49 protein-coding genes and 5 tRNA genes (1 of these 54 running past the window's edge) are annotated in these 56,999 nt (G+C 66.5%); 31 read left to right on the forward strand and 23 right to left on the reverse strand.

All coding sequences use genetic code 11. From position 1 onward, the window contains the following. Positions 1-264: 264 nt before the first annotated feature. From folP to AC5P6S_RS07610, 12 genes are all read left to right on the forward strand, one after another. Positions 265-1,161, forward strand: coding sequence for a dihydropteroate synthase (folP, locus tag AC5P6S_RS07555; protein WP_005409017.1), 897 nt, complete (start codon positions 265-267; stop codon positions 1,159-1,161). Beyond that, the gene (miaA, locus tag AC5P6S_RS07560) at positions 1,161-2,114 is read left to right on the forward strand and encodes a tRNA (adenosine(37)-N6)-dimethylallyltransferase MiaA (RefSeq protein WP_099498270.1); all 954 of its coding nucleotides are present in this window, start codon (positions 1,161-1,163) and stop codon (positions 2,112-2,114) included. The genes folP and miaA overlap by 1 nt, the downstream gene beginning before the upstream one ends. A gap of 96 nt (positions 2,115-2,210) precedes the next feature. Continuing rightward, positions 2,211-2,486, forward strand: a complete 276-nt coding sequence (hfq, locus tag AC5P6S_RS07565) for an RNA chaperone Hfq (protein WP_004152891.1) — start codon at positions 2,211-2,213, stop codon at positions 2,484-2,486. Between the two features lie 14 nt (positions 2,487-2,500). After that, on the forward strand, positions 2,501-3,811 hold the full coding sequence (gene hflX / locus AC5P6S_RS07570; RefSeq protein ID WP_005412934.1) for a ribosome rescue GTPase HflX: 1,311 nt from the start codon (positions 2,501-2,503) through the stop codon (positions 3,809-3,811). Positions 3,812-3,933: 122 nt separating this feature from the next. Then, entirely contained in the window at positions 3,934-4,428 is a 495-nt protein-coding gene (locus tag AC5P6S_RS07575) for a CinA family protein (RefSeq protein ID WP_005409020.1), read from the forward strand. A 34-nt stretch (positions 4,429-4,462) separates the two neighbouring features. Then, on the forward strand, positions 4,463-6,145 hold the full coding sequence (ubiB, locus tag AC5P6S_RS07580) for a 2-polyprenylphenol 6-hydroxylase (protein WP_032966029.1): 1,683 nt from the start codon (positions 4,463-4,465) through the stop codon (positions 6,143-6,145). A 207-nt stretch (positions 6,146-6,352) separates the two neighbouring features. Next, the gene (gene lexA / locus AC5P6S_RS07585) at positions 6,353-6,988 is read left to right on the forward strand and encodes a transcriptional repressor LexA (protein ID WP_005412936.1); all 636 of its coding nucleotides are present in this window, start codon (positions 6,353-6,355) and stop codon (positions 6,986-6,988) included. 204 nt (positions 6,989-7,192) lie between these two features. Next, the gene (gene recA / locus AC5P6S_RS07590; RefSeq protein WP_005412937.1) at positions 7,193-8,230 is read left to right on the forward strand and encodes a recombinase RecA; all 1,038 of its coding nucleotides are present in this window, start codon (positions 7,193-7,195) and stop codon (positions 8,228-8,230) included. A 110-nt stretch (positions 8,231-8,340) separates the two neighbouring features. Next, the gene (gene recX, locus AC5P6S_RS07595; RefSeq protein ID WP_005409024.1) at positions 8,341-8,832 is read left to right on the forward strand and encodes a recombination regulator RecX; all 492 of its coding nucleotides are present in this window, start codon (positions 8,341-8,343) and stop codon (positions 8,830-8,832) included. A 109-nt stretch (positions 8,833-8,941) separates the two neighbouring features. Next, positions 8,942-11,590 (forward strand): alanine--tRNA ligase, encoded by a 2,649-nt coding sequence (gene alaS, locus AC5P6S_RS07600; protein ID WP_005412938.1) that lies wholly within the window; start codon positions 8,942-8,944, stop codon positions 11,588-11,590. A gap of 147 nt (positions 11,591-11,737) precedes the next feature. Further along, positions 11,738-11,941 carry a carbon storage regulator CsrA gene (csrA, locus tag AC5P6S_RS07605; protein WP_004152909.1) on the forward strand — a complete coding sequence of 68 codons (204 nt, stop codon included), beginning with the start codon at positions 11,738-11,740 and terminating at the stop codon, positions 11,939-11,941. 78 nt (positions 11,942-12,019) lie between these two features. Further along, positions 12,020-12,112, forward strand: a tRNA-Ser gene (locus AC5P6S_RS07610). A 74-nt stretch (positions 12,113-12,186) separates the two neighbouring features. On the opposite strand, the gene AC5P6S_RS07615 is transcribed toward AC5P6S_RS07610, so the two are convergent. Beyond that, entirely contained in the window at positions 12,187-12,648 is a 462-nt protein-coding gene (locus tag AC5P6S_RS07615; protein ID WP_060381140.1) for a DUF4189 domain-containing protein, read from the reverse strand. Positions 12,649-12,769: 121 nt separating this feature from the next. After that, entirely contained in the window at positions 12,770-15,100 is a 2,331-nt protein-coding gene (locus AC5P6S_RS07620) for a TonB-dependent receptor domain-containing protein (protein ID WP_099498271.1), read from the reverse strand. A gap of 226 nt (positions 15,101-15,326) precedes the next feature. On the opposite strand from AC5P6S_RS07620, the gene AC5P6S_RS07625 reads away from it, so the two are divergent. Then, entirely contained in the window at positions 15,327-15,809 is a 483-nt protein-coding gene (locus AC5P6S_RS07625; RefSeq protein ID WP_033834139.1) for a hypothetical protein, read from the forward strand. A gap of 58 nt (positions 15,810-15,867) precedes the next feature. Here the strand turns inward: AC5P6S_RS07625 and aceE are convergent, their stop codons facing one another. Beyond that, on the reverse strand, positions 15,868-18,540 hold the full coding sequence (gene aceE / locus AC5P6S_RS07630) for a pyruvate dehydrogenase (acetyl-transferring), homodimeric type (protein WP_495204551.1): 2,673 nt from the start codon (positions 18,538-18,540) through the stop codon (positions 15,868-15,870). Positions 18,541-18,785: 245 nt separating this feature from the next. Beyond that, the gene (locus tag AC5P6S_RS07635; RefSeq protein ID WP_043035001.1) at positions 18,786-19,184 is read right to left on the reverse strand and encodes a hypothetical protein; all 399 of its coding nucleotides are present in this window, start codon (positions 19,182-19,184) and stop codon (positions 18,786-18,788) included. A 38-nt stretch (positions 19,185-19,222) separates the two neighbouring features. On the opposite strand from AC5P6S_RS07635, the gene AC5P6S_RS07640 reads away from it, so the two are divergent. The 4 genes from AC5P6S_RS07640 to AC5P6S_RS07655 all read left to right on the forward strand — a co-directional run bounded on the left by AC5P6S_RS07640 (position 19,223) and on the right by AC5P6S_RS07655 (position 25,438). Continuing rightward, positions 19,223-19,738 carry an RNA polymerase sigma factor gene (locus tag AC5P6S_RS07640; protein WP_005409031.1) on the forward strand — a complete coding sequence of 172 codons (516 nt, stop codon included), beginning with the start codon at positions 19,223-19,225 and terminating at the stop codon, positions 19,736-19,738. Next, entirely contained in the window at positions 19,735-20,757 is a 1,023-nt protein-coding gene (locus tag AC5P6S_RS07645) for a FecR family protein (protein WP_495204552.1), read from the forward strand. Before AC5P6S_RS07640 ends, AC5P6S_RS07645 begins: the two co-directional genes overlap by 4 nt. Before the next feature lie 141 nt (positions 20,758-20,898). Continuing rightward, positions 20,899-23,832, forward strand: a complete 2,934-nt coding sequence (locus tag AC5P6S_RS07650; protein ID WP_495204553.1) for a TonB-dependent receptor — start codon at positions 20,899-20,901, stop codon at positions 23,830-23,832. Between the two features lie 10 nt (positions 23,833-23,842). Then, positions 23,843-25,438, forward strand: a complete 1,596-nt coding sequence (locus AC5P6S_RS07655) for an alkaline phosphatase D family protein (protein ID WP_005412948.1) — start codon at positions 23,843-23,845, stop codon at positions 25,436-25,438. Positions 25,439-25,461: 23 nt separating this feature from the next. On the opposite strand, the gene AC5P6S_RS07660 is transcribed toward AC5P6S_RS07655, so the two are convergent. From AC5P6S_RS07660 to AC5P6S_RS07675, 4 genes are all read right to left on the reverse strand, one after another. Next, entirely contained in the window at positions 25,462-27,570 is a 2,109-nt protein-coding gene (locus tag AC5P6S_RS07660) for a phosphocholine-specific phospholipase C (protein WP_099498276.1), read from the reverse strand. A gap of 8 nt (positions 27,571-27,578) precedes the next feature. Next, on the reverse strand, positions 27,579-29,957 hold the full coding sequence (locus AC5P6S_RS07665; protein WP_005412950.1) for a TonB-dependent receptor: 2,379 nt from the start codon (positions 29,955-29,957) through the stop codon (positions 27,579-27,581). Between the two features lie 120 nt (positions 29,958-30,077). Continuing rightward, the gene (locus AC5P6S_RS07670) at positions 30,078-31,004 is read right to left on the reverse strand and encodes a c-type cytochrome (protein WP_099498277.1); all 927 of its coding nucleotides are present in this window, start codon (positions 31,002-31,004) and stop codon (positions 30,078-30,080) included. Next, positions 31,001-32,347, reverse strand: coding sequence for a c-type cytochrome (locus AC5P6S_RS07675; RefSeq protein ID WP_088610881.1), 1,347 nt, complete (start codon positions 32,345-32,347; stop codon positions 31,001-31,003). Before AC5P6S_RS07675 ends, AC5P6S_RS07670 begins: the two co-directional genes overlap by 4 nt. 183 nt (positions 32,348-32,530) lie before the next feature. Between AC5P6S_RS07675 and AC5P6S_RS07680 the strand changes: the two genes are divergently transcribed. Beyond that, positions 32,531-33,649, forward strand: a complete 1,119-nt coding sequence (locus AC5P6S_RS07680; RefSeq protein WP_005409039.1) for an alpha/beta fold hydrolase — start codon at positions 32,531-32,533, stop codon at positions 33,647-33,649. Positions 33,650-33,730: 81 nt separating this feature from the next. Here the strand turns inward: AC5P6S_RS07680 and AC5P6S_RS07685 are convergent, their stop codons facing one another. Next, positions 33,731-34,870 carry an MFS transporter gene (locus AC5P6S_RS07685; RefSeq protein ID WP_049459637.1) on the reverse strand — a complete coding sequence of 380 codons (1,140 nt, stop codon included), beginning with the start codon at positions 34,868-34,870 and terminating at the stop codon, positions 33,731-33,733. A gap of 184 nt (positions 34,871-35,054) precedes the next feature. Between AC5P6S_RS07685 and AC5P6S_RS07690 the strand changes: the two genes are divergently transcribed. Both AC5P6S_RS07690 and AC5P6S_RS07695 read left to right on the forward strand, forming a co-directional pair. Continuing rightward, the gene (locus AC5P6S_RS07690) at positions 35,055-35,750 is read left to right on the forward strand and encodes an alpha/beta hydrolase (RefSeq protein ID WP_049459636.1); all 696 of its coding nucleotides are present in this window, start codon (positions 35,055-35,057) and stop codon (positions 35,748-35,750) included. A 131-nt stretch (positions 35,751-35,881) separates the two neighbouring features. Further along, a complete protein-coding gene (locus AC5P6S_RS07695; RefSeq protein ID WP_099498278.1) occupies positions 35,882-38,086 on the forward strand; it encodes a TonB-dependent siderophore receptor in 2,205 nt (734 codons plus the stop codon). 44 nt (positions 38,087-38,130) lie between these two features. Here AC5P6S_RS07695 and AC5P6S_RS07700 read toward each other — a convergent pair whose 3' ends face one another. Further along, complete coding sequence (locus AC5P6S_RS07700) at positions 38,131-38,832, reverse strand: pirin family protein (protein ID WP_005409043.1); 702 nt, start codon at positions 38,830-38,832, stop codon at positions 38,131-38,133. Between the two features lie 140 nt (positions 38,833-38,972). Between AC5P6S_RS07700 and AC5P6S_RS07705 the strand changes: the two genes are divergently transcribed. Further along, positions 38,973-39,893, forward strand: a complete 921-nt coding sequence (locus AC5P6S_RS07705) for a LysR family transcriptional regulator (RefSeq protein WP_005409044.1) — start codon at positions 38,973-38,975, stop codon at positions 39,891-39,893. Positions 39,894-40,508: 615 nt separating this feature from the next. Here AC5P6S_RS07705 and AC5P6S_RS07710 read toward each other — a convergent pair. The 10 genes from AC5P6S_RS07710 to AC5P6S_RS07755 form a co-directional block, all read right to left on the reverse strand. After that, positions 40,509-40,585, reverse strand: a tRNA-Arg gene (locus tag AC5P6S_RS07710). A 32-nt stretch (positions 40,586-40,617) separates the two neighbouring features. Then, positions 40,618-40,694 (reverse strand) — tRNA-Arg (locus AC5P6S_RS07715). 58 nt (positions 40,695-40,752) lie between these two features. Continuing rightward, positions 40,753-40,829: transfer RNA gene (locus tag AC5P6S_RS07720), tRNA-Arg, on the reverse strand. Then, positions 40,820-41,746: an alpha/beta hydrolase family protein gene (locus AC5P6S_RS07725; RefSeq protein WP_099498280.1), complete on the reverse strand. Its 927-nt coding sequence runs from the start codon at positions 41,744-41,746 to the stop codon at positions 40,820-40,822. The genes AC5P6S_RS07720 and AC5P6S_RS07725 overlap by 10 nt, the downstream gene beginning before the upstream one ends. Then, positions 41,743-42,552, reverse strand: coding sequence for a bifunctional hydroxymethylpyrimidine kinase/phosphomethylpyrimidine kinase (gene thiD, locus AC5P6S_RS07730; protein ID WP_005409046.1), 810 nt, complete (start codon positions 42,550-42,552; stop codon positions 41,743-41,745). The genes AC5P6S_RS07725 and thiD overlap by 4 nt, the downstream gene beginning before the upstream one ends. A 64-nt stretch (positions 42,553-42,616) precedes the next feature. Beyond that, the gene (locus tag AC5P6S_RS07735; RefSeq protein WP_049460207.1) at positions 42,617-43,285 is read right to left on the reverse strand and encodes a YoaK family protein; all 669 of its coding nucleotides are present in this window, start codon (positions 43,283-43,285) and stop codon (positions 42,617-42,619) included. 12 nt (positions 43,286-43,297) lie between these two features. Further along, the gene (locus tag AC5P6S_RS07740) at positions 43,298-43,804 is read right to left on the reverse strand and encodes a hypothetical protein (protein ID WP_005409048.1); all 507 of its coding nucleotides are present in this window, start codon (positions 43,802-43,804) and stop codon (positions 43,298-43,300) included. Further along, positions 43,801-45,201 (reverse strand): PhoH family protein, encoded by a 1,401-nt coding sequence (locus tag AC5P6S_RS07745; RefSeq protein WP_005409049.1) that lies wholly within the window; start codon positions 45,199-45,201, stop codon positions 43,801-43,803. Before AC5P6S_RS07745 ends, AC5P6S_RS07740 begins: the two co-directional genes overlap by 4 nt. Before the next feature lie 84 nt (positions 45,202-45,285). Next, complete coding sequence (locus AC5P6S_RS07750) at positions 45,286-45,765, reverse strand: peroxiredoxin (protein WP_099498281.1); 480 nt, start codon at positions 45,763-45,765, stop codon at positions 45,286-45,288. 92 nt (positions 45,766-45,857) lie between these two features. Then, complete coding sequence (locus AC5P6S_RS07755; RefSeq protein WP_005409051.1) at positions 45,858-46,418, reverse strand: glycine cleavage system transcriptional repressor; 561 nt, start codon at positions 46,416-46,418, stop codon at positions 45,858-45,860. A 164-nt stretch (positions 46,419-46,582) separates the two neighbouring features. Between AC5P6S_RS07755 and dapA the strand changes: the two genes are divergently transcribed. Both dapA and AC5P6S_RS07765 read left to right on the forward strand, forming a co-directional pair. Next, a complete protein-coding gene (gene dapA / locus AC5P6S_RS07760; protein WP_005409052.1) occupies positions 46,583-47,476 on the forward strand; it encodes a 4-hydroxy-tetrahydrodipicolinate synthase in 894 nt (297 codons plus the stop codon). Between the two features lie 32 nt (positions 47,477-47,508). Next, entirely contained in the window at positions 47,509-48,024 is a 516-nt protein-coding gene (locus tag AC5P6S_RS07765; protein WP_005409053.1) for a hypothetical protein, read from the forward strand. Positions 48,025-48,210: 186 nt separating this feature from the next. Here AC5P6S_RS07765 and fdxA read toward each other — a convergent pair whose 3' ends face one another. Further along, entirely contained in the window at positions 48,211-48,534 is a 324-nt protein-coding gene (gene fdxA, locus AC5P6S_RS07770; RefSeq protein WP_005409054.1) for a ferredoxin FdxA, read from the reverse strand. Between the two features lie 192 nt (positions 48,535-48,726). On the opposite strand from fdxA, the gene AC5P6S_RS07775 reads away from it, so the two are divergent. Continuing rightward, the gene (locus AC5P6S_RS07775; protein WP_099498282.1) at positions 48,727-50,151 is read left to right on the forward strand and encodes a sugar porter family MFS transporter; all 1,425 of its coding nucleotides are present in this window, start codon (positions 48,727-48,729) and stop codon (positions 50,149-50,151) included. A gap of 323 nt (positions 50,152-50,474) precedes the next feature. Here the strand turns inward: AC5P6S_RS07775 and AC5P6S_RS07780 are convergent. Then, a tRNA-Glu gene (locus AC5P6S_RS07780) sits at positions 50,475-50,549 on the reverse strand. Positions 50,550-50,601: 52 nt separating this feature from the next. Between AC5P6S_RS07780 and pcnB the strand changes: the two genes are divergently transcribed. The 7 genes from pcnB to pgi all read left to right on the forward strand — a co-directional run bounded on the left by pcnB (position 50,602) and on the right by pgi (position 56,699). Beyond that, complete coding sequence (pcnB, locus tag AC5P6S_RS07785; protein WP_032965757.1) at positions 50,602-51,981, forward strand: polynucleotide adenylyltransferase PcnB; 1,380 nt, start codon at positions 50,602-50,604, stop codon at positions 51,979-51,981. 3 nt (positions 51,982-51,984) lie between these two features. Next, positions 51,985-52,470, forward strand: coding sequence for a 2-amino-4-hydroxy-6-hydroxymethyldihydropteridine diphosphokinase (folK, locus tag AC5P6S_RS07790; RefSeq protein ID WP_099498283.1), 486 nt, complete (start codon positions 51,985-51,987; stop codon positions 52,468-52,470). A gap of 34 nt (positions 52,471-52,504) precedes the next feature. Beyond that, positions 52,505-53,320 (forward strand): 3-methyl-2-oxobutanoate hydroxymethyltransferase, encoded by an 816-nt coding sequence (gene panB, locus AC5P6S_RS07795; RefSeq protein WP_059033996.1) that lies wholly within the window; start codon positions 52,505-52,507, stop codon positions 53,318-53,320. Then, positions 53,317-54,156 (forward strand): pantoate--beta-alanine ligase, encoded by an 840-nt coding sequence (gene panC / locus AC5P6S_RS07800; protein ID WP_059033998.1) that lies wholly within the window; start codon positions 53,317-53,319, stop codon positions 54,154-54,156. The genes panB and panC overlap by 4 nt, the downstream gene beginning before the upstream one ends. 66 nt (positions 54,157-54,222) lie before the next feature. Further along, entirely contained in the window at positions 54,223-54,720 is a 498-nt protein-coding gene (locus tag AC5P6S_RS07805; protein ID WP_059034000.1) for a hypothetical protein, read from the forward strand. Between the two features lie 87 nt (positions 54,721-54,807). Further along, positions 54,808-55,188, forward strand: coding sequence for an aspartate 1-decarboxylase (gene panD / locus AC5P6S_RS07810; protein WP_005409061.1), 381 nt, complete (start codon positions 54,808-54,810; stop codon positions 55,186-55,188). After that, on the forward strand, positions 55,185-56,699 hold the full coding sequence (pgi, locus tag AC5P6S_RS07815; protein WP_099498284.1) for a glucose-6-phosphate isomerase: 1,515 nt from the start codon (positions 55,185-55,187) through the stop codon (positions 56,697-56,699). The genes panD and pgi overlap by 4 nt, the downstream gene beginning before the upstream one ends. 138 nt (positions 56,700-56,837) lie before the next feature. Here the strand turns inward: pgi and AC5P6S_RS07820 are convergent, their stop codons facing one another. Further along, on the reverse strand, positions 56,838-56,999 hold the 3' portion of the coding sequence (locus tag AC5P6S_RS07820) for a response regulator transcription factor (RefSeq protein ID WP_005409063.1). It continues 402 nt past the right edge of the window; the window shows 162 of its 564 coding nt (coding positions 403-564); the start codon falls outside the window, past its right edge; it ends in the stop codon at positions 56,838-56,840.

The following is a 56,999-nucleotide window of genomic DNA, read 5'->3' on the forward strand; positions in this document are numbered from 1 at the left end:
GGGCTGGTCCCTGCCTAAGGCCAGCCAGGGCGCAAGACCAAAGGCTGCCGGCCAGCGGCCGGCACTACCGTGCCCGTCTCATGGAGGGGCCAAGTCCCTCCATCAACACAGTTGCTACATGGACGTATTTACGGCGTCCCCCGCAACTGGACCCACCCCGCCATCCCACAGGAAACCCGCTGTTGCTGTTGCTCTGGCCTCTGCGGGTGCAGGGCGCCGCCCTGCCGAACTAAACTACCCGCCGTTGTCCCTGCAGGATTGCCCATGTTCGATACCTCGCCCCAGCTCGATTGCGCCGGCCGCATCCTGCGCCTCGACCGTGCCCGGGTCATGGGCATCGTCAACGTCACCCCGGACTCGTTCTCCGATGGCGGCGCGCACGACACCACCGAGGCCGCGGTCGCACATGGCCTCAAGCTGGTCGAGGAGGGCGCGGACCTGCTGGACATCGGCGGCGAATCGACCCGGCCGGGCGCTGCGCCGGTATCGGTGGAGGAGGAACTGCGCCGGGTGATTCCGGTGATCGAGCAGCTGGCCGCACGCACCCGGGTGCCGATCAGCATCGACACCTTCAAGCCGGAAGTGATGCGCGCGGCGGTGGCGGCTGGCGCCGGCATGATCAATGACATCTACGGACTGCGTCAGGAAGGGGCGCTGGACGCCGCCGCTGCAACCGGCGTGCCGGTGGTGCTGATGCACATGCAGGGCGAGCCAGGCCACATGCAGGCCGATCCACATTACGACGACGTGGTCGCCGAGGTGCACGGCTTCCTGGTCCAGCGCCTGTTCGCTGCCGAGATGGCGGGCATTTCGAAGAAGAACCTGCTGATCGATCTCGGTTTCGGTTTCGGCAAGACCACTGCCCACAACATGACCCTGCTGGCACGCTCCGAGCGGTTCCTGGAGCTGGGCGTGCCGATGCTGGCTGGCCTGTCGCGCAAGCGCAGCCTGGGCGAACTGACCGGTCGCGACACGCCGTCCGAGCGCGTGGCCGCCTCGGTGGCCGCGCACCTGATCGCGGTGCAGCGCGGCGCGCGCATCGTGCGCGTGCATGACGTGGCCGCCACCGTTGATGCACTGAAGATCTGGCAGGCAGTCGAGGCCGTGCCAACGCCGCGCGCCGACGCCACGCCGACGATCCGCTGGCCGGACGAAGACTGATGGGCATCGACCGGCGGCCACTGGCGATCGCCGTGATGGGGCCGACCGCCAGTGGCAAGACCGCCACCGCGATCGCCCTGGCGAAGCAGCTGGATGGCGAGATCGTCAGCGTCGATTCGGCGCTGGTCTACCGGCATCTGGATATCGGCTCGGCCAAGCCGGATGCGGCCGAGCGGGCGCAGGCGCCGCACCATCTGCTGGACCTGCGCGATCCGTGGCAGACCTATTCGGCGGCCGAGTTCGCCGCCGATGCCGGCCGCGTCGTGGCCGACATCGTGGCACGCGGCAAAACGCCGATCCTGGCAGGTGGCACGGGGCTGTACTTCCGGGCCCTGCTGCAGGGCCTGTCGCCGATGCCGGAGGCCGACCCGGTGATGCGCGAAGCACTCAGCACCGAGGCGGCCGAGCGGGGCTGGGCGACACTGCACGCAGAACTGGCCATGGTCGATCCAGCCGCAGCCGCACGTATCCATGCCACCGACCCGCAACGCATCCAGCGGGCGTTGGAGGTCTATCGCCTCACCGGCACGCCGATCAGTGAATGGCAGCGCCGGCCGGGCGTCGCGCCATTGCCGGTGCGCACCCTCAAGCTGATCCTCGCCCCGCGTGACCGCGCGGTACTGCACCAGCGCATCGAGGCGCGCTTCGACGCCATGCTGGCGCAGGGCTTCCTGGACGAGGTGCGGGCACTGCGTGCAATGCCGGAAATGGCCGCCGTGACGGCGCCGCTGGACCTGCCGGCGGTGCGCGCGGTTGGCTATCGCCAGGCCTGGGAATACCTGGACGGAGAGGGTGATGCCGCCCGTTTCCGTGACAAGGCAATCTTCGCCACCCGGCAGCTGGCCAAGCGCCAGCTGACCTGGCTGCGCGGCGAGCTTGATGCGCGCTGGTTCGACCCCCATGTCGATGGGGAGCGCCTGGCCGGCGCGGTGTCGACCTTCGTCGCACGCTGAACCCCCGCCAGCCGTGTAACATCATCGGTCGGCGGGCGGCTCGGGGGCCGTGGCAACCGTCGGCAACCCAATAAGAACAATAATCAGGAGTGTGCAATGTCCAAGGGGCAATCGCTGCAGGATCCTTTCTTGAACGCACTTCGGCGCGAGCGCGTGCCGGTTTCGGTGTACCTGGTCAACGGCATCAAGCTGCAGGGCACGATCGAGTCGTTCGACCAGTTCGTGGTCCTGCTGCGCAACACGGTCAGTCAGATGGTCTACAAGCACGCCATTTCCACGGTCGTTCCGGCACGCAACGTGAAGGTCGGTCCGGGCGGTGGTTACGTGCAGTCGGGTGAAGGTGGTCAGGCAGGTGATGAAGCAGACGAGTAAGACCGGAGCGGTGAATGTTTGACCGCTCGAAAAAGGGCGAACACGCCCTGTTGATCCAGCCCCATTTCGGCAAGCTGGAAGACGATGTGCTGGAAGAATTCGGTGATCTGGCCCGCTCGGCTGGGGCCAGCATCGCCGCGACGATCACTGCGCGCCTGGACCGACCGAATCCGTCGACCCTGATCGGCAGCGGCAAGCTGGACGAGATCAAGGCCGCGGCCGACGCCAGCGGTGCCGACCTGATCCTGGTCAACCATGCGTTGAGCCCGGGCCAGGAGCGCAACCTGGAACGGTTCCTGGAGCGCCGGGTGATCGACCGTACCGGCCTGATCCTGGATATCTTCGCCCAGCGTGCGCACAGCCACGAGGGCAAGCTGCAGGTCGAGCTGGCGCAGCTGCGGCATCTGGCCACGCGGCTGGTGCGCGGCTGGACCCACCTGGAGCGCCAGCGCGGTGGTTCGATCGGCCTGCGCGGCCCGGGTGAAACCCAGCTGGAAACCGACCGCCGTCTGCTGCAGAAGCGGGTCGAACAGCTGCAGAAACGCCTGGAAAAGGTGGAAGTGCAGCGCACCCAGATGCGCCGTGCGCGCGTGCGCAGCGAACTGCCGCGCGTGGCCCTGGTGGGCTACACCAACGCAGGCAAGTCGACCCTGTTCAACGCCATGACCGGCGCCGAGGCTTATGCCGCCGACCAGCTGTTCGCGACGCTGGACCCAACCGTGCGCCGCATTGCGGTGCCGGGGGGCAACGTGGTGCTGGCCGACACCGTCGGTTTCGTCCGCGACCTGCCACATGACCTGGTCGCCGCGTTCCGTTCGACCCTGTCCGAAGCGCGCGAGGCCGATTTCCTGCTGCACGTGGTCGACGCCGCCGATCCGCATCGCGAGGAGCGCATCGCCCAAGTCGACGAGGTGCTGACCGCGGTCGGTGCCGGCGACCTGCCGCAGCTGCTGGTGTTCAACAAGATCGACCGCATCGACGGTGCCGACGTCCGCCACGACGGCCAGGATGGCATCCCGGACGAATCGCGCCGCGAGCGGGTGTGGATTTCCGCACGCGACGGGCAGGGCCTGGAGCTGCTGCAGGCGGTGCTGGGCAAGCGCCTGGGCCTACAGCACGTCACCGGCGAACTGCGCCTGCCACCCGATGCCGGCCGCCTGCGCGCGCGCCTGCACCAGCTGGAAGTGATCCGCAGCGAGCAGGCCGATGAAGACGGCTGGCTGCTGCAGGTCGACCTGCCGATCGCCGAAGCCGAAAAGCTGGCCGCCAGTGCCGACGGCGCGCCGATCCGGGCGCTGCTGCCGGAGAAGCTGCCGGAGTGGTGAGGTAGCGGCCAATCCCCGGTAGTGCCGGCCGCTGGCCGGCAGCGCAGCCGCGCCGGAGGGCCGCGACATCCGCCTGTCATCTGCGGTACAACGTGCAGGTTCTTCACCCCACCGTCATGCCGATGTCCATTCCCACCGACGCCGACCTCAACGCCCAGTCCGCCGCGCTCGGGCAGCGCCTGCAGCAGGCTTCGCTGCAGCTGGTGACCGCTGAAAGCTGCAGTGGTGGCTGGATCGCCAAATGCATGACCGACATTGCCGGTTCCTCGGCGTTCTTCGACTGCGGCATGGTGGTCTACAGCTACGAGGCCAAGCAGCGCCTGCTGGGTGTGCGCGCGCAGACGCTGGAGCAGTTCGGTGCGGTCAGCCGCGAAACCGTGCTGGAGATGGTGTCCGGCGCACTGGTCAATTCCGGTGCCGGCATCGCCGTGGCGGTGACCGGCATCGCGGGTCCTGGCGGTGGCAGCCCGGACAAGCCGGTCGGCAGTGTCTGGATCGGCTGGAAGCGCCGCGGCGGCTACGCCCGCGCCGAACTGTTCCAGTTCGATGGCGACCGCGAAGCCATCCGCCGGCAAACCGTGGCGGCGGCATTGCGCGGTATCGACGCCCAGCTGTGACATGCTGCTCCGGTAATCGTCCGGAGCACGCATGATGTGGGAAACGCTGGGCACGGTCCGTGACCTGGGCCGACTGCAGGAAATCGCCGTCGTCCTGATCCGCTATGGCTTCGGCGACGTGGTGCGGCGCATCGGCCTGGCCAGCACATTGGAGCGGGCAGGGCGCCTCCTGCACTGGAACGAGGAGCGGCAGGAACTGTTGCGGATGACCGCACCGGTGCGCGTGCGCAGCGCGATGCAGGATCTCGGTCCCACTTTCGTCAAGCTCGGGCAGGTGCTGGCGACGCGCGTTGACCTGCTGCCGCCGGAATGGATCGCCGAGCTCTCCGAGCTGCAGAACGCAGTGCCGGCGCTGCCGTACGCGGATATCCGTGAGCAGCTCGAAGCCGACCTTGGCGCCTCGCCGACGCAGGTGTTCGCCTTCCTCGATGAAATCCCGATGGCCGCCGCTTCGTTGGCGCAGGCCCATCGCGCGCGCCTGCATGATGGTCGCGAGGTGGTGCTGAAGGTGCGGCGCCCCGGCATCCGCGATGTGGTCGAGGCCGACCTGCGTCTGCTGGCCCGCCTGGCCGAGATCGTTGAAGCGCGACTGCCGGACCTGCGTCGTTACCGCCCGGCCGAAGTCGTGCAGCAGTTCACCGTGTCGCTGCGCCGCGAACTGGATTTCGCTGCCGAATGCCGCAATGCCGAGCGCATCGCGCGCAACTTCAGCGGCCGTGACGACATACTGATTCCGAAGGTGCACTGGCAGTGGACCTGCGAAAGCCTGAACGTGCAGGACTTCGTCGACGGCATTCCCGGGCGTGACCTGGCTGGCGTCGATGCGGCGGGCCTGGACCGGCGCGAGCTGGCACGGCGTGGCGCCGGCATCGTGCTGAAGATGGTGCTGGAGGACGGCAGCTTCCACGCCGACCCGCACCCCGGCAACATCATCTACCTGCGTGACGGGCGCATCGGCGTGATCGATTTCGGCATGGTCGGCGCCTTGTCGGAAGTGCGGCGTTTCCAGGTGGCTCAGCTGCTGCACGGGCTGGTCGAGCAGGACCCGCAGGGCGTGGCCGACGTGCTGCTGGACTGGGCCGGCGGTGTTGAGGTGGACGAGAACCGGCTGCAGCACGACATCAGCCAGTTCGTAGATCAATACCGTGGCGTGCCGCTGAAGGACCTGCGCATCGGCCTGATGCTGGGCGACATCACCCAGCTGCTGCGCAGCTACAGCCTTACCCTGCCGGCTGACCTGGCGCTGATGATCAAGGCGTTCCTGACCCTGGAAGGCATGGGCCGGCAGCTGGACCCGGATTTCGACATGGCCAGTGCCGCGCGCCCGTTCCTGGAGCGGGTGGTGCTGCAGCGCTATGCGCCCAAGGCGCTGCTCAAGCGCGGCCGCCGCAGCCTGCTGGGCCTGGTCGACTTCGCCGGTGAGCTTCCCCGCGACCTGCGCAAGCTGGTGCAGGCGGCGCGCCGGGGACGCCTGCAGTTGAAGGTGGAAACCACGGCGCTGCAGGGCTTCGGCGAACAGGTGAACCGCGCAGCGAACCGGTTGGTGATGGGCATCGTCACTGCTGCGCTGATCATCGGTTCCTCGATCGTGATGCACAGCGTCGGCGGCGTCTCCAGCCGCTGGCTGCTGGCGCTGGGCGTCTGCGGCTTCATCGGCGCCGGCTTCTGCGGCGTGTGGATCCTGTTCTCGATATGGAGAAGCGGTAAACACACGTGAGTGTGTTTACCGCAGCGGTTCCCAACGGGAACCGCGGAATCGCTGCGCGATTCCTGTAGAGCCGACCGCTGGTCGGCTGCCTTTGCTCCTGGTGCCGGGCCATACCCGGCGACGCTTGCCGAGCATGCCTCGGCCCAACAGGCCCGCACCACTCCATGTCGTTTGCGGCACTTGCAGTCCCGGATATTAGTAGTAATACTACTAACCATGGACCTGACCGACACCCAGCAGGCGATCCTGCAGTTGATCGCCGAGCGTATCGAGAGCGAAGGCGCGCCGCCCTCGCAGACTGAAATCGCACGTGCGTTCGGCTTCAAGGGCGTGCGCGCGGCCCAGTACCACCTGGAAGCCCTGGAGCAGGCCGGTGCGATCCGTCGCATCCCGGGCCAGGCCCGCGGCATCCGCCTGGTGCAGGCGCCGCCGGTCGAGAAGCTGGCCGAGCCGGGCCTGCCCGACAGTGTGCTGCGCCTGCCGGTGCTGGGCCGGGTTGCGGCCGGCCTGCCGATCGGCGCCGACATCGGCTCGGACGATTTCGTGGTGCTGGACCGGGTGTTCTTCTCGCCCGCGCCGGACTACCTGCTGAAGGTGCAGGGCGATTCGATGATCGACGAGGGCATCTTCGACGGTGACCTGATCGGCGTGCACCGCACCCGCGACGCCCATTCCGGGCAGATCGTGGTGGCCCGCATCGATGACGAGATTACGGTCAAGCTGCTGAAGATCGCCAAGGATCGTATCCGCCTGCTGCCGCGCAATCCCGACTACAAGCCGATCGAGGTGCTGCCGGATCAGGACTTCGCGATCGAGGGCCTCTATTGCGGCCTGCTGCGGCCCAACCGTTGACCCGTTCCATAGCGCATTACCCCGCGGTCTTTTGTGGCGATTCTCTGGTTCCACTGAGGTTGGTACGGATGTCCGATAATTCTTTTCAGAGCGCCGGGCAGAATCTCAGCCTGTGCGATACGTCCGACTTAAAGTGAACCCATGGCAAAGAAGACCCCCAAAGACAGCACCTCCAACGACACGACCTCTGCAAGGACCAATCCGATGGACGAGAACAAGAAGCGCGCCCTCGCTGCAGCTCTGGGCCAGATCGAAAAGCAGTTCGGCAAGGGCTCGGTGATGCGCATGGGCGACCGCGTGGTCGAACCCGTCGAAGCCATCCCGACCGGTTCGCTGATGCTCGACATCGCGCTGGGCATTGGTGGTCTGCCGAAGGGCCGTGTCGTTGAGATCTACGGGCCGGAATCCTCGGGCAAGACCACCTTGACCCTGCAGGCCATCGCCGAATGCCAGAAGATGGGCGGTACCGCGGCCTTCATCGACGCCGAGCACGCGCTGGACCCGATCTACGCCGCCAAGCTGGGCGTGAACGTGGACGACCTGCTGCTGTCGCAGCCGGATACCGGTGAGCAGGCGCTGGAAATCGCCGACATGCTGGTCCGTTCGGGTTCGGTCGACATCCTGGTGATCGACTCGGTTGCCGCGCTAACCCCGAAGGCCGAAATCGAAGGCGAGATGGGCGACCAGCTGCCAGGCCTGCAGGCCCGCCTGATGAGCCAGGCGCTGCGCAAGCTGACCGGCAACATCAAGCGCTCCAACACCCTGGTGATCTTCATCAACCAGCTGCGCATGAAGATCGGCGTGATGATGCCGGGCCAGAGCCCGGAAACCACCACGGGTGGCAACGCGCTGAAGTTCTACGCCTCGGTCCGCCTGGACATCCGCCGTATCGGCGCGATCAAGAAGGGTGACGAGATCATCGGTAACCAGACCAAGATCAAGGTCGTCAAGAACAAGCTGGCACCTCCGTTCAAGCAGGTCATCACCGAGATCCTGTATGGCGAAGGCATCAGCCGTGAAGGCGAGCTGATCGACATGGGTGTGGATGCCAAGCTGGTCGAGAAGGCTGGCGCCTGGTACAGCTACGGTGAAGAACGCATTGGCCAGGGCAAGGACAACGCCCGCGGCTACCTGCGCGACAACCCGACTGTCGCCGCCAAGCTCGAGGCCGAGCTGCGCGAGAAATTCCAGCCGGCCGAAGCGGCCCGCGAGGAAGGCGACGACGAAGGCGAAGACGAATAAGGCTTGCTGTGGGGCAGGGTGGCGCCGTCAGTGACGTCGCCCTGTCCCGCAGGTTCGAATCGCCCAGGGATGGGCTGGGCGCCACGGATGGCGCCACCCTTGGAGTACCCATGTCCGACGCCGAAGACATTCCGACCGGCCGCAAGCGCCGGCCGCGTGAGCAGACCCCCGTGCAACGGGCACTGGGCCTGCTGGTCCGCCGCGAGCACTCGCGCAAGGAACTCACCCGCAAGCTGACCGCCCGTGGCATCGAAGACGAAGCCGCGCAGGCCGCTGTCGCCAAGTTGACCGAGGCCGGCTGGCAGGACGACACCCGTTTTGCCGAGAACCTGGTGAGGATGCGCGCCAACACCGGTTATGGGCCGATCCATGTCCGCGCCGAGCTGGGGACCCACGGCCTGGACAGTGCCGCGATTGCCGCAGCGATGGACAGCTACGAAGGCGACTGGCAGGAAAACGCCCGTGATCTGGTCCGCCGACGCTTTGGCGAGGCCGGCCCGCAGGACCTGACACAGCGGCGCAAGGCTGCCGATCTGCTGGCCCGGCGGGGCTTCGACGGCGACAGCATCCGCCGCGCGACCCGCTACGACCCGGATGACTGAGACTGGCGGCGCCGGGCCTGATACCCTTTAGGTTTTCGGCGGTCCCTCGCGACCCTGGCCAACGCGGCCGGTGGTCCGGGTCCGCCGGCCCGCAGACTGCCAGCCCCCAATGAACGCATCCGCCAAATTCACGACTTCCCAGATCCGCAGCGACTTCCTTGAATTCTTCAAGGGCAAAGGCCACACCATCGTGCCGTCGGCGCCGCTGGTGCCGGGCAATGATCCGACCCTGCTGTTCACCAACTCCGGCATGGTGCAGTTCAAGGACGTGTTCCTTGGCGCGGAAAAGCGCAGCTACGTGCGCGCGGCCGACGTCCAGCGCTGCCTGCGCGCGGGCGGCAAGCACAACGACCTCGACCAGGTCGGCTACACCGCGCGCCACCACACTTTCTTCGAAATGCTGGGCAACTGGTCGTTCGGCGACTACTTCAAGAAGGACGCGATCGCCTGGGCCTGGGAACTGCTGACCCAGGTCTGGAAGCTGCCGGCCGAACGCCTGCTGGTCACCGTCTACCAGACCGATGACGAAGCCTACGCGCTGTGGCGCGACATGGTCGGCGTGCCGGAAGAGCGCATCGTGCGCATCGGCGACAACAAGGGCGCACCGTTTGCCTCGGACAACTTCTGGCAGATGGCCGACACCGGCCCGTGCGGCCCGTGCACCGAGATCTTCTACGACCACGGTGACCATATTGCCGGTGGCCCCCCGGGTTCCCCGGATGAAGACGGCGACCGCTTCATCGAAATCTGGAACCTGGTGTTCATGCAGTTCGACCGCCAGCCCGACGGCACCCTGGTGCCACTGCCGGCGCCGTGCGTGGATACCGGCATGGGCCTGGAGCGCCTGGCGGCGATCCTGCAGCACGTGCACACCAACTATGAGATCGACCTGTTCCAGGCGCTGATCCGCAAGGCCTCCGAGCTGACCGGCACCGCCGACCTGGAAAACAAGTCGCTGCGCGTGATCGCCGACCACATCCGTGCCTGTTCGTTCCTGATCGTCGATGGCGTGCTGCCGTCCAACGAAGGCCGCGGTTACGTGCTGCGCCGTATCATCCGCCGCGCACTGCGCCACGGCTGGATGCTGGGCGTGCGCCAGCCGTTCTTCAGCAAGCTGGTGCCGACCCTGGTCGAGCAGATGGGCGAAGCCTATCCGGAACTGCCGGCTGCGGTGGACACCGTCACCCGTGCGCTGCAGGCCGAAGAAGAGCGTTTCGCCGAAACCCTCGATGCCGGCATGAAGATCTTCGAGGACGTCGCGGGCAAGGCCAGCAATGGCGTGATCCCGGGCGTTGACGCCTTCCGCCTGTACGACACCTATGGTTTCCCGCTCGACCTGACCCAGGACATCGCCCGCGAGCGCGACCTGACCGTCGACATTGCCGGCTTCGATGCCGCGATGGAGCAGCAGCGCGAGACCGCGCGCGCGGCCGGCAAGTTCGGTGGTGGCGTGACCCTGCCCGCCGAGCTGGTGGCGACCCTGAGCCCGACCCTGTTCCTGGGCTACGACCGCCTGCAGGCTGACGGCCTGACCGTGCTGGCCCTGCTCAAGGACGGCCGTCCGGTGCAGTCGGCCGATGCCGGTGACGCAGTCATCGTCATCACCAACCAGACCCCGTTCTACGCCGAGTCCGGCGGCCAGGTCGGTGACACCGGCGTACTGACCGGCAACGGCGTGCGCCTGGCGGTGGACGACACCCAGAAGTTCGCCGGCCAGTTCCATGGCCATGTCGGCACCCTGTCCGAAGGCGGCCTGAAGGTCGGCGACGTGCTCTCCGGCCAGGTCGATGGCGAGCGCCGTGGCGCCACCATCCTCAACCACTCGGCCACCCACCTGCTGCACGCCGCCCTGCGCGAAGTGCTGGGCAGCCACGTGCAGCAGAAGGGCTCGCTGGTCGCTCCGGACCGCCTGCGTTTCGACTTCTCGCACTTCCAGCCGATCAGCGCGGAAGAGCTTGCCGTGATCGAGCGCAAGGTCAACCAGCAGGTGCGCGCCAACAACGCCGCCGAAGTACACAACATGGGCATGCAGGAAGCGCTGGACTTCGGCGCGATGGCCCTGTTCGGCGAGAAGTACGGCGAGCACGTGCGCGTGTTGAAGATGGGTGACTACTCCACCGAGCTGTGCGGTGGTACCCACGTCAACCGTACCGGTGACATCGGCCTGTTCAAGATCACCTCCGAGGGCGGCGTCTCCGCGGGCGTGCGCCGCATCGAGGCTGTTACCGGCCAGGGTGCGCTGGATTACGTGGACGCCGAAGAGGCCCGCCTGGCCGAGGCCGCTGAACTGCTCGGTGGCAGCGCTGCCGACGTGGTCGAGAAGATCCGTGCCCTCGGCCAGCGCCAGAAGCAGCTGGAGCGCGAACTGGAGGCCGTGAAGGCCAAGGTCGCCGCCGGTGCCACGGCCGATCTGTCCGGCCAGGCCGTCGAGGTTGCTGGCGTGAAGGTACTGGCTGCCCGCCTGGAGGGCTTCGACGCCAAGGCCCTGCGTGACGCCATGGACCGTCTCAAGCAGCAGCTGGGCGACGCGGTGATCGTGCTGGCCGGCGCCCAGGACGGCAAGGCCGCCCTGGTCGCGGGTGTGAACGGCAGTGCAATGGGCAAGGTCAAGGCCGGGGAACTGTTGTCCCATATCGCCAGTCAGATCGGGGGCAAGGGCGGCGGACGCCCGGACCTCGCCCAGGGTGGTGGCGAGGACGGGCCCGCCCTTGCCACTGCGCTGGCTGCAGTCGTCGAATGGGTCAGCCCCCGCCTGTGATGAACCTGGCCGTCCCCCTCCTTGTAGGAGCGGGACGGCTGACGGTACCATTGCGAATCTTTTCCCTTTGTCGTGGTAGCGCTTCTTGACGGAGCGTCAAGCCGGTGGGGGATACCCTTCCACACGGTTCCATGGAGACTTACAAAAATGTTGATCCTGACTCGCCGCGTCGGCGAAACCCTGATGATCGGAGACTCGGTGAGCGTCACCGTGCTTGGCGTCAAGGGTAACCAGGTGCGTATCGGCATCACCGCGCCGAAGGACGTTGCTGTGCATCGCGAAGAGATCTATCAGCGCATCCAGCGCGGTGACGAAGCCGGTGGCACCGGTAGTGAAAATTCTGCCGAATAACGCTTTACCTTCGCACTCGATTAACGTTATGATTCACGCCCCGCTGAGGTGCAACGCACCAGACGCGGAGAAAACCCCGGAGTGATGCCCGAGTGGCCGAAGGGGCTCCCCTGCTAAGGGAGTATAGGGTCAAAAGCTCTATCGAGGGTTCGAATCCCTCTCACTCCGCCAGATACAAAGAAGCGCCTGCAGATCCTCGATCTGCAGGCGTTTTTCTTTATCCGACACTCGCAGCGTGGAGCTGACTATCCTGGCTGATCGGTGCGGGAGGCAGGCGTTGGCATGGGCGCGGGGGTCATCGCCGGTGCCGGAGCGGGTGTACCCGGCAGCTGTGGCGGTTCAATGTGGCGAGGTGGAATTTCCCGCCACAGCAACGCAAGCGTGCAGTCGTTGGCACGTTCCCTGCACATTCTTTCGGCCTTCCGCTGCGCGGCGTCCGCCGTCTTCTCACCCAGTGCAAAGCCCAACGCGATCGTGCCGGTCGCTATGGCCGAATAGCCTTCGCTGGTGGTGCTGGCGAACTGACCGCAATTGCGCGATCGCGCTGCGCAGTAGTGCAGCGACTGCTGCATCGCAGTGGTGAGGGAAGACTGGTTCATCGAATAGCCGTAGCGGCCATCCTTGTCGTAGGTGATCGCAGACGCAGCACTTGCGGCTGATGAAACGGACAACAACAGCGCCAGTGAAACCGCATGCTTCCAGTTCATCACGCTCTCCTCTTTTGCCGATGGTGAATCAACCGGTGCGTGTGGCGCAACCACGCAGGGGGGGCGGGGGAGAACGCCTGCAGGCCATTTGCCCGCAGGCGCGTACCGACGCGTTCGATCCTCAGAGCTTCACCGTCACGCCCACCTGGAAACCGCGCCCGGGCAGCGGCGCGATGTACTTCAGCGGCGAGTTGTGCGGCCGTGCTTCTTGATTGAGCAGGTTGCTGCCGTTGACGAACACCTCCATGCCGGCGATGTAGCTGTTGCGTACCGGCAGCTCACGGCTGACCTGCAGGTCGACCAGGTTGAATGCATCCAGCGGCACTTCCTCGCTCACGTTGTGGTCGAGGTACTTCTGCGTGTCGTAGTAGGTGCTGGACAGCCGCGCCTTCCAGCCCTCGCGCTGCCACTGCAGGGTGGCACCGTAGCGGTTGGTCGGCATGTTCGGCAGGTACTCGCCGTCATTGTGGGCACGCAACGAATCGGGGCGGTCGGCCTTGTTCTTCACCAGGTCGGCGAAGGCGGACAGGTTCAACGTGCCGTAGCGGCCCAGGTCCAATGCCTGCGAGGCATCGATCTCGAAGCCCTTCACCGTGGTGTCGGTCTGCTTCCAGTACTTCAGCGGCAGGCGGTTGGCGGTCTGCATGCCCGAGTAACCCAGGTACAGATAGTTCTCGTACTTCATCCGGTACGCGGTGGCCGACAGTTCGAAACCACCGAGGTGGAACAGGCCGGTCAGTTCCAGGTTCTTCGCGCGTTCCGGCTCGAGGTTCTGGTTGCCTTCTTCCTGGGTCATCACCGAATAGTGAGCATTGCTCGCATACAACTCGTTGATCTCCGGTGCGCGCTGCGAAGACGAGTAGCGCACCTTGGCGGCGAACAACGGACCGAGCTCGACATACGATCCCAGGCTGTAGCTGTTGAGCCGGTAGTCGCGGTCCTGCAGTTTCGCGTTGGCGGCATTGCGCGCGGTCTTGAAGCGGCTTGGTTGCAGGTCATGGTCAACGCGCTCGTGGCGCACGCCAGCGTCGAAACTGGCCCAGCCGAAGTCCAGCGTCTCCTTCAGGAACACCGCGTTGCTGCGGGTGTCGACGTCAGGCAGGTAGCGCAGCGAGCCACTGCCGGTGACATCACGCGACTGGTGGCTGAAACCCAGCATGCCGCTGAGCGGACCGACGCGCTGATGGCTGAGCAGCAGCTCGGCCTGGGTGCTCTCGAAATCGTAGTCGTTGGCGCGGGTGGCACCCAGCCGCTCGCCCGAGGTGTTGTCCAGCTTGGAAACGCGCAGTTCGGCGCGCTCGAACCACGGCAGCGGATCGCGCAGCAGGGCTTCCAGTGCATAGCGTTCCTGCTTGATCACCACCCCCACCGGCAGCCCGTTGGCATAGTTGGAACCGAACGACAGGTTCTGCATCGAGAACCCCGGCACGCCGTACTCGCTGTCCTTGGCATCGATGCTGATACCCACGTAACCACGGTCGAAGAACAGGGTCGACCCGAGCGCCACCTGCGAATTTCTCGCGTAGCTGTTGCCCAACCGGTGATGGTAATCGGGCGTCACGTCGTTGTTGATCTGCTTCTGCACGTACGACGGCGTGCCAGCGACATAGGCAGGATTGACCGGATTGATGTAGGTGCGGCGCTGCCAGACCGAAGTCGGATTGTTGGTGTAGAAGGAGAAATCGCCGTCGGCCCAGTCCGGGTTTTCGGTCATGAACTGGTCGATGTAGGGCTGCGACGCCTTGTTGTAGATCTGCTGCACGCGCGCTTCCTTCTGGCAGCTGTCGGCCAGCGCAGAGTTCACGCCACCGGTCGGCGGGAACAGGCGCGTGTTGCAGACACTGGCCTTGCTGTTGCCGGGGATGTCGTAGTGCGAGATGCGCTGACGCGAGACCTGCAGGTTGGTCGAGAAGTTGCGCTGGTTGTTGAAGTTCATGCGGAAGCCCTGCGCGTCGGCGGCGTTGAAGCCCTTGCGCAGGACCAGTTCCATCGACTGGTCCTTGTCTTCCATGCTGCGCGAGATCAGGCCCGAATCGATCTCCACGCTGCCGCCGATCGCATTGCCGCCGTAGCGCACGGTGTCGGAAGACTTGTTGACGGTGACACTGCGTACGAACAGCGGATCGAACGGGATGTTGATGTCGCCGCTGATCGCGTTCATCCCGAGGATGGACTGGCCGTCCTGCAGGATCTGCACGCGGTTGCCGCTGAGGCTGCGGATGACCGGGGCACCCGCGTTCGGCCCGAAAGCACTGTTCTGCACGCCGGAGACGTGTTCGAGCAGGCCGCCCAGGGTGCGGTTCTGCGCCTGTGGGTTGTCGACGGTGACCCGGCTGTCGATACGGGAGGGCTGGCTGGCCTGGACCTGGAGGGTGGGGAGGGTGGGTTCGTCCGCGGCCTGGGCGCTGTGGACGGCGAACAGAAGGGCGGTAGCAAGGAGATGGCGACGCATGGCACGGTCCGTGAAATTGACGTGAAATGTTATAACGTAACTATTCAGGTCAACAAGAGCGGAAACCGCCTCGATTCAATGGGGCAGGGTGCTTTTGCCTCTCGGGATGGGACGGAGTCTCCCTCGTTCAGCGCACCGCCTTGCGCGTGCTGCTGGCGACCGGCACGATCTGGGCACTGCCCCGCAACGCCCCACGCAGAGCTTCCTCATTCGAACGGAGCCCCGTATGAAGCTGTTGTCCGCTGTGTTGTTGTCTGCGCTTTCGCTCTCCGCCGTTCCGGCGCTGGCGGTGGAAGCTTCGCCCTCACCGCTGCTGGGGCGCTGGTCGCTGGATATCGCCACGTCTGCGTTACCCGAAGCACAGCGCCCGAAGCAGGTGGTGCTGGAGTTCAAGGACGCCGGTGCGGGGCGGTGGAGTTCACACGTCGACATCGTCCTGCACGACGGCAAGACGATGAAATCCGACGGCACGTTGGCGCTGGACGGTACGCCCGGGCCCTTGTCCGGCACCTACGGCGCGGACAAGGCCAACCTGAAACTGCCGGCGCCGAATACCCTGGTGATGCAGCTGGTGGACCATGGCACGCCGGCCTCCACCCGCATCTATACCGTGGCGGCGGACCGTACGACGATGACCGAGACCAAGGCGTTCTACGGCCACGACGGCACGCCGATCCTGCAGACCAACCTGTTCAAGCGGATACCGTAGCGGCGCCGCCTGCGCCATGCCCACGGGGAGGGAATCCGCGGGCATGGCACCGGCAGCCTTACACCGAGGCCGGGTCGCGCTTGCCGGTGTCGATGCCGTACTTGTCGATGGCCTCCTGCATCCGCGAGCGCTCGATGCGGCCTTCGTCGGCCAGCGACTTCAGGGCGGCCAGCACGATGAAGTGGCGATCCACTTCGAAGAACGTGCGCAGCGACTCACGCGTGTCGGAACGGCCGAAGCCATCGGTACCGAGTGCGATGAAGCGGCGGTCGTTGATGAAGGGACGGATCTGGTCGCCGACGATCTTCATGTAGTCGGTGGCCACCACCACCGGGCCATCATGGCCCTGCAGGCACTCCTGCACGTAGGGTACGCGCGGTTCCTCAGCCGGGTGCAGCAGGTTCCAGCGTTCGGCGGCCAGGCCATCGCGGCGCAGTTCGGTCAGGCTGGTCGCGCTCCACACATCGCTGGCGATGCCGAAGTCCTGCTGCAGCAGTTCTGCCGCAGCTTCCACCTCGCGCAGGATCGAGCCTGCGCCCATCAGCTGCACGCGTGGATGCGAGGCGGCATCGGCGGCTGCCGGACGCAGCAGGTAGAGGCCCTTCAGGATGCCGGCCTCGGCGCCTTCGGGCAGTGCCGGCTGCGGGTAGTTCTCGTTGAGTACGGTGATGTAGTAGTAGATGTCTTCCTGGTCGACATACATGCGGCGCAGGCCGTCATGGATGATCACCGCCAGCTCGTAGTTGTAGGTCGGGTCGTAGGACACGCAGCTGGGAATCACCGACGACAGCACGTGGCTGTGGCCGTCATCGTGCTGCAGGCCTTCGCCCATCAGCGTGGTGCGGCCCGACGTGGCACCGAGCAGGAAGCCGCGGGTACGCGCATCGGCAGCGGCCCAGGCCAGGTCTCCGACGCGCTGCAGGCCGAACATCGAATAGAAGATGTAGAACGGGATCGTGGCCAGGCCGTGGTTGCTGTAGGCGGTACCGGCGGCGATCCACGAACAGATCGCACCGGATTCATTGATGCCTTCCTGCAGGATCTGGCCGTCCTTGGCTTCCTTGTAATAGCTCAGCTGGCCGGCGTCCTGCGGGGTGTACAGCTGACCCAGGTAGGAGTGGATGCCGATCTGGCGGAACAGGCCTTCCATGCCGAAGGTGCGCGATTCATCGGGCACGATCGGAATCACCAGCTTGCCCAGTTCCGGGTCCTTCAGCAGGCTGGTGAGGATGCGCACGAAGCCCATGGTGGTGGACTGACCGCGATCGCCGCTGCCCTGCAGCTGGGTGTTGAAGATCGACAGCGGCGGCAGCGGCAGCGGATCGACCTTGGCCAGGCGCGCCGGCAGCTGCCCGCCCTGGATGCGGCGGCGCTCGGCGAAGTAGACCGCTTCGGCGCTGCCCGGTTCCGGGCGCAGATAGGGCATCTCCTCCAGCTGCTCGTCGCTGACCGGCAGGTTGAAGCGGTCACGGAAGGCGCGCACCGCGTCGGCGCTCATCTTCTTCAGCTGGTGGTTGATGTTCTGGCCTTCGCCGGCTTCGCCCATGCCGAAACCCTTGACCGTCTTGGCCAGGATCACCGTCGGCCGGCCGCTGGTGTTCACCGCCTGCTGGTAGGCGGCGTACACCTTCTGCGGATCGTGGCCACCACGTGCCAGCGCCCAGATGTCGTCGTCGCTCATGTGCGCGACCAGCTCCAGCAGCTCCGGGTAGCGGCCGAAGAAATGCTCGCGCACGTAGGCGCCGCTCTGCGACTTGAAGGTCTGGTAGTCACCATCCACGCATTCCATCATGCGCTGGCGCAGCAGGCCGCTGTGGTCGCGGGCCAGCAGGTCGTCCCAGCCATTGCCCCAGATCAGCTTGATCACGTTCCAGCCGGCCGCGCGGAAGGTGCCTTCCAGTTCCTGGATGACCTTGGCGTTGCCGCGTACCGGCCCGTCCAGGCGCTGCAGGTTGCAGTTGACCACGAACACGATGTTGTCCAGCCGCTCGCGGCCGGCCAGGGAAATTGCCGCCAGCGATTCGGGCTGGTCCATCTCGCCGTCGCCGAGGAAGGCCCAGACCTTGCGGCCCTGGTGTTCTTTCAGGCCGCGGTATTCCAGGTAGCGCATGTAGCGCGCCTGGTAGGCGGCGGTCAGCGGGCCCAGCCCCATCGACACGGTGGGGAACTGCCAGAACTCCGGCATCAGGCGCGGGTGCGGATACGAGGACAGGCCTTCGCGGCCGGCTTCGCGGCGGAAGTTGTCCATCCGTGCCGGATCGATGCGGCCTTCCACGTACGCGCGGCCGTAGATCCCCGGCGCGGAGTGGCCCTGGATGTAGATCATGTCGCCGTCGAAGGTGTCAGTACGGCCACGGAAGAAATGATCGAAGCCCACGTCGTACAGCACTGCCGCCGACTGGTAGGTGGCGATGTGGCCGCCGACGTTGGAATGCTTGCCGGCACGCAGCACCATCACCATCGCGTTCCAGCGGATCATTGCGTTCAGGCGGCGCTCGATGGCCAGGTCACCCGGGTAGGCCGGCTGGCGCTCGGGCGGGATGGTGTTGACGTAGGCGGTCCAGGCACGGGTATGCAGTTCGCCGTGTTGCCGGGCGTCCAGATCGCTGAGCTGGTCGATCAGGTAGTGCGCGCGCGGCCGGCCGCCGGCCTGCATCACCGCCTCCAGCGATTCACGCCACTCCTGGGTTTCCAGTGGATCGGTATCGAAGGGAATGAGGGCTTGGTTCATGGCTGTCTCCAGAGGGCGCCGGTCGGACGTCTGCCTGGGCGACAACACCGGCAGGGCGCACGGCACTGGAGCGGGGTCGCAACGGCGGGCGCCGTGACGCGAAGGGCGACCGTGGCGGCCACCGAGAAGACAAGCGTAGGCCTGCCCCCCACGCTTCGGTAGGCGGGCGGGGCTTGGGTCTCTGGCAAGCAAGGGTTGGTGCCGCGCGCCGTATCATGGGCCGATGCGCTGGGCGCGGCCGCTGATCAGGCCGGGGACAGCCCCGGCAGGAACACCGGGATGATCGCCACGCCGACGCCCAGCAGGCACCAGGCGACGATGGGCAACCAGCGCGCCAGGCGTTGGGCGGGTTCCGGTGCACGACGACCGCCGATCCACAACAGCAGCGTGAGCACACCCAGCGCATAGGCGAGGACGACGATCACCGGATGCACATGGATGACCCGGCTGGGCGGCCACATCTGCTGCTGGTAGGCGGTGGTGTGGGCGACCAGCAGCAGGAACAGCAGGCTGCTGAGGGTGTTGATGGCGGTGCGTGCGTTGATGGGAGCACTCCTTGTGCGGGCTGCCGGGACATTGCAGGGGCCGCATTCTAGCGGCTGCCTGCCGGTCGTTGAAACGCCACTGTCATCGATGGCGGTCACCCTGCGGGGCTTTCCAGCCTCGGGGTGGTTGGCCGGCCGTGAACAGCGTGAGGATCTGGGAGAAGAGCTACGAACTGCGGCGCCGGCTGCTGCGTGGCTTCTTCCTGCGTCGCGGTTCGGCCAGCGAGGATGCCGAAGACCTGGCGCAGGAGGTCTACCTGCGCCTGCTGCGCAGCACCGGCGAGGATGCCGATGCGGTCGAGAACCCGGAAGCCTACCTGTTCACCGTGGCGGCCAACCTGGCGCGCGAGCATGCGCGCGCGCGGTCGTCGCTGCCGCCGCTGGAAGACGTCGACCTGCTGGCCGAAGTGCTGAAAAGCGAAGAAGACATCGAAGGTGAATTCGAGCGTGCGCAGCGCTGGAACGATATCCGCAGCACCATCGCACGACTGCCGGCGACCACGCGGCGGGTGATGGAACTGCACTACCGCGACGGGCTGGACTGCCCGCGAATCAGCCAGCAGCTGCAGGTGTCGGTGCACATGGTGCGCAAGCACATCGGCAAGGGGCTGGAGGCCTGCAGGAAGGCGCTGGGCGCCAGGGAGCTCACATGAACCGGACCTCATCGCCCGTGGCCGACGACACGATCGCCTGCGAGGCCATGGACTGGTTCCTGCGCAATCGCGAGGGGCCATTGGATGAGGCCGGGCGCCTCGCGTTCCTGGACTGGATGAAGCGCTCGCCGGAGCACGTGCGCGCCTACATGCACGCCCTTGCCTTGCACCGGCAGGTGGGCGAGGCGCTGCAATCGCCGTTGCCTGACGACGCGGCGGTTCCACCGCGGCAGGTCGCCGCCAAGGTGGTGCCGCTGTTCGGTAGCGTGCACGCGCCGCCGCGCGCTGTGCCGCATCGCGGTCGTGCGCGCTGGTGGGTGGCGGCTGCCGCAGCCTGTATCACCCTGCTCGGCGTGGGCCTGGTTCCGCAGGTGATGCCCACCGAGCAGCTTTACAGTGCCGGACAGGGTGAACTTCGCGACCTGGTGCTGCCCGACCAGACCCAGGTGCGGCTCAACGCGGACAGCCGCCTGCGGGTACGCATGGGCTGGTTCAGCCGCAAGGTGGAGCTGCTGCAGGGTGAGGCCACATTCGACATCGCCCGCGACCGCCGTCCGTTCGAGGTGGCGGTGAACGGCCTGGAGATCCGCGACATCGGCACGGTGTTCGATGTGTCGCGACGGCTGCAGAGCACACGCATCGGCGTGGTCTCCGGCGAGGTGGAGGTATGGAGCCTGGGTGTGGACCCCCGGCGTCTTGCGCAACTGGGCGAAGGCCGGGTGGTGCAGGTCGACGCGCGCAGCCATGCGGTCGAGTCATTGGACCTGCCATTGTCGATGCTGCTGGACTGGCAGCAGCGCAAGGTGTCCTTCCTGGATGAGCGGCTGGACGAGGTGGCCGCTGCCTTCAACCGGCACAACCAGGTGCAGGTACGCGTGCTGGACGAAGGTGCGGCATCGGCACGGTTGTCCGGCAGCCTCGATGCGCATCGCATCGGTGCGCTGCAGGCCTTCCTCGAACGCGACCCGCGCTTCGTGGTGAGGCGCGAAGGCGACACCGTGCGGGTTGGCAGCCGCTGAGGCCCGTGCGGTCGTGGACTGTCAGAAAAAATTCATCGAATCCGCGTTCTCCACTTCGGTGGATGCCGGCTCTTACTTGGGAGAAGCCGCTGCCGATCCGCGCAGGGGCACCTGCTGCCTTCTCTCTTCCAAGGACCCGTGATGCGCAACACGCTCTACCTGTCGATCATCCTCGCCCTGTCCCCCTGCAGCGTGCCGCTGGCCTTCGCCGCCGGTGCCGATGGCCTGGAGGCGCGTGTATCCACGCCGATCGCGGCGCAGCCGTTGGCGCGTGCGCTGGAGCAGCTGTCGCGCGGTTCCGGGGTGCAGTTCCTGTACTCGGCCGGCGGTGATGCCCGCATGGCCGGTGCGGTGCCGCGCGGTGCCACCGTCAGGCAGGCGCTGGACGCGCTGCTGGCCGGTACCGGCCTGGGGTACACCGTGGTGGATGGCAATGTCATCGCCATCGGTCCGGCGCCAGCTCGCAACCAACCGAAGCCGGCCGCGCCGAAGCCGCGCGAGGCCGAGGCAATGGTGGCGCCGACCCTGGACACGGTGAAGGTGATTGCCGCACATGAGGTCATCGACCAGAAGAAGTCGTCGCCGGTGATCAAGGATTCGGTGGTGTATGACGAGATGGACAGCTACGGCGACGAGACCCTGGCCGAGAGCCTGATGGCGGCTCCAGGGCTGAGTGCGGTGGAGGATGCCGGCGAGCCACGTTACGTGACCGTGCGCGGCGTGCAGGCCAACCTCAACTACACCACCATCGATGGCATCGCGATTGCCAGCGTGGGGGGCAGTGGCTCCGGCGAGCGCATGAACAACCTGCAGCTGATTCCCAGCGACGTCGGCACCCGTACCGACATCTACAAGAGCTTCAGTGCCGAGCAGGCACCGGATGCGATCGGCGGCGTGATCGACATCATCAGCCGCAGTGCCTTCGACCGGTCAGGCAAGTACGTGTTTGCCGATGTGGCAGGCATCTATTCCACCGCCGAGACCAACGTCGAGCGCAGCGCTGGCGGCAACCACGAGACCCTGGGTCACTTCGGCAAGAGCGCCAAGATGGTGTTCTCCAACCAGTTTGGTGTCGACCAGCAGTTCGGCATCGTTGCGGTGGCACGCTACGAGCAGCGTTCGCGCAACAGCGTCAAGCGCTGGGTGGAGTCGAACTACTACTACAACGACGCTGGCAAATACCTCACCGACGGTACCACGGGTCCGGACCAGGCCAAGGGCTGGAACGGGCTGCGTGCGCCTGGCAACTTCAGCACTGGCACCTATACCAACTTCATCACCAACTTCGGTGGCTCCGCCAAGCTTGAGTGGAAGCCCTCGGATGATCCGTTCTACGCATCGCTGCTGCTGTATTCGTACCGGTTCTACGAGAACTCGACGATGAACAAGACGGATCTGTACGGCAACGCCAAGTTTCCGGTCCGCAACCAGGCCGAAGACAGCGGCACCACCCAGATCAACAGCATCTACATCAAGAACCGCCACGACCGCTGGGACCGCAGCAACCGTGGCGCCATCGCCAGCTTCAACTGGGACATGGGTGACCGTTCGCGGCTGACCCTGCGCGGTGGCCATACCGAAGAGACCTTCCACAACAGCCAGGTCTACTGGGGCGTGCGCGCCTATCCAAGCAATCTGTTCGTCGACTACGAGAACGACAGCCACGGTTTCCCCAACTCGGTGGCCGTTTCCGATTCCAGCCTGCTGACCAGTTCCGCATTCAAGCTCAATCCGGCGCAGGCCTACGTCTCCCCGCGCGATGCCAAGGAGAGCATCGACAACCTGCGCGCCGACTTCAGCTACAACATCGACGCCGATGCGAGAGGTTTCGGCCTGGCCGCCGGCGCCGAGTACCGCCACCTGAAGATCTGGCAGGACATCGACTTCGACTATTTCAAGAGCAGTGCCACGCTCAACGACTACCTGTATCCGGGTTCGACGCTGCTGGGCAGCGTGCCGGGCTTCCCGCTGATCGACAACCGCAAGTGGAACGAGCAACTGCTGCCGAAACTGGGCAACAACAATGCGGCGTATCCGAATGCCAACTTCACCAGTGACTACAAGTACGTGGAGGACATCACCAATGCCTATGTGTCCGCGCACTACGCCTGGGACCGGCTGCTGCTGATCGGCGGCCTGCGCTACGACCACACCCGCTTCGATGCCTACAGTCCGTTCAGCGATGATGGCGGCACTACCTATACCTCCGCGTTCCGCAACACGAGCGGTGGCTACAACAATCTGCTGCCCTCGTTGAACGCAACCTTCAAGCTCACCGAGGACCAGCGCCTGCGCTTCTCCGCCAGCCGCACGCTGGGCCGGCCGACGCCGAGCAACATCGCCCAGGCCACCAGCACCAGCTGTGGCGATGACGAGGAGGGCAGGGGCTTCTGCAGCATCAAGCAGGGCAATGCCGACCTGCAGCCGCGCCGTTCCACCAACATCGACCTGGCGTGGGACCTGTATTTCAACGGCAACAACGGCCTGGTCTCGGTGGCGCTGTTCGACAAGGTGATCAAGGACGACATCTACACCCTGACCACCTTCGAGGACGTGGGTGATACCCGCTACCGGGTGACCCAGCCGATGAACACCGATGAGTCCAAGCTGCGCGGTGTCGAGTTCGCGGTGGCCAACCGCAACCTGCAGTGGGGCCGCCAGCGCTTCGACATGTACTTCAACGCCACGCGGCTGGAAGGCCAGACCAACTACCGCATCAGTGATGGCACCGAGCGCCGCCTGGACCGGCTGCTGTACCAGCCGGACTGGTCGCTCAACGGTTCGGTGATCTGGCGCATGCCGTGGAAGAGCGCGCAGCTGCGCCTGTCCGGCACCTACCGCAGCCGGATGCTGGTCGACTTCGGCGACACCCAGTGGCTGGATTCGTACTACGACCCGTACATGACCTTCAACATGGGCTTCAGCCACAAGGTCAGCAAGCACGTGACGCTGAAGTACGAGGCCAAGAACCTGTTCAACACCCAGCCGACCTACAGCACCGGCCCGAACGGGCGCTTCCGTACCGAGATCGACGACTACGGCCGCTTCTTCTACTTCCACATCATCTACAACTGAGGGCACAGCCGTGGAGACGATCAATCGCAGGCGATTCCTGGCCCTGGCCGGCCTGTCCGCTGCCGGTGCCTGGATGGGCACGGCACACGCGCTGGCCGCGCAGGCCGATGCCACCGCGCTGAACCCGCGCAACCTGCTGGCCAAGCCGCGCTTTGCCAGCACACCCTTCACCCTGGGCGTGGCCTCGGGTGATCCCTCGGCCGATGGCATGGTGCTGTGGACGCGCCTGGCGACCGAACCGCTGGTGTTCGGCGGCGGCATGCCGACCCGGCCGATGCTGGTCGAGTGGCAACTGGCCGCAGACGAAGGCATGCGCAGGGTGGTACGCCAGGGGGCGGCGATGGCGCATCCCGAACTCGGCCACGCCGTGCACGTGGAGCTGGACGGGTTGGCGCCCGGACGGCCCTACTGGTACCGCTTCAGCGTCGGTGGCCACGCCAGTGCGGTCGGTTGCACCCGCACGCTGCCCGCAGCCACGGCCGCGGTGGATCGCGTGCGCTTTGCGGTGGCCGGTTGCCAGCACTACGAAGAAGGCCACTACACTGCGTGGCGGCGCATTGCCGAAGAACCGCTTGATTTCGTCTTCCACTATGGTGACTACATCTACGAAGGCGAAAGCCAGCCGGGCCTGCGGAAGATGAACGGCCAGCCGTTCACCAACCTGCGCAACCACGTCGGCCCGCAGATCTACACGCTGGATGATTACCGCCGCCGCTACGCCCAGTACAAGAGCGATGCCGACCTGCAGGCCGCGCATGCGGCGGCACCGTGGTTCGTCACCTTTGACGACCATGAAGTGGACAACAACTGGGCCGGCGCCGAAGACCAGGATGACACGCCCAGCGAAGTATTCCTGCTGCGCCGCGCACAGGCGTTCCAGGCCTACTACGAGAACATGCCGTTGCGCCGTTCGGCATTCCCGCGCGATGGCCACATGCAGATGTACCGACGTGCACGCTACGGCACGCTGATGGACCTGCACCTGCTCGACACCCGCCAGTACCGCAGCAAGCAGGTGAACATGGCGCTGCGTGACGAGGTGGAATCGCCGGAGCGCAGCATTGTGGGGGCGAAGCAGGAGCGCTGGCTGTTCGACGGCCTGGCCGATGCCGCACCGCGCTGGCACACCATCGCCCACCAGGTGGCGCTGGGCAACTACATGCGCGAGAAGGACGGGGTGGTGCAGTCGTCCGACGACCAGTGGTCGGGCTATCTGGACAGCCGCCGGCGCCTGCTCGACCACATCCAGAAGGTGGGCTTCGGCAACGTGGTGACCGCCTGCGGCGACGCGCATCGCCACTATGCCAGCGATCTGGTGCAGGACCACCGTGACTCGGGCGTGATCTCCAGCGAGTTCCTCGCCACGTCGATCACCTCCGGCGCCGATGGCCAGGGTGTGGACGCGTATGCCAGGAACCAGCTTGCGCACAGCCCCTATCTGAAGGCGACCACCGACAAGCGTGGCTACGTGCTGTGCGATGTCACCCGCGATGCGTGGATCGGCGACATGAAGACGCTGGATACCGTGATGCAGCCGAATGGCGCGGTGCAGAGCTGGAAGCGCTATGCGGTGGAGCACGGCCGGCCGGGGCTGCAGGAGGCCTGAATCTACCGCTCTACAGAGATCCTTCAATCCTGCTCGAACCGCAGTGGTTCGCTGCCCATCGCCGGGTCACTGGTGCCGGGGCGCCCATCCTCGGCGCGACCGGCCAGGCGCAGCATGCTCTCGCCCGCGCCGATCTGCAGGTCATACCAGCCCGCCGTGGGCGTTGCGTCCCACGCCAACGCGGTTTCTGCGTGTGCGGGTAGTACCAGCGCCTGATCGGGCATGTGCCCGGCATAGGCACCAGGCTGCACACGCACCTGCTGCGCGCCGTCACCCAGGTTGCGCAGCCGCAGCCGCAGTTGGCCATCCGTGCGATCAATTGAAGCCTGCAGCGCAGGATCCTTGGCCGCCCCCTGGAAGTGGCGGTGGAAGCCGTTCGGGCCCAGCAGCCACAGGTCATAGCGGCCCTGGGCATCAAGCGGCCAGCGCTCGCGCAGCGCCATGCCCGGGAGCAGCGTGTAGCGGCGCGGCACCGCATCCAGCCGCAGCCGGTCGTAGACATGCAGCACTGCCGCCGCGCCTTCGCAGGATAGCGCCAGATCCACGCCCGAGGCGTCCACCGCAGCCATCGATGCCTGCGGCCGATAGGGCAGGGCGCGCGCCGGGCGTATGCCGACGTCCTGCTTCGCTGGTTTCAGCCCCTCCGGCAGCGCCGGCACGGTTCGCCCTGGCAACGCAGCGGCGCGTGCGGCCACCGCGCTCACGTCGGGCAGGCCGCGTACGAACGGGCGGGTATCGCGCTGGGCGAAGTCGAAGGCACCCGTCAGGTCACCGCAGACCGCGCGGCGCCACGGCGAGATGTCCGGTGCGGCCACGCCAAAGCGGCGTTCGATCAGTCGAATGACCGAGGTGTGGTCGTAGACCTGCGAGTCGACCCAGCCACCCCGACTCCATGGCGAGATCACATACAGCGGCACGCGCGGGCCCAGTCCATACGGGCGGCCGCGCAGTTCGGCGGCATCGTACTTCTCGTCGCCCGGTGCGGGATGGCGGTGGTATTCGCCCTCGGTACTGACCGAGGACGCACCCGCCCAGCCGCCATCCACCGGCGAAGGCGGTGCCGGTGGCGGCATGTGGTCGAAGAAGCCGTCGTTCTCATCGAACATCAGCAGCAGGGCGGTGCGGCTCCAGACTTCCGGATCGGCAGTCAGCGCATCCAGCACGCGCGCGGTATAGGCCGCGCCCTGCGCCGGACTGGAGGGTCCGGGGTGCTCGCTGCCGGCCGCGTCGGCGATGATGAAGCTGACCTGCGGCAGGCGCCCGTCGAGTACGTCCTGGCGCAGCTGTGGCAGGCCACGGGTGCTGACCCCGCGTGCGCGCAGTTGCGGGTCATGCCCGGGTGCAGCACTGTACGCCCGACGGAACGCCTCGAAGCCGGCCAGCGGGTTGTCGGTGAAGTTGTCCGCCATGTCCTGGTAGATCTGCCAGGACACGCCGGCCTTCTGCAGGCGCTCGACATAGCTGGTCCAGCGGTAGGACGCCGGATGCCCGCCGTGTTCGGGGAAGTTGTCATGCGAGTTGGCGATCACCGGGCCGCCGGCGCGGGCCTGTGCATCGTTGTGGCCGGTCCACAGGAACACCCGGTTCGGATTGGTGCCGGCCTGCATCGCGCAGTGATAGGCGTCGCAGATCGTGAACGCATCGGCCAGCGCGAACTGGAACGGCATGTCGCTGCGCTGGAAGTAGCCCATGGAGTGGTTCTGCTTGGCCTTCGGCCAGTGCCCCATGCGGCCGTGGTCCCAGGCGCGCTGCGCATCGGGCCAGGTGTGCGGCGTGCCTTCCACCCGCATGTAGCCGAAGTGCGCGGCGGTATCCAGCGGGAACGGTGCGATCGCCCGCGTGCCACTCGCGTCGGGCTGCAGCCACAGGCTGCGCGCGCGGCCACCGGCCTGCAGCGCGGCGGCCGGGGCCACGAAGCGGTCACCGAAACCACGTACGCCCGGCAGCGTGCCGAAGTAGTGGTCGAACGAACGGTTCTCCTGCATGAACACCACGATGTGCTGCAGGTCTTCGAGGCTGCGCGTCTGCGCGGCGGGGGCGATCGCTGCGGCCCGTGCGATGCTGGGCAGCAGCGGGGCAAGGCCGGCGGCAACGCCGGCCTGCAACAACCGGCGTCGGCCGATATCGGTCACGGGCTCACTCACAGGTCCACGCGGAAGGAGATGCCGACGGTGCGCGGGGCGCCGATGAAGGCGTTGTCGCGGCCGTCCACCCCCGCAAGATACCGCTTATCGGTGAGGTTGCTCACCACCAGGTTGGCACCCATGCCCTTCAGGCGCGGCGACAGGCCCTGCAGGTCGAAGCCGATGTTGGCATTGAACACGGTGGCCGAGGGCAGCTTGTTGACGTTGGCGGCATCAAGGTAGCGCGTGCCCAGGTACCGTCCGGAGAGGCCGAAGTTCCAGTTGGCGCCCTGCCAGTCGGCCGACAGCACCAGGGTGTTCTCCGGCTGGCCGATCACCTTGGCGCCGTCGACGATGCCCAGCTGGGTATCGCGGGCGGCATTGCCACTGCCCAGGTATTTGGAGCGGTTGTAGGTGTAGGCCGCGTTGATCCGCCAGCCATTGTCCCACCCATAGCCGAACGCCGCTTCCAGGCCGTTGCTTTCCACGCCACCGAAGTTCTCATAGACGCCGTCGGTCTCGCCCAGGTAGTCGATGCCGCTGACGAAGCCCGCCGGCAGGTAGACGATGCGGTTGTCGAACTTGATGTTGTAAAGCGTGACCGAGGCGGTCAGCGGCCAGCGGCTGATGCGCATGCCCACTTCGATGTTGTCGGCGGTCTCCGGTTCGACATTGCGGAAGCGCTGCGGATCGGTCTCGCCAAGTACGCCTGATGGAATGGCGGCGAAATTCTGCGAGAAGCCGGCGAACAGCTCCATGCCTTCCACGCCCGGTGCCCAGGTGAAGCCGGTCGACAGCAGCGGATCGGACCTGGAATCGGATTTCACGTGCTCGCTGGCACCGATCACGCGGCGGCGCGACTGGTCGACGAAGAACTGCTTCACGCCCAGGCGGGCACTGAACGGCCCGAAGCGGGCCACGTCCTCGACGTAGTACATCTGCTCGTCAACCTTGTACTTGTCCTCGAACTGCACCCAGTACGGCTGATGGTCGAAGGCGATGTCCTGGCCGACGTTGAGCAGGCGGTGCCAGTCACGGCGTGCCGAACGGTCCAGCTTCTCTACCCACAGGCCGCCACGGATCGTGTTGTCGATCGCACCGAAGGTCTGCCGCCATTCGACGTCGGCGGTCACGCCCATGCGGTCGTTGTCGTAGTGGGTGTGGCGGTAGGACTGCGCGCCCAGCACGTTGCCCGCGTAGCAGTTCGGATCGTACTCGGCGGTGAAGCCCAGGCGCGGGGTGCAGCTGGCCAGGCGCTGCGCGGCGCTGCCATCGGGATTGACGAAGAAGATCTGGCCGCGGTTGCTGCCGCCGTACACGGTTTTGCCACCGAGATATTCCGATTCGGGGCGGCCCGCACCCTCATCGCTGACCTGTGCCAGGTAAGGTGGAAGCCAGTCGCCACGACCTTGCATGCGGTGCCCGTAGGCGGCCACCGAGGCCTTGAACCCGTTGCCGCCGTCGAAGGCCGCACGCAGGTAACCAAAGGTGTTCTCGCGCAGCGCACGCGAGCCGGAACGGTAGTTCTGGTCCAGATACGGAATGCCGGTGAGGGTGCCAACCAGGTTGTCGCGATCCGGATTGGTGGCAAAGCCCTTCGGTGAGACGCTGGTGTATTCCGGCTCGTCGGCATCGTTGTAGGACAGGTAGCCGGTCAGGGTCCAGCGATCCAGTTCGGTGATGAACTTGCCGGCGATGTGGTCGTTGCTGGCGTGGCCGGTGCCGTCGATCCAGTCGTGCACCTTCGACGAGGAGGCGCTGATCCACGCGCGGGTGTGGCCGCCGAGCAGGCCGGTGTCGTAGCGCACGTAGTACTTGCGCGCCTCGTTGTCACCGGCGCCGACCACGAAGCGCAGGCGGCTGTCCTGCATCGGGTCGCTGGTGAGGAAGTTGAGCGTGCCGCCGAGGGCTTCGTTCGAGCGCGAGGAGATGTCAGCGGTGCCCTGGCTGACTTCCACCGTTTCCAGGTCCAGGGTGTCGATGTAGCGGTTGGCCAGCGAGCCGCCGCCGTAGCCGGAGCCGCCGTTGGGCAGGCCGTCGATGGTGGTGCCGATCTGCTGGGTGTCGCGGTTGGTGACGAAGCCACGCATGCTGATCTGCGTACCCCACACCGACGAGCCGGTGGCATCGGCTTCGCTGACCACCACGCCAGGTACCTCGTTGAGCGCGTCGTTGACGCTGCTCATCACGGTCTGCCGGTTCAGCGTTTCCGCACGCACCGAAGTCTTCGCATAGCTGGTGGCCTGGCCGATCACCTGCACCTGGTCGAGGGTACGCGCATCGCTGCTGCGCGCTTCGCCCGTATCGCCCTGCGGTGCTTCTGCGAGGGCGTCCAGGGTGGGGGCGATCAGCAGGGCAAGCAGCGAAACACGGGGAAAGCGCGCAATCGTTCGCATTGATACCGGACCTTGGGGGGAGAGAAGCCCCCGAGTGTCGACAGCACCAATGACATCGACATGACGTAGAGATGCAGGAACCGTGTTGTGTGACGGCCGACGCCCCCGGCCGCCTGCCTGTCAGTACCGCGCGTCCTTGGGTTTCGGGTCGCGCGGCCAGTCCTTGGCCTTGTTGGCGAAGTCCGGGCGTGGCTGGTTGATGAAGTGGCTGGCGATGTCCACCGCATCCTGGTCGGGCATCACCTGCTGCCCAAGCGGGGGCTTGCGGGTCACCGCCGGTGGCATGTTGTGCTTGACGAAGCCGGCGGCCTTGTACAGGCGCGCCATGCCCGCGCCGATGTTGAAGCTGTGGTCGCCCCATAGCGGCGGGAAGGCGATGTCACCGCTGGCGTCGCGCCGTCCTTCGCCGTTGTCGCCATGGCAGGCGGCGCACTGCACGGCGTACAGCGCCTGGCCGCGGACCGGGTCCGGGGTCAGCGTGCTGTCGATCGGTCCCTCACTGGGGGCGGCTACCTTTGCACCTTCTGGCACACGACTGCTCAACCACGCCATGTAATCGAGCATCGCACGCATCTGCGGCGAGTCCTTCGGCAGCGGCTTGCCGTTCATCGAACGCTGCAGGCAGCCGTTGATGCGCTCGGTCAGCCCGATCACCTTGCCCGGACGCGGCATGTAGCGCGGATAGGCGCCGCCGCCGGTATTGAAGTAGTGATTGCCGAAAGGCCGCTTGCCCTCGGCCATGTGGCACGAGTTGCAGTTCAGATCGTTGCCGACATTGTCCGGCAGCAGCCGTGCGGTCTCGTTGAGGATGCGGCGGCCGAGCATCACCGATTCGGCATTGCCGAGCCCGGCGATTTCTTCGGCGCTGGGCGCATGGTAGTGCCCGACCACCTTGCCCTGCGCATCGAGGATATCGATCGTGCTGGCCACGGCGGCATCCAGGTCCGGGAACAGATGACGGTAAGCGAGGGTACCGGCGCCGGCCAGCAGCACGAGGGTGATCGCACTGCCGATCAGCAGGCGGGAGCGTTTGCGCGAACGTTTCATCGTGCGGCCTCCTGCGGAACGTAGTGCACCGGCTTGTCGCGCACCACCCGGCGCATGCGCGCCACGTCGACCTCGCTCACTGCACTGGCGTGGTTGCCCCAGCTGCTGCGGATGAAGGTCAGGATCTGTGCCAGCTGCGCATTCGGCAGCTGCTCGAAGCCGGGCATGGTGAAGGCCATGCGGTCATGCGGGGTATGCGGCGTGCGGCCGCCGATCAAGGTCACCTGCACCAGCGAGCTGGGGTCATCGGCGAACACGATCGAGTTGCCGGCCAAGGCTGGATAGACGCGCGGCATGCCGCGCCCGTCGGCGCGGTGGCAGGCCTGGCAGTGCTCGGCATAGGCCAGCGAACCGGCCACGCGGTAGTCGCCGCTACGCAGTGCGGCGGTGGTGGTGTCGGTACCGGGCGACCACTGTGCGCTGCGTCCTTCGCGGGCGGGCAGCTGCTTCAGGTAGCGTGCCATCGCCAGCAGGTCGGCGTCGGACAGGTACTGCGTGCTGTGCTCGACCACGTCGGCCATGCCGCCGAAGGCTGCCGAGCGATCGGTGCGACCGGTGCGCAGGAAGTCGACGATCTCGCCCTCGCTCCAGCTGGCCAGGCCGGTCGACTCGTTGCGCAGGTTCTTCGCATACCAGCCTTCCAGTACCGAGCCGGACAGGAACTGGCGGCTGCCATCATCGGCCATCGCCTTTTCCTGGAACGCCAACCCGCGTGGCGTGTGGCAGGCACCGCAGTGGGCCAGGCCTTCCACCAGTTCGGCGCCGCGCTGCTGGCTGGCATCCAGCGACGGATCCGGGTTGAACGTGCGCGGGCGTGCGAACAGCAGCTGCCACCAGGCCAGTGGCCAGCGCATGTTGGCCGGCCACGGGATCGTGCTGTCGGCGTTGTCCTGCTTCACCGGTTGCACCGAGCCCATGAAGTAGGCGTACAGCGCCTTGATCTCGGCGTCGCTGGCGATCACGTACGAGGCGTACGGCATGGCCGGATACAACGGCTGCCCATCGTGGCGGATGCCGCGACGTACCGCGCGCTCGAAGTCGGCGTAGTCGTAGGCGCCAATGCCGGTGTCCGGATCGGGCGTGATGTTGGTCGAGTAGATCGTGCCCATCGGCGTCTGCATGCCGAGGCCACCGGCGAACGGCTTGCCGCCGGGCGCGGTGTGGCAGGCCGCGCAGTCGGCCGCGCGCGACAGGTATTGTCCCTGCGCGATCAATGCCGGATCGTGGATGTCGACCTGCGCGGCCTGTCGCGGTGCGAACCAGTAGGGCGTGGTGCGGGCGACGCCGTAGGCGGCGGCCAGCGTGGCGGCCAGGGCAATGGCGAGCTTGAACGAGGTGCGCATGGCGGCACTGTGGGCAATCCCGCGCGCGCGTTCATTGATCCGGATCAATGACTGAACAGATACAGCTTGTACACCAAGCTGAATCCTTCCTGCGTTGTCATCAAGCCGTCATCCATGCGCGATAGATGGCCCACGCGCGCGTCGCTAATCTGCCACGCTGTCGCACCTTTTCCCCGATTGCCCATGAAGCGCCTGCTGCTGTTGTTGCTGGCGTGCGCCGGCCTGTGGCTGGCTGCATGCTCGTCCTCGATCAATGCCTCGTCCACCTCGCTTGCCGATCGGCTGATCGCGCCGGGTGGCGTATCGACCCTGCTCGATCGTCCGCGCATTGCCGCGGCCATTGCCGAACTGCCCAATCGCCACGGCTTCGCGCCGGGCCGCGATGGCGTGCCGATCTTCTGGCGTGTGTTCGATCCTGGCGATTACGGCGCGCGTTACCACTACCTGCCGCAGCGCCACGAGAACGGCCTGCCGCTGGATACCGGCCTGAGCCTGGCAGTACCGCAGCCGTTCCGCGCGCAGGCACCGCGCGGTACCGTGGTGCTGCTGCACGGCTGGATGATGAACGGTGATTCGATGCTGCCGTGGTCGTTGCAGTTGGCCGAATCCGGCTACCGCGTGGTCACGCTTGACCTGCGCAACCATGGACAGTCCGGTACCGGGCCGTCGGGCTATGGCACCTATGAATCCGATGACGTGGTGGATGTGATCGGCGAGCTGCGCGCGCGTGGTGAAGTAACCGGCCCGCTGTACCTGTTCGGCGTGTCCTATGGCGCCGCCACAGCGGTATTCACCGCCGACAAGCTCGGCGACCAGGTGGAAGGGGTGGTGGCGATGGAATCGTTCGCCAATGCCGGTGTGGCGATCCGCACGATGATTCCACACCTGATGGGACTGCAGCCGGAAGGCCTGAAGGCGCAGGCGATGGCGTCGTACGCGCGCTGGCGCTACGGCGGCCAGGACATCAACCAGGTGATCGCCGCCGCCAGCCGCCGTATCGACGTCGATCTGGACCGCGTGGACGTAGCGCGCGCGCTGGCCGATACCCGCGCCTGCGTGCTGCTGCTGCACGGCCAGGGCGACCAGCACATTCCGGTCAGCCAGGGCCGCGAACTGGCCCAGGCCAACCCGCGCGCGCACTACATCGAGATGCGCGGCGAGGACCACATCACACTGCCGCTGCGGCTGGACCTGCTGGCCGGCGTGGTCGATGACTGGATGGCGCGCGATGAGCACCACCCGAAGAGCGCCTGTCCGGCCCCACAGCTGCCGGCCCAGGCCGAGTGGCTGGCCCACCGCTGAAAAAAGGGGACGGAGGGGATTAAGTCGTTTCCCGCACAGCTGGGCCATAAACGACTTAATCCCCTCCGTCCCCTTTTTCTGTCAGGCCACCCGTCGTGCCAGCGAGCGGGCAGACGCTGCGACGCCCAGCAGCAGCGCGGCCACGCACAGGAAGGCGAAGCCGAGGCTGGTGGCGTGTGCCAGTGCACCGATCGCTGCCGGGCCGGCGAGGATGCCGGCGTAACCCAGCGTGGTGACTGCGGTGATTGCGATGCTCTCCGGCATCACCCGCTGCTGGCCGGCCATCGAGAACAGTGCCGGCACGATGTTGGCGCAGCCCAGCCCGACCAGCACATAGCCCGCCAGCGCCACCGGGAACGAGGGTACCAGCGTGGCCAGGGTGAAACCTGCTGCGGCGGTGATGCCGCCGAAGACCAGGGTACGGGTGCGGCCGAGGCGCTCGACGATGCCGTCGCCGAACAGGCGCATCGCGGTCATCGCCAGGGTGAACAGCGCGAAGCCGGCGCCGGCCTGGTCACGCGGCACTTGCCGCACTTCGGCCAGGAACACCGCGCTCCAGTCCAGCATCGAGCCCTCGGCGAGGAACACCACGAAGGCCAGCACGCCGATGAACAGCACCACGCCGTGCGGCAGCGCCAGCAGTGGGCCGTCGTGCAGGATCCGTTGCGGGCGCCAGTGCGGCGCCGACAGCACCGCGACCAGCAGCAGTGCCGCCACCGAAACCAGCGCGGCCAGCCACAGCGGTGTACCCAGGATCAGCAGGCCGGTCATGCAGCCGGCGCCGACGAAGCCACCGATGCTGTAGAAGGCGTGGAAGCCGGACATCATCGCGCGCCCGGCGTCGCGCTCGACCGCGACCGCCTGCATGTTCATCGCACAATCCAGCGCACCGACGCCGGCGCCGAACACGAACAGCGCCGCACCCAGCGCCACCGGCGAGGGCGCCAGCACCAGCAAGGGCAGGGCGCACAGCATCATCGCGCAGGTGATCACCATCACCCGGCGGCAGCCCAGCCGCCCGGTCAGCGCGCCCGCCAACGGCATCGCCAGCAGCGAGCCGAGCCCAAGGCACAGCAGCACGGCGCCGAGGCTGGCGTCGGACAGCCCGGCCTTGGCCTTGGCGTAGGGCACCATCGGCGCCCATGCGGCGGTGGCGAATCCGGGAATGAAGAAGGCGGCGCGGGTGGCGTGCTGCTGGGCACGGGGGGATGAAGGCGTCATGCGCGATGCGAAGCTCCAGGGAACAGTCATGAAAACGATTTCAGACTGACTCGGCAAGTGCCATGCGCGACATCGGGCGACGCATACGATTGCAGTGACCCGATTGCGTCACCAGCGATTAACGCCACGCGCGGACAGTGGCTGCACGGTCTGCATTCCGCCGGCCGCTGCCGGAGACCTGTACATGAGCACGACACCGACCATCCTCCTCGTCCACGGCTTCTGGGGCGGGGCCGCACACTGGGCCAAGGTGATCCTGGAACTGCATCGCAACGGCCACGACCGTGTGCAGGCGGTGGAACTGCCGCTGACCTCGCTGGCCGACGACGCAGGGCGCACCCGGAAAATGATCCGGCAGATCGACGGGCCAGTGCTGCTGGTCGGCCACTCCTATGGCGGCGCGGTGATCAGCCAGGCCGGTAACGAGCCCAACGTGAAGGGCCTGGTCTACATCGCCGCGTTCGCGCCTGATGCCGGCGAGAGTCCCGGTGGCATCACCCAGCAGCACCTGCCGGAGGCGGCGCCGAACCTGGCACCTGACAGTGATGGCTACCTGTGGCTGCGTGCGGACAAGTTCCATGAGAGCTTCTGCCAGGATCTGAGCGAGGACGAAGGCCGGGTGATGGCCGTTACCCAGAAGGCACCGCTGGCCAGCACCTTCGGTGATGCGGTCAGCGACCCGGCGTGGAAGCACATGCCGAGCTGGTACCAGCTGTCCCGCCAGGACCGCATGATCGCGCCGGAAAACCAGAAGGCCATGGCCGCAAGGATGCAGCCCAGGCGCCTGCTGGAGCTGGATGCCAGCCATGCCTCGCTGGCTTCGCAGCCGAAGGAAGTGACCGCGCTGATCCTGGAGGCCTGCGTCGCCATCGGCGGCTGATCCCGCGCCAGCACACCGCACGACAGCCGCGGCGCAGGGGAGTACACTCCTGCGCCGCGGCTGTCCGGCCGCGTCCCTCTCCTCCCTCCAGCCGCCGCCAGAGGATCCCACCCTATCGTGGAGGTCCCGCCGTGCTGTCTGTGCCTGTTGTCCATACGCCGTCCCCCTTGCCGCGTCGCCGCGCGTTGCCGCAGGCGCTGGCCCGGGGTTTGCTGATCGCTGCTCTGGGCAGCAGCGGTATTGCTGTTGCGCAGTCCAGTACGGATCCAGCCAAGGATTCGCAGGCGCCTGCATCACAGACCCTGCAGACCGTGCAGGTCACGGCCAACCTGCTCGGTACCATCACCGAGGGCAGCGGCGCCTATACGCCCGGCACTATTGCCACCGCGACCCGCCTGGTGCTGACGCCACGGCAGACCCCGCAGACCATCAGCGTGATCACCCGCGCACAGATGGATGACTTCGGCCTGCACGGCATCGACGACGTGATGCGGGTGACCCCCGGCATCAGCATCGTCACCTACGACAGCGAACGCACCGAGTACTACGCGCGCGGCTTTGCGATCCAGAACTTCCAGTACGACGGCATTCCGATGTCGCGCAATTCGGCGTACTCCGCCGGCAACACGCTCAGCGATACCGCCATCTACGACCGCATCGAGGTGCTCAAGGGCGCGACCGGCCTGTTGACCGGCATGGGCGATCCGGGTGCGACCATCAACCTGGTGCGCAAGAAGCCGGGCAAGGACTTCGCCGGCAGCGCCTCACTGGGTGTCGGCCGCTGGGACGACTACCGCGCCGAGCTCGATGTGGGTGGCCCGCTGACTGCCGATGGCCGCGTGCGTGGCCGTGCCGTGGGTGCCTGGGAAGACAAGCACTCCAACCTGGACAACTACCAGCGCACCAGCAAGGTCGGCTATGCCGTGGTGGAAGCCGATCTGGGCGATCGCACGCTGCTGTCGGTCGGTGGCGACGTGATGGACAGCGACCCGAAGGGGTCGACGTGGGGCGGCATTCCGCTGCTGGACAGCGCCGGCAACTTCAACCGCATGCCGCGCTCGTTCAACAATGGTGCGCAATGGGCCGGCTGGCGCCAGTACGTGCGTACCGGTTTCACCACGTTGGAGCACACGTTCGCCAACGATTGGATTGCCAAGCTGCAGCTCAACCACCAGGTCAACGGCTATGACGCCGCACTGGCCGGTGCCGCTGCCGGCAATCCTGATCCGTTGACCGGCGAGGGCGTCAGCCTGTGGCTCGGCAAGTACGTTGGCAAGACCGTCAGCAATGCCGCCGACTTCTATGTGAGCGGGCGTTTCGGCCTGTTCGGGCGAGAGCATGAGCTGGTGGTCGGTGGCAGTGCCTCGCGCAAGCGCTGGACCAATACCGGCTACGGCCCGCAGGCGGGGTTCCCGGATACCGTGCCGGACTACAGGACCTGGAATGGCGACATTGCCGAACCGCAGTGGCAGCGCACCTATGACAACAATGAAGTGACCCGCGAGAATGGGCTGTACGTGGTTGGCCGCTTCGATCTGGCCGATCCGTTGAAGCTGATCGTCGGCAGCCGCCTGGCCAGTTACCGCTCGCCGGACACGCGAGAGACCGGTGTCCATGTGCCCTATGCCGGCGTGGTCTACGACCTCGGCGAGCATTATTCGGTGTATGCCAGCTACAGCACCATCTTCAAGCCGCAGGGCGAGCGTGACGAGCAGGGCAAGGCACTGGATCCACTGGAGGGCCGCAGCTACGAGGTTGGCCTGAAGGCCGAGTTCTTCGATGGACGCCTCAATGCCAGTGCGGCGCTGTTCCAGCTTGATCAGGACAACTTCGCCCAGCCCACCGGCGGCAAGACACCGGATGGCCTGGATGCCTACCGCGCCTTGATGGGCGTGCGCACCAAGGGTTACGAGCTTGAAATGTCGGGTCAGCTGGCCGAGGGCTGGCAGGTGCAGGGTGGGTTCTCCCACAAGATCGCCCGCCAGGCGGGCACCAAGGTGACCACGCTGGAACCGGAGAACCAGTTCAGCCTGCACACCCGCTACCGTCTGCGTGGCGCCTGGCAGGCGCTGACGCTGGGTGGTGGCGCACGCTGGCAGGATTCGACTTTCGGCGAGATCACCAACCCGGCCACGCGGGCCAAGGTGGTGCATCGCACGCAGCCGTACTGGTTGCTCGATGCGATGGTGCGCTACCAGTTCAACGATCGCCTGTCGGCCACGGTCAACGTCAACAACCTGCTCGACAAGCGTTACTACACGATCTTCAACTGGTACAGCACCTACACCTGGGGCGAGCCGCGCAACGTGCGGTTGAGCTTGAATTACAGGTTCTGACGCAGATGCGCCCGCGATGCTCTGCAGCATCGCGGGCGATGTGGTTACAGCGGCAGGTCGAACACCAGCACTTCGGCATCGTTGCCGTTTTCCAGCGTCAGCTGGGCTTCGTCGCTGACCTGCAGCGCATCACCGGCTTCCAGGGTGATGCCGTTGACCTGCAGCTGCCCACGGGCCACCTGCACATAGGCGCCACGACCGTTGCCAAGCGCATGGTGCAGCTTCTGGCCGCCGTCGAGGATGGTGGCGAAGATGCGGGCATCCTGGTGGATGCGCAGCGAACCGTCGGCACCGTCCGGCGAAGCGATCAGGCGCAGCTGGCCGCGCTTGGTCTCCGGCGCGAAGTGGGTCTCCTCGTACGACGGCGTGATGTTCTCGGTGTCCGGGAAGATCCAGATCTGCAGGAAGTGCACGGTCTCGTCGGCCGAGTGGTTGAACTCGCTGTGGGTGACGCCGCTGCCGGCGCTCATGCGCTGCACGTCGCCGTAGCGCAGCACTGAGCCGGTGCCCATCGAGTCCTTGTGTTCCAGCGCACCGCCCAGCACGTAGGAGATGATTTCCATGTTGCTGTGGCCGTGGGTGCCGAAGCCCTGGCCGCCGATCACCTTGTCTTCGTTGATCACCCGCAGCGGGCCGAAGCTGACGTAGCGCGGGTCGTAGTAGTTGGCGAAGGAGAAGGTATGGCGCGAGGACAGCCAGCCATGCTCGGCCAGGCCACGGGTAGCGCTCTTGCGGATCTGCAGCATGATGGAATCTCCTTGTTCGATGGTTTCGATGGGGCGGGGTGGGCTGGAAGCCGCTGTGTTTCCCCGTTGGAGAGAAGTATCCGCTTGCGCCTTGGGTTTGAAAAACGGATAGTTTTGACAGCCATCATCGAAAAATTCGAATGCTCAAGCTCAGCCTCGACGCCCTGCAGATCCTGGATGCCATCGACCGGCGCGGCTCCTTTGCCGGCGCCGGCAAGGCCCTGCACAAGGTGCCCTCGACCATCTCCTACACCGTGGCCAAGCTGGAGGAGGACCTGGGCGTTCAGCTGTTCGACCGGGTCGGTCCGCGCGCCGAGCCGACCGAGGCTGGCCGCGCGCTGCTGGACGAAGGCCGGCACCTGCTGCGCGCCGCCCGCGAGCTGGAACTGCGGGTGCGCCGGGTGGCGTCGGGCTGGGAGACCGAACTGACGCTGGCGGTGGATTCGGTGTTCCCGACCTGGCTGCTCGGCCCGGATATCGCCGCGTTTCGTGAGGCCGAGGCACCGACCCGGCTGCGATTGATCGGCGAGGCCCTGTCCGGCACCTGGGAGGCCCTGCTGGACCGCCGTGCCGACCTGCTGGTCGGCGCGCCGGGTGAGGGCCCCAGTGGCGGTGGTTACGTGGTCGAGCCGCTGGGCACGGTGGAGTTCGTGTTCGCGGTCGCGCCCGGTCATCCGTTGGCCGCAGTGCCGGGTGTGCTGGGTCGCGAGCAGCTGGTCGAGCACTGCGCGATCGCGGTCTCTGATTCCGCGCGCAGGCTGCTGCCGCGCACGGTCGGCTTGTTGATGGGGCAGGAGATGCTGACGGTGCCGGACATGGCCAGCAAACTGAAGCTGCAGTGCGAAGGCGTGGGATTCGGTTTCCTGCCCGAACCGTGTGCGCGCGCTGCGGTGGCGCGTGGCCAGCTGGTGATCCGTGAGGTGGAGGAACACAAGCCGGAGGAGACCTTCTGGCTGGCCTGGCGCACTGGAGAGGATGGCGCCGCACTGCGCTGGTGGCGCGAACGCCTGCGCAGGCCGGAGCTGCTGTCGCAGTGGTGGCAGGCAATGGCCAGGGGGTAGGGGTTTGGCAGGGCTGCGCCCTGCACCCGCTACGATCCAGAGCAACAGCAACAGCAACAGCAACAGCAGAAGCTGGTTTCCTTAGGGATGGCGGGGTGGGTCCGGTTGCGGGGGCCGCTGCAAGTACATCCATGTAAGCTCGGTCGCCGCATCCATGCGGCTCACGCCCCCGCAACCGGACTCACCCCGCCTTCGACAGTTTCCGCGATCTGTCGGAACGGCGTACTGCTCTGGTAGGTGTCGACCTTGGTCGACACGGTAGATCCACGCCATGCGTGGATGCTCTTCGATCAATTGTCGAAATGTTCGAACTCGATGGAGATTCATCCACGCATGGCGTGGATCCATCAGATCGCGGAAATCTGTCAGAGGTGGGGCGGTGTCGGAGTGCGGGGTGTCAGCCGCATGGATGCGGCTGCCAAGCCTACATGGACGTACTTGCGGCGTCCCCGCACTCCGACACCGCCCCGCCATCCCACGGAATGCCAGCTTTTGCCGCTGCCGTTGCCGTTGAGGTTGCCGGCCAGCGGCCGGCACTACCAGGGTGCAGGGCGCAGCCCTGCCGAAAAACACACATAAAAAAACAGCAGGCCGAGGCCTGCTGTTTCGGTGTAATGGTGCGCCCGGAGAGATTCGAACTCCCGACCGCCTGGTTCGTAGCCAGGTACTCTATCCAACTGAGCTACGGGCGCCAATTACATAAACTTGTTGTGCTGACTGTGTATGGTGCGCCCGGAGAGATTCGAACTCCCGACCGCCTGGTTCGTAGCCAGGTACTCTATCCAACTGAGCTACGGGCGCGCGGTACACAATCAAATTTTACTGCATTTCCAGCGGCGGATGCTGGAAACCTGTCGAGTGGTGCGCCCGGAGAGATTCGAACTCCCGACCGCCTGGTTCGTAGCCAGGTACTCTATCCAACTGAGCTACGGGCGCCCTGCGACAGGAGCGGAATTATGCGGATGTCGGCGCGTACCGTCAACAGTTTTGTGAAAATTTTCATCCAACTGAATGAAAAAGCTGTCAGCCACGGCATCAGGGGCCTTCAGCCACGCGAAATGATCGGCGCGCGTGCCCAGTTCCTGCGCGGACAGCACGCGCAGCTGCGCGTCCACATTCGGCAGCTTCGCCAGCAGCGTCTGCATCGATCCGGTGGGGGCCAACCAGTCGTGCTCCATCAGCACCGCCTGTGCGCTGCCATGCACACGCGCCATCTGCGCATCGAGGTCTTCGTCCATGCCGACGGCGGCGTAATGGTTGTTCAGGCCGACGCGTGCCCAGTCGGCAATCAGTCCGCGCGCTTCGGTGCCACCAAAGCCGAGGCGACGGCCATGCAGCACGCCCTGGCGCTGTGCGATCCACGGCAGGAAGCGGTAGACCAGCGGCAGCAGCCAGCCACGCGGTGGTGGGAATCCGCGCCAGAACGGTGAGCCGCTGGCGGCCAGCCACAGCCGGTTGAAGTGCTGCGGGTTGCGGCCGGCATGCACGCAGGCCAGCTGCCCGCCCAGGCTATGGCCGCCGATGATCCAGGGCAGGGCGTCGCCTTCGTCATCCGCTGCGGCCAGGACGGCCTGGCTGGTCGGCAGATCCTGTTCGAGTACCTCGCGATAGCCCCAGTCCTGCGTGCGCGATGGGCGCAGCGAACTGCTGCCGTTGCCGCGCCACTCGTGCAGGTAGACCGCCACGCCCTTCGCCGCCAGCGCCAAAGCCAGTGGCAGGTAGTGGCGCGCGGCCACGCCCAGTGCCGGCAGCCACAGCAGGCGTGCGATGGGCTGTGCGGGCACGCAGGCGATCACCTCGAAGCGATGGCCGTCGTCGCACTGCACGGCAAGGACGCTCGGCGTCGGGCTCATGCGTGGGGTGCCGCGCCGAAGTGGTCGAGCACCAGCACCTCGCTGCGGCCGGGGGCATAGCCCTGCTGCAGGCCGCGTGCAACGTAGTCGATGCCGGCTTCGCAGGCGTTGGCCAGGCTCAGGCCATTGCACAGCTGCGCGGCGATGGCCGAGGCCAGCGTGCAGCCGGTGCCATGTGCGTCCAGTGGCAGGCGCGCGTGGATGAATTCTTCGCTGCTGACGCCGTCGAAGTAGCGATCGATCACGCGATTGCCCTCATGCAGGTGGCCACCCTTGAGCAGCACTGCGCCGGCACCGAGGTCGAGCAGGGCCGAGGCGGCCTGTTCTGCGTCTTCGCCGTTGCTGATCTTCCGGCCGACCAGCAGTTCTGCTTCCGGCGTATTGGGGGTGATCAGCGTGGCCAGCGGGATCAGGCGCTCACGCATGGCCTGCAATGCGCTGTCTTCCAGCAGGCGTGCCCCACTGGTGGCGACCATCACCGGGTCCAGTACCACGTGTGGCGGGCGGTGCTTTTCGAGTGCATCAGCGACGGCATGGATCACTTCGGCGTTGGCCAGCATCCCCAGCTTCACCGCGTGGATGTCGAAGTCGTCGAAGCAGGCATCCAGCTGCGCGCGCAGGAACTCGATGGGTGGCACGTGCACGGCGATGACGCCGCGGGTGTTCTGCGCGGTCAGTGCCGCAATCGCGGAAAGGCCATGCACGCGGTGTGCGGCGAAGGCCTTGAGGTCAGCCTGGATGCCGGCGCCACCGCCGGAGTCGGAGCCGGCGATGGTGAGGGCGGAAACGGGAGTGGTCGGGCTCATCGGTTGATTGTGCCGTGGTCCCGCAGGGGAAGGTAGATCCACGCCATGCGTGGATGTCCTTGATTCAATGCCGCCAACGCGCCCACTGCTGGTACAGCACATAACCCAGCCCGGTCAGGCCAGTCAGCAGGGCGGGGGCGAGCAGGGCGTCGTACTGCCAGCGCATGAACAGCCAGGCGCCGAGGACGCCGCCGGCGAGGAAGCCGCTGATGATCAGGCCGCTGAGGGTCAGCCGCCGTACCTGCAGCGGCAGCCCACGCAGCAGGTGGCCCAGGCCGATGCCGAGGTCGGTGAACATGCCGCTGAGGTGGGTGGTGCGCACCACTGCGCCACTGAAGGTGGTGGCCATCGCGTTCTGCAGGCCGCAGGCCATGGCGGCGGCCAGCGCGCCCCAGATCTGGTGTTGTTCAAAGAGCGGAATGGCCACCAGCAGCAGCACCGATTCCAGCGCCAGTGCCACGCCATAGCGCCGGCCCAGCTGCAGGGCGCTGTCCTGGATCAGCAGGCCGCTGAGCATCGCGCCCAGCGAGAACGCGATCAACAGCCCCCACAGGTGCCCGACGGCGCGCCAGTCCCCCTGCGCCAGCGCCATGCCCAACTGGCTGGTACTGCCGGTCATGTGGCTGACCGCCTGGTGCTCGAAACCGAGGAAGCCGACCACGTTGACCATGCCGGCCACGCACGAGAGCGCGACCGCGCCGATCCAGACCCAGGTGGGCAGGCGTATTCCCATCGGCGGGGCCCCTCAGGGCCCGCCGAAGCCGCCGTTGAACTGCAGCTCGCTGAAGGTGTTGCTGGCCGGGTCGAACACCGCGCCCCAGAACTGCGTGCCGCCGTCACAGACGCGGATCGCTTCGCGCGCCGGATTGATGCCGCTGTCGTCGGGCAGGTGGAAGGCGTTGACGTAGATCAGCCGCTTGCCGGCGCTTTCGATGCCGACGTACTGGCGGTCGAAGTCCAGCACTTTTGGTACCTGTGCCTCCAGCGACGACAGCTGTGCCTCCAGCTGATCGATCTGCTGCCGGCTGGGAGCCCAGTAGCCGCTGACCCGCCCGGCCTCGCGGCCGGGGCTGGCGCGCGAGCAGGTGTCGAGCACCTGCGCGGCGATGATCGGGCGGGTGACCACCCAGGACTGCCCGGTGCGCTCGGCGGTCGGCACACTGGCCGGGCCGCGCGTGGTGGTGCAGGCGCCGAGCACGGCTGCGAGGGTGATCGCAGCCGTGGGCAGCAGCAGGCGGGTGCAGCGGTTCACAACACCTCCGAAGCGTAATCGGCCAGGCGCGAGCGTTCGCCTCGGCGCAGGGTGATGTGCGCACTATGCGGCCAGTTCTTGAAACGATCCACCGCGTAGGTCAGGCCCGAGGTGGTCTCGGTCAGATACGGGGTGTCGATCTGCTCGACGTTGCCCAGGCAGACGATCTTGGTGCCGGGGCCGGCACGGGTGATCAGCGTCTTCATCTGCTTCGGGGTGAGGTTCTGCGCCTCGTCCAGGATCAGGTAGCGCGACAGGAAGGTACGGCCGCGCATGAAGTTCATCGAGCGGATCTTGATGCGGCTGGCCAGCAGGTCGTTGGTGGCCTGGCGACCCCAGGTGCCGCCTTCCTGGTTGTGCGTGAGCACTTCCAGGTTGTCGGTCAGCGCGCCCATCCACGGCGTCATCTTCTCCTCCTCGGTACCCGGCAGGAAACCGATGTCCTCGCCGACGCTGACCGTGGCGCGGGTCATGATGATCTCGCGGTAGCGCTGCTGGTCCATCGTCTGCGCCAGGCCGGCAGCCAGCGCCAGCAGGGTCTTGCCGGTGCCGGCGGTGCCCAGCAGCGTGACGAAGTCGATCTCCGGGTCCATCAGTGCATTGAGCGCGAAGTTCTGCTCGCGGTTGCGCGCACTGATACCCCAGACGGCGTGGCTGCCGTGGCGGAAATCATCGACCAGCGACAGCACTACCTTGCCGTCGCCGACCACGCGGCTGACGCGCAGTTCGACTTCGTCTTCGCCGGGCAGGTAGACGTATTGGTTCGGGTACCACTCCTCGCCGTCCTGCGCCTGGATTTCGTAATGGCTGCGGCCCTTGTCGCTCCAGCTGCGCAGGTCGTCGCCGTGGCGCTTCCAGAAGTCTTCCGGCAGCTCGGTGGCGCCGGTGTAGAGGAGGCTGAAATCGTCCAGCGCGCGGTCGTTTTCGTAGTCCTCGGACACGATGCCGGCGATGGCGGCCTTGATCCGCAGGTTGATGTCCTTGGAAACGAACACCACCGGCAGGTCCGGCGTTTCTTCCTTCAGCGCCAGGATCGCGCCAAGGATGGCATTGTCGGGAATGACCTTGCCAAAGCTCTTGCCCGCGTCGAAGTGGCTGGTCTGGAAGCGCAGCTTGCCGGCGCTCTGCTTGCCGCGCAGCTGCAGGCCGTTGGGGCGCTGCAGCGGAATGCCGTCGGCCAGGTTGTCCAGGCCGGATTCCTGCACCAGCTCGTTGAGGAAGCGGCTCACCTGGCGGGCGTTGCGGCTCGCTTCGGAGGTGCCCTTCTTGCCGTTGTCCAGCTCCTCGATCACCTGCATGGGCAGGTAGATGTCGTGCTCCTCGAATTTGAACAGCGCGGTCGGATCGTGCATCAGCACGTTGGTATCCAGCACGTAGATGCGCTTGCCTCGGGTCATCGTCGATTCCTGGTTACGGACAGGGAAAAACCACCACGGCCTGCTGCGGGGCAGGGTGATGGCAGACACAGTAGGCAGTGGGACTCACTTGGACTGGGAGGCCTTCAGTTCGGCGAGAACGGCATCGGCATGGCCGGCAACCTTGACCTTGCGCCAGGACTGCACGATGCGGCTGTCGGGGGAAATCAGGAAGGTGCTGCGTTCGACGCCACGTACCTGCTTGCCGTACATGTTCTTCATCTTGATCACGTCGAAGGCGCTGCACAGCGCTTCGTCGCCATCGCTGACCAGCGGGAAGTTGAAGCCCTGCCTGGCACAGAAGTTGTCGTGCGACTTCACCGAGTCGCGAGAGACGCCGAGCACGACCGCGCCGGCCTTCTTGAACTTCGGCAGCAGGGCGTTGAAGTCGATGCCTTCGGTGGTGCAGCCGGGAGTGCTGTCCTTGGGGTAGAAGTACAGCACCAGCCACTGGCCGGCATAGTCGCCGAGAGTGGCCTGGTTGCCACCGGACAGCGCCAGCGGCAGGGAGAGGGTGGTGCTGTCCAGGGTATCGCCGTTGTTCATGAGGTCCTTCTGTCGAGCCTGGGTTGTTTCTACGACAATTGCATGAAACGCCACGCGCCCGTGAGAGGCGCGCGAAAAATCCGCACTCCCAATCAGAATTTCATCGGGTCCATGATCGCGTCCAGGTTCAGGTGGTCGCAGAACTCAAGGAAATCGTCGCGCAGCGCGGCGATGTGCATGTTGGCCGGCACGCCGATGGTGACCTGTGCACTGAACATTTCCGCACCGGTCTGCATGGCGCGGTAGCGCGTGCTCTGCAGGTTCTCGATGGTGATGCCCTGGCGGTCGAAGAAATCGGCCAGCTGGAACAGGATGCCCGGCTTGTCGGCGGCGATCACTTCGACAATGTACGGCAGCAGGTTGGACTGCGCCTGCTTGGCCGCGGTGCGGTACCAGACCAGCTTCAGGCCTTCCTCGCGCTCCAGCCGGGTCAGCATCGCCTCGAGCTTGGCCACCGAGTCCCAGGAGCCGGTGGCCAGGGCGGTGACCGAGACATCGCGGCCGACCGTGGCCAGGCGTGCGTCCACCAGATTGCAGCCGCTGTCGGCGATGCGGCGGGTGACGGACAGCAGGGGGGACTCCGGATGCGTCGTATAGGCGTTGATCAGGAGGTGGTTTTCGCTCGGCGCGGGGCGCGGGGTGGTGTCGGTCAAGGCGATTCCGGGTAATGCATGCGTTAGTCTGAATGCCCGCCAGAGGCGGGGATCCACCGGTGTCCAGCATACTTGCCCGTGCTTTCGCGCCGCAAGTAACATTCAGGTCGCCCCCGGCCTTTCGTGGCGGGCGTTTTCCCTTTCCAGCCAAGAGCAGCACGTCCTTGTCCCTTTCCGGCCTCATCACCGCGCTGGCGACCCCGTTCCGGGCCGACGGCGCCCTCGATCCCGACGGTTGGCAGCGCCTGCTGCACCTGCAACTGGAAGGTGGCGTCCATGGCGTTGTCGTTGCCGGCTCGACCGGCGAAGCGGCAACCCTCACCGATGCCGAGTACGACCTGCTGCTGGCCAGCGCGGTCGAACGCATTGGCGGCCGCATCCCGGTCATGGCCGGCACCGGCCTGTCCGGTACCGCCAAAACCATCGAACAGACCCGTCGTGCGGCCGCGCTTGGCGCCAGCCATGCACTGGTGGTCACCCCGCCTTACGTGAGGCCGACCCAGGCCGGTCTGATTGCCCATTATCGTGCGGTCGCCGACCAGGGCGGGTTGCCGGTCGTGCTGTACAACGTGCCCGGCCGTACCGGTTGCGACATGCAGCCGGAGACCGTGGCCGAACTGGCCAGCCACCCCAACATCGTCGGCATCAAGGAGGCGGTGGGCGACACCGGCCGGGTGCAGGCGCTGCTCGCACTGCGCAGCCCGCAGTTCGCCGTGCTCAGCGGCGACGACGGTACGGCCGCGCGTTCGATCCGGGCCGGTATCGACGGCCTGATCTCGGTCGGCTCCAATGTGCTGCCCGGCGCCTACCGCCGCATGTGCGAGCTGGCCGCCGCCCATGACCACGAAGCCACCGAGTCCTGGGATGCGCGCCTGCAGCCGTTCCATGATTTCTGCGGTGTTGAACCGAACCCGATTCCGGTCAAGGCGCTGCTGCGCCGTATCGGCATCGGCCATGACCTGCGCCTGCCGCTGCTGCCGCTGTCCGCGCCGCACCACGCGGCCGCCGACCATCTTGCCGGCGACATCGCCGCCCTTGAAGCCCTTTCCAGCCACTGACCTTTCGTCTTGGTCTGACCCAGGAGATTCACATGCGTCAATCCGTTTCCACTGTCCGCGTGCTGTCCTACGCCCTGCTTGCGGTGGCCGTTGCCGCCGGCACCACCGGCTGCTTCAAGCGTGGCGTCAAGGGCGACTATGCCCTGGCCCCGGAAATGCGTCCGCTGGAAGTGCCGCCGGACCTCAACCTGCCGGCCACCACCGGTGACAACAAGGTGCCGGCGCTGGTGTCGGCCACCAAGCCGGCAGCGCCGGCGGCTGCGGCTCCGGCCGTTGGCAATACCGGTTTCACCATCGCCGGTGGCAAGGATGAAGCCTTCGCCAAGGTCGGTACCGCGCTGGAAGGCGTGGAGGGCGTGACCATCGCCAGCCGCGCCCAGCTGCTCGGCTCGTATGACGTGGCCTACGAAGGCAGCAACTTCCTGGTCCGCGTGGTCGCCGTCGATGCCGGCGCCTACATCTCCGCGGTCGACCCGCGTGGCCTGCCGGCCACCGCCGAAGCGCCGGTGAAGCTGATCGCCGCGCTGAAGGCGAAGCTGGCCCAGTAAGGGCTGCCTCTGGTAGAGGCTGACCTTGGTCGGCGCTTCTGTGCCAACCAAGGTTGGCACCTACCGGATCGCAAGGTTGGCATGCCGGATCGCAAGGCTGGCATGCCGGATCTTGCGGTTGGCGTTCACCGGAAAACAGAAAAGGGCGCCCGTGGGCGCCCTTTTCGTTGCCGCCGTGGGCGCTTCTCAGCGCTCCAGCAGCTTCAGCTTGTCCGGCTTGCCATCCCATTCGCCGGCGTCGGCGGGCGGGTCCTTGCGCACGGTCAGCACCGGCCACTCCTTCGCCAGCTCGGCGTTGAGGGCGACGAAGCCTTCCTGGCCGGCGGGGACATCGTCCTCCGGGAAGATCGCATTGACCGGGCACTCCGGCTCGCAGAGGGTGCAGTCGATGCACTCATCCGGGTCGATCACCAGGAAGTTCGGGCCTTCGTGGAAGCAATCCACGGGGCACACTTCCACGCAATCGGTGTGTTTGCACTTGATGCAGTTTTCGGTGACGACAAAGGGCATGGGCTGGGGGTGGATCGATTCCTGAACCCGCCAATTCTAGAACAGGTTGGCCCCCGCTGTCGGCGCGGGGCGGAAATCGGGCGTCTGGCAGGCGCGGCCGTGGCAGTCATTGGCGGCAGGGCGGGGCCTGTGCGACGCTGCGGGTCAGCCGGCTGCGTCGGGTGGCCGGCCCCCTTCCCAGCAGGATCGTCAATGTCGCCAGCCAAGCCCAGCATCGCACCCCATGGCGGTGAGAACACTGCATTCATCGTCCTGATCAGCTGCGTGGCCACGCTCGGTGGATTCCTGTTCGGCTTCGACAGTGGTGTCATCAATGGCACGGTCGATGGCCTGCGCCAGGCCTTCAATTCCAGCGAGGCGGCGCTCGGTTTCGAAGTCGCCTCGATGCTGCTGGGCTGCGCGATCGGTGCGTTCCTGGCCGGCTGGCTGGGCGACCGCCTGGGACGCCGCGGCGTCCTGATCGTGTCGGCGCTGATGTTCCTGGTTTCGGCGCTGGGCGCCGGCGCAGCCCACGCCTCGTGGCTGTTCATCGCGGCCCGCGTGCTGGGCGGCTTTGCAGTAGGGGCGGCCAGCGTGATGTCGCCGGCCTACATCGCCGAGGTGGCGTCGGCGCGCTATCGCGGGCGCCTGGCCACAGTGCAGCAGATGGCGATCATCTGCGGCCTGTTCGCGGCGTTCCTCAGCAACTACCTGCTGGCCCGCGCCGCCGGGGCGTCGACCGAGCCGTTGTGGCTGGGTCATGAGGCCTGGCGCTGGATGTTCTGGATGCAGGCGCTGCCGTCGGGGCTGTTCCTGCTGTTGTTGCTGGTGATTCCGGAAAGCCCGCGCTTCCTGGTCCTGAAGGGGCGCCAGCAGCAGGCGAGGGCGGTGCTCGCGCGGCTGTACGGTGATACCGCGGCGGCGGCCAAGCAGGCCGAGATCGAAACCAGCCTGGCCCAGGACCAGCACAAGCCGCGCTTCGGCGACCTGCGCAACAAGGCCACCGGCAAGCTGCGCCCGATCCTCTGGGTGGGTATCGGCCTGGCCATGTTCCAGCAGCTGGTCGGCATCAATGTGGTGTTCTACTACGGCGCGGTGCTGTGGCAGGCGGTGGGCTTCTCGGAAAGCGACGCGCTGCTGATCAATGTGTTGTCCGGCGCACTGAGCATCGGCGCCTGCCTGCTGACGGTGCTGTTGATCGACCGCATCGGGCGCAAGCCGCTGCTGTGGATCGGCTCGGTCGGCATGTCGGTGGCGCTGGTGCTGATGGTGGTCGCGTTCGCCAGTGGAAGCCTGGCCGACGGTCGCCTGCAGCTGTCCGACGGCATGGGCCGGCTGGCGCTGGTCGCGGCCAATGTCTACGTGGTGTTCTTCAACATGTCCTGGGGCCCGGTGATGTGGGTGATGCTGGGCGAGATGTTCCCCAACCAGATCCGCGGCCCGGCGCTGGCGGTGGCGGGTGCGGCGCAATGGACCTCGAACTTCGCGATCACCGTGACCTTCCCGATGCTGCTGGCCGGCATCGGCCTGGCCGGCGCCTATGGCATCTACGCGGTCGCGGCGATCCTCTCGATTGTCTTCGTGGTCCGCTACGTACGCGAGACCAAGGGCAAGGAGCTGGAGCAGATGGAAGGCTGACGGCGACTGGCTTCGGTTGCGTTCCGTTGGCGCCTGCTTGTCCAGAGTGTGAGAGGGCGGCCTGCCCCTCCTGACAGTTCATGGTGCGTGCGGATGCGGCGAAGCGCTGGTCGGTTGTTGCCGCAGCTCGCGGGAAACCGTCCAGAGCCGGTGGGGTCACCCAGGGCAGGACCGTTGGCGCCATGGATGGCGCCATCGAGCCCCCATGGATGGGTTTACGGCGTGTCCTGCCCTGGGTGACCCCACCGGCTCAAGCCGATTGCAGGCCCGGAAAACAGAAAAGCCCGCACAAGGCGGGCTTTTTCGGTTCCTGCTGCAGCGACTGGCGCTCCCTAGGGGACTCGAACCCCTGTTTTAGCCTTGAGAGGGCCACGTCCTAACCACTAGACGAAGGGAGCGTAACTGTGTCGCTGCCGAGGCAGGAGCGCTAGTATATGCACCTCGATGCCATTGGGCAATCCCGAAACTTCAACCGGAAGCGCCAACATCATTTCCTCTGCTACATCACCGTTCAGCCTGCGCGTCATCCCGCGCGACCAGCACACGATCTCCCGCAAGGACATCAGCCCGAACGCCCTGCGCGTGCTTTATCGCCTGCGCGATGCCGGCTTCGGCGCCTACCTTGTCGGCGGCGCGGTGCGCGACCTGCTGGTCAATGGCCAACCCAAGGATTTCGACGTGGCCACCGACGCCACGCCCGAACAGGTCAAGCAGCTGTTCCGCAACTGCCGCCTGATCGGCCGCCGTTTCCGCCTCGCCCACGTTGTGTTCGGCCGCGAGATCATCGAAGTCGCCACCTTCCGCGCCAACAGCGATGACGGTAGTGGCGACCGCGAGATGGAAAACGGCATGCTTGTGCGCGACAACGTGTACGGCACCATCGAAGACGACGCCGTCCGCCGCGACTTCACCTGCAACGCCCTGTACTACGCCATCGAGGATTTCTCGGTGCGTGACTACACCGGCGGCTTCGAAGACGTGCAGGCGCGCCTGATGAAGCTCATCGGCGACCCGGTGCAGCGCTACCAGGAAGACCCGGTGCGCATGCTGCGCGCCGTGCGCCTGGCGGCCAAGCTCGGCTTCCAGATCGAAGAGGGCACCGCCGCGCCGATCCCGCAGCTGGCTGGCCTGCTCAACGAAGCCGCGCCGGCACGCCTGTTCGAGGAAGTGCTGAAGCTGTTCCTGTCCGGGCACGGCGTGGCCAGCTTCGAAGGCCTGGAGCGCTACGGTCTGCTCGACGTGCTGTTCCCGGAAAGCGCCAGGGCGTTGAAGTCCAACCGCACCGGCGCGCTGCGCCGCATGCTGGTCGAGGGCCTGGCCAATACCGATGCCCGCGTGGCCAACGACGAGCCGGTCTCGCCGGCGTTCCTGTTCGCGCTGTTGCTGTGGCCGGCGTTCTGCCGCGCCCAGGCGACCCTGCTCAAGCAGGGCGTGGCGCCGGAAGAGGCGCAGCGTCGTGCCGCCGACCGCGTCACCGTGCAGCAGCTGAGCACCATCGCGCTGCCGCGCCGCTTCTCGCTGCCGATGCAGGAAATCTGGCTGCTGCAGTCGCGTTTCAGCTCGCGCCAGCGCAAGCGCGTGTTCCGCACGCTCACCCATCCGCGCTTCCGCGCCGCGTTCGACTTCCTCAGCCTGCGCCAGGTGGCCTCGGCCGAGCACGCTGCCGATGTTGAATTCTGGCGCGAGGCACAGGCCCAGTCGGGCCGCGAGCTGGAATCTTCGCTGGACGCGATGCACAGCGAAGAGGGCGATGACGAGAACGGAGCACCGCGCAAGCGTCGCCGTCGTCGCCGCCGCCCGGGGGCCTCGGCCGGTGCAGCTGGCGAATAAGCAATGATGCCAGCGTGGATCGGCCTCGGCGCCAACCTCGGCGATGCGGCCACGACTGTCGGCGCGGCGATCACTGCGCTGGACGGCCTGCCCGGGACCCGCGTGCTGCAGGCCTCGCGCCTGTACGCAACGCCGGCCTGGGGCAATGAAGACCAGTCACCGTTCGTCAACGCGGTGGCCGCGGTCGAAACGTCACTGGCAGCCGATGAACTGCTGCAGGCGATGCTGGCGCTGGAGCAGCGCTTTGGTCGCGTGCGCGATCCGGCGGTGCACTGGGGGCCGCGCGCGCTGGACCTGGACCTGCTGCTGTATGGCGCGCAGGTGCTCGACCAGCCCGGCCTGCAGGTGCCGCACCCCTACATGCACGAGCGTGCCTTCGTGCTGGTGCCGCTGGCCGAAATCGCGCCAGATCTGGCCATCCCCGGCCATGGCCGCGTGCGGGATGCAGTGATGCGGGTGGATGCCTGCGGGATCGCGCCGATAGGGTGATAATGCCCGGGTTATCTCCCCCGGTTATCAGCACATGAGCACCCACGCAGACAGCAAGCCCTGGACCGTTCCCGCCCTGGCCGAGGCCAAGCGCAATGGCCAGAAGCTGGTCATGTTGACCGCCTACGACGCTGGCTTTGCCCGCACCTTCGATGCCAATGGTGTCGACCTGATCCTGATTGGCGATTCGCTGGGCATGGTCGTGCAGGGCCATGATTCGACCCTGCCGGTGACCGTGGCCGACATGGTCTACCACACCCGCGCCGTGGCCCGTGTGCTGCAGCGCGCGCTGCTGGTGGCCGATCTGCCGTTCGGCGCCGATGCCACTCCGGAGCGCGCGCTGGATGCTTCGCTGCAGCTGCTGCAGGCCGGTGCCGAGATGGTCAAGATCGAAGGTGCCGGCTTCAAGGTCGACATCATCCGCTACCTGGTTGAGCGTGAGATTCCGGTCTGTGCGCATCTGGGCCTGACCCCGCAATCGGTGCTGCGCCTGGGCGGCTTCAAGATCCAGGGCCGCGGCGATGCCGCCCGCCAGCTGGTCGACGATGCCAAGGCCGTGGCCGCGGCCGGTGCCAGCATCATGGTGCTCGAATGCGTGCCGACCCCGGTCGCCGCGGAAGTGACCGCCGCGGTGGATGTGCCGACCATCGGCATCGGTGCCGGCCCGCAGTGCGACGGCCAGGTGCTGGTGCTGCACGACTTCCTCGGCCTGGACAGCGGCCATCGCCGTCCCAAGTTCGTCAAGGACTTCCTTGCCGAAGGCGGTTCGGTGGCCGGTGCCACCCGCGCCTACGCCGACGCCGTGCGCGACGGCAGCTTCCCCGACGAACAGCACGCCTACGCCCAATGATCCAGACCTTCAACGAACTCGGCGCACTGCGCGCGCAGATCGCCCAGTGGAAGCAGGACGGCCTGCGCGTGGCGCTGGTGCCGACCATGGGCAACCTGCATGGCGGCCACCATTCGCTGGTGGCGCTGGCCCGCCAGTACGCCGACAAGGTGGTGGCGAGCATTTTCGTCAATCCGACCCAGTTCGGCCCCAACGAGGATTTCAATCGCTACCCGCGCACGCCCGAGGCCGACGTGGCCGGACTGGAGCAGGCCGGCTGCGACGCGGTGTGGCTGCCCAGCGTCGAGGTGATGTACCCGCTGGGCGTGGACAAGACCACGCAGATGCATGCGCCGGGTGTCAGTGAGGTGCTGGAAGGCGCCAGCCGGCCGGGCCACTTCGATGGCGTCTGCACCGTGGTGGCGCGCCTGTTCCTGCAGGTGCAGCCGGACGTGGCCGTGTTCGGCCGCAAGGACTACCAGCAGCTGGCGGTGATCCGGCAGATGGTGGCTGAGCTGTCGTTCCCGATCCAGATCGTCGGCGCGGACATCGTGCGCGACGAGGATGGCCTGGCCAAGAGTTCGCGCAACCAGTACCTGAGCGCCGAACAGCGCCCGGTCGCGACCACCATCCACCGCACCCTGCTGGGCATGCGCGAAGGCTACGTGGCCGGGCAGGCGCGTGATCGCATCGAGGCCGACGCCACGGCGGCATTGCAGGCGGCCGGTTTCCAGGTTGACTATGCGGTGCTGCGCACCCCGGAGCTGGCCGAGCCGACGTTCGATGGCGGTGGCCGCGTAGCGCTGATCGCCGCGCGCCTGGGCTCCACCCGCCTGATCGACAACCTGGAGTTCTGAGCCGCATGCGGCCCGGGGGCGCCCACAATGGGCGCCTCGCACCTTCCCATGGACGGGAGAACGGCAATGAAGACACCCTCCACTGACGCTGGTCGGCTTGCGCAGGCGTTGATCCTGGCCGTGCTGGCTGCCGGCATGCTGCCGGCGCAGCTGTTTGGCGGCCTGTTGTTCGCGCTTGAATTCAGGCGCACGCCGATGCCCGCGCTCACCGGCGGTGGACTGATGTTCGGGCTGGGCGTCTGCAGCGCCATCGCGGTGTTCCTGCCGATGGCGCTGCTCCCGCGATCTCGGCGGCCCCTGCGCCGGACCCGCTTCGTACTTGCAGGGGCTGCTCTGGGCGCGCTGGCCATGGCCATCCATGAGTGGCCGGGCGCGATCCATGTGCCGCTGCTGCAGCGCCTGCGCTATGTCGATACATTCGATGTGATCAGCTATGGGCTGACGGTGTTGGCTGCAGGGGGCCTGGGCCTGGCCTCCGGGCTGGCCTTCCATACGGTGTTCAGGCTGTCACTGCAGGGCGGTGCCGTCCATGCCACGGCGCCGCCGCCGGGCGAGGGCGCCTGAACGGCCTTCAGCGTCCTGCCGCAGGCCCCTGACGACGGCCAAGCGGGTGCTAGAATCCGCTCTTTCCTTTGCCGTTGCAGCGCCCCCATGCACCTGTCCCTGCTCAAGACCAAGATCCACCGCGCCACCGTCACCCATTCCGAGCTGAACTACGAAGGCTCGATCGCCATCGATGACAACCTGCTGGCTGCCACCGGCATCCGCGAGTTCGAGCAGGTGCACATCTGGGACGTGACCAACGGTGCGCGCTTCTCGACCTATGCCATCCGCGCCGAAGCCGGCAGCGGCGTTGTCTCGCTCAACGGTGGCGCCGCGCGCCACGTGCAGGTCGGTGACATCATCATCATTGCCGCGTTCGCCAGCATGACCGAGCAGGAAGCCGACAGCTTCAAGCCGAAGCTGGTGTACGTTGATGGCAAGAACCAGATCACCCACACCAACGACACGATCCCGACCCAGGCCGCATGACAACGAACAACGGATTCGACTCGCTGCATTCCCACGCCCAGCGCCTGAAGGGCGCAAGCATCCCCGGCCTGCTCGCCGCCGAACCCGGCCGCGTCCAGGACCTGGCGCTGAGGGTCGGTCCGTTGTACGTCAACTTCGCCCGGCAGAAATACGATGCCGCGGCGTTGCAGGCATTGCTGGCGCTGGCTGCCGACCGTGATGTCGGTGGTGCCATCACCCGCCTGTTCCGTGGCGAGCAGGTCAACCTGACCGAAGGTCGCGCCGCGCTGCACACCGCACTGCGCGGCGACGTGGTCGATGCGCCGGTGGCGGCCGAGGCCTATGCCACCGCGCGCGAGATCCGCCAGCGCATGGGCGTGCTGGTGCGCGCGCTGGAAGACAGTGGCGTGACCGATGTAGTCAGTGTCGGCATCGGTGGTTCCGACCTTGGCCCGCGCCTGGTCGCCGACGCGCTGCGTCCGGTCAGCGGTGCGCGCCTGCGCGTGCATTTCGTATCGAACGTGGACGGCGCGGCCATGCAGCGTACGCTGGCCACGCTGGATCCGGCCAAGACCGCCGGCATCCTGATCTCCAAGACCTTCGGCACCCAGGAAACCCTGCTCAATGGCCAGATCCTGCACGACTGGCTGGGGGGCAGCGATCGCCTGTACGCGGTCAGTGCCAATCCGGAACGTGCCGCCAAGGCCTTTGCCATCGCCGCCGATCGTGTGCTGCCGATGTGGGATTGGGTCGGCGGCCGCTATTCGCTGTGGTCTGCGGTCGGTTTCCCGATCGCGCTGGCGATCGGCTTCGAGCGCTTTGAACAGCTGCTGGAAGGTGCTGCGCAGATGGATGCGCATGCGCTGGATGCACCGCTGGAGCGCAACCTGCCGGTGCTGCACGGCCTGACCGACCTCTGGAACCGCAACCTGCTGGGCCATGCCACGCATGCGGTGATGACCTACGACCAGCGCCTGGCGCTGTTGCCGGCCTACCTGCAGCAGCTGGTGATGGAAAGCCTGGGCAAGCGTGTGCAGCGTGATGGCCAGCCGGTCACCACCGATACCGTGCCGGTGTGGTGGGGAGGCGCGGGCACCGATGTGCAGCACAGCTTCTTCCAGGCACTGCACCAGGGCACCAGCATCGTTCCGGCCGACTTCATCGGCTGCGTGCACAACGACGATCCCTACACGATCAATCATCAGACCCTGCTGGCCAATCTGCTGGCGCAGACCGAAGCACTGGCCAATGGCCAGGGCAGCGACGACCCGCACCGTGATTACCCGGGCGGCCGCCCGAGCACGCTGATCCTGCTCGACGCGCTGACCCCGCAGGCGCTGGGTGCGCTGATCGCCATGTACGAACACGCCGTGTACGTACAGTCGGTGATCTGGAACATCAACGCCTTCGACCAGTTCGGTGTCGAACTGGGCAAGCAGCTGGCCAGCGGCCTGCTGCCGGCGCTGCAGGGCGAGGATGTGGCCGTTGCCGACCCGATGACCCGCGAGATCCTTGCGCAGCTGAAGGGCTGAGGCTCTGGTAGTGCCGGCCGCTGGCCGGCAACCTCATGAACGATTGAAGCATCACCTGGATGCCGGCCAGCGGCCGGCACTACCGGAGCGGACGGGTTGCCGGCCAGCGGCCGGCACTACCATGAAGGGCGTGGTGCCTCAGCGGCTCGGGTCGCGTTCCGGGCTGGGCCGCTTGGCCAGCTTGCGCTGCAGCGAGCGCCGGTGCATGCCGAGCAGGCGCGCGGCTGCCGACACGTTGCCGCCGGTCTCGTGCATCGCCTGCTGGATGTGTTCCCACTGCAGGCGGCTGATCGGTGTCAT

It is taken from the genome of Stenotrophomonas sp. YJH_SMC_119, assembly GCF_059368315.1.

Coding starts and splice junctions, on each gene's coding strand:
- AC5P6S_RS07725 (WP_099498280.1), bottom strand. CDS start 41,746: ATGAGCCCGACGCCGAGCGTCCTTGCCGTGCAGTGCGACGACGGCCAT.
- AC5P6S_RS07685 (WP_049459637.1), bottom strand. CDS start 34,870: ATGACGCCTTCATCCCCCCGTGCCCAGCAGCACGCCACCCGCGCCGCC.
- recA (WP_005412937.1), top strand. CDS start 7,193: ATGGACGAGAACAAGAAGCGCGCCCTCGCTGCAGCTCTGGGCCAGATC.
- folK (WP_099498283.1), top strand. CDS start 51,985: ATGATGCCAGCGTGGATCGGCCTCGGCGCCAACCTCGGCGATGCGGCC.
- AC5P6S_RS07805 (WP_059034000.1), top strand. CDS start 54,223: ATGAAGACACCCTCCACTGACGCTGGTCGGCTTGCGCAGGCGTTGATC.
- lexA (WP_005412936.1), top strand. CDS start 6,353: ATGGACCTGACCGACACCCAGCAGGCGATCCTGCAGTTGATCGCCGAG.
- AC5P6S_RS07705 (WP_005409044.1), top strand. CDS start 38,973: ATGCTCAAGCTCAGCCTCGACGCCCTGCAGATCCTGGATGCCATCGAC.
- aceE (WP_495204551.1), bottom strand. CDS start 18,540: ATGAACCAAGCCCTCATTCCCTTCGATACCGATCCACTGGAAACCCAG.
- folP (WP_005409017.1), top strand. CDS start 265: ATGTTCGATACCTCGCCCCAGCTCGATTGCGCCGGCCGCATCCTGCGC.
- AC5P6S_RS07645 (WP_495204552.1), top strand. CDS start 19,735: ATGAACCGGACCTCATCGCCCGTGGCCGACGACACGATCGCCTGCGAG.
- AC5P6S_RS07775 (WP_099498282.1), top strand. CDS start 48,727: ATGTCGCCAGCCAAGCCCAGCATCGCACCCCATGGCGGTGAGAACACT.
- AC5P6S_RS07680 (WP_005409039.1), top strand. CDS start 32,531: ATGAAGCGCCTGCTGCTGTTGTTGCTGGCGTGCGCCGGCCTGTGGCTG.
- AC5P6S_RS07700 (WP_005409043.1), bottom strand. CDS start 38,832: ATGCTGCAGATCCGCAAGAGCGCTACCCGTGGCCTGGCCGAGCATGGC.
- AC5P6S_RS07675 (WP_088610881.1), bottom strand. CDS start 32,347: ATGCGCACCTCGTTCAAGCTCGCCATTGCCCTGGCCGCCACGCTGGCC.
- alaS (WP_005412938.1), top strand. CDS start 8,942: ATGAACGCATCCGCCAAATTCACGACTTCCCAGATCCGCAGCGACTTC.
- AC5P6S_RS07750 (WP_099498281.1), bottom strand. CDS start 45,765: ATGAACAACGGCGATACCCTGGACAGCACCACCCTCTCCCTGCCGCTG.
- AC5P6S_RS07665 (WP_005412950.1), bottom strand. CDS start 29,957: ATGCGAACGATTGCGCGCTTTCCCCGTGTTTCGCTGCTTGCCCTGCTG.
- panB (WP_059033996.1), top strand. CDS start 52,505: ATGAGCACCCACGCAGACAGCAAGCCCTGGACCGTTCCCGCCCTGGCC.
- pgi (WP_099498284.1), top strand. CDS start 55,185: ATGACAACGAACAACGGATTCGACTCGCTGCATTCCCACGCCCAGCGC.
- AC5P6S_RS07745 (WP_005409049.1), bottom strand. CDS start 45,201: ATGACCCGAGGCAAGCGCATCTACGTGCTGGATACCAACGTGCTGATG.
- AC5P6S_RS07765 (WP_005409053.1), top strand. CDS start 47,509: ATGCGTCAATCCGTTTCCACTGTCCGCGTGCTGTCCTACGCCCTGCTT.
- panC (WP_059033998.1), top strand. CDS start 53,317: ATGATCCAGACCTTCAACGAACTCGGCGCACTGCGCGCGCAGATCGCC.
- miaA (WP_099498270.1), top strand. CDS start 1,161: ATGGGCATCGACCGGCGGCCACTGGCGATCGCCGTGATGGGGCCGACC.
- panD (WP_005409061.1), top strand. CDS start 54,808: ATGCACCTGTCCCTGCTCAAGACCAAGATCCACCGCGCCACCGTCACC.
- recX (WP_005409024.1), top strand. CDS start 8,341: ATGTCCGACGCCGAAGACATTCCGACCGGCCGCAAGCGCCGGCCGCGT.
- AC5P6S_RS07735 (WP_049460207.1), bottom strand. CDS start 43,285: ATGGGAATACGCCTGCCCACCTGGGTCTGGATCGGCGCGGTCGCGCTC.
- AC5P6S_RS07615 (WP_060381140.1), bottom strand. CDS start 12,648: ATGAACTGGAAGCATGCGGTTTCACTGGCGCTGTTGTTGTCCGTTTCA.
- hfq (WP_004152891.1), top strand. CDS start 2,211: ATGTCCAAGGGGCAATCGCTGCAGGATCCTTTCTTGAACGCACTTCGG.
- AC5P6S_RS07625 (WP_033834139.1), top strand. CDS start 15,327: ATGAAGCTGTTGTCCGCTGTGTTGTTGTCTGCGCTTTCGCTCTCCGCC.
- AC5P6S_RS07620 (WP_099498271.1), bottom strand. CDS start 15,100: ATGCGTCGCCATCTCCTTGCTACCGCCCTTCTGTTCGCCGTCCACAGC.
- csrA (WP_004152909.1), top strand. CDS start 11,738: ATGTTGATCCTGACTCGCCGCGTCGGCGAAACCCTGATGATCGGAGAC.
- fdxA (WP_005409054.1), bottom strand. CDS start 48,534: ATGCCCTTTGTCGTCACCGAAAACTGCATCAAGTGCAAACACACCGAT.
- thiD (WP_005409046.1), bottom strand. CDS start 42,552: ATGAGCCCGACCACTCCCGTTTCCGCCCTCACCATCGCCGGCTCCGAC.
- AC5P6S_RS07670 (WP_099498277.1), bottom strand. CDS start 31,004: ATGAAACGTTCGCGCAAACGCTCCCGCCTGCTGATCGGCAGTGCGATC.
- hflX (WP_005412934.1), top strand. CDS start 2,501: ATGTTTGACCGCTCGAAAAAGGGCGAACACGCCCTGTTGATCCAGCCC.
- AC5P6S_RS07575 (WP_005409020.1), top strand. CDS start 3,934: ATGTCCATTCCCACCGACGCCGACCTCAACGCCCAGTCCGCCGCGCTC.
- AC5P6S_RS07690 (WP_049459636.1), top strand. CDS start 35,055: ATGAGCACGACACCGACCATCCTCCTCGTCCACGGCTTCTGGGGCGGG.
- ubiB (WP_032966029.1), top strand. CDS start 4,463: ATGTGGGAAACGCTGGGCACGGTCCGTGACCTGGGCCGACTGCAGGAA.
- AC5P6S_RS07650 (WP_495204553.1), top strand. CDS start 20,899: ATGCGCAACACGCTCTACCTGTCGATCATCCTCGCCCTGTCCCCCTGC.